The 56,832-nt window shown below is 72.9% G+C and carries 51 protein-coding genes and 2 pseudogenes; 27 read left to right on the forward strand and 26 right to left on the reverse strand.

Annotation, left to right across the window (positions count from 1 at the left end; all coding sequences use genetic code 11):
* From IE177_RS27635 to IE177_RS27650, 4 genes are all read left to right on the forward strand, one after another.
* Positions 1 to 148 (forward strand): phosphoglucose isomerase-related protein (locus tag IE177_RS27635; protein WP_190018172.1); only part of this gene is annotated, 148 nt, incomplete at its 5' end.
* A gap of 2 nt (positions 149 to 150) precedes the next feature.
* Positions 151 to 1,029 carry a phosphogluconate dehydrogenase (NAD(+)-dependent, decarboxylating) gene (gene gnd, locus IE177_RS27640; protein ID WP_190018173.1) on the forward strand — a complete coding sequence of 293 codons (879 nt, stop codon included), beginning with the start codon at positions 151 to 153 and terminating at the stop codon, positions 1,027 to 1,029.
* Positions 1,030 to 1,116: 87 nt separating this feature from the next.
* Complete coding sequence (locus tag IE177_RS27645) at positions 1,117 to 2,559, forward strand: pentapeptide repeat-containing protein (RefSeq protein WP_190018174.1); 1,443 nt, start codon at positions 1,117 to 1,119, stop codon at positions 2,557 to 2,559.
* 127 nt (positions 2,560 to 2,686) lie between these two features.
* Positions 2,687 to 3,352, forward strand: coding sequence for a TetR/AcrR family transcriptional regulator (locus IE177_RS27650; protein WP_190018175.1), 666 nt, complete (start codon positions 2,687 to 2,689; stop codon positions 3,350 to 3,352).
* A gap of 7 nt (positions 3,353 to 3,359) precedes the next feature.
* On the opposite strand, the gene IE177_RS27655 is transcribed toward IE177_RS27650, so the two are convergent.
* The gene (locus IE177_RS27655) at positions 3,360 to 3,956 is read right to left on the reverse strand and encodes a TetR/AcrR family transcriptional regulator (protein WP_190018176.1); all 597 of its coding nucleotides are present in this window, start codon (positions 3,954 to 3,956) and stop codon (positions 3,360 to 3,362) included.
* Between the two features lie 99 nt (positions 3,957 to 4,055).
* Here IE177_RS27655 and IE177_RS27660 point away from each other — a divergent pair, with 99 nt between their 5' ends.
* Positions 4,056 to 4,934 (forward strand): NAD(P)-dependent oxidoreductase, encoded by an 879-nt coding sequence (locus tag IE177_RS27660; RefSeq protein ID WP_190018177.1) that lies wholly within the window; start codon positions 4,056 to 4,058, stop codon positions 4,932 to 4,934.
* Positions 4,935 to 4,969: 35 nt separating this feature from the next.
* Here the strand turns inward: IE177_RS27660 and IE177_RS27665 are convergent, their stop codons facing one another.
* Positions 4,970 to 5,407, reverse strand: coding sequence for a PPOX class F420-dependent oxidoreductase (locus IE177_RS27665; protein ID WP_190018178.1), 438 nt, complete (start codon positions 5,405 to 5,407; stop codon positions 4,970 to 4,972).
* Positions 5,408 to 5,490: 83 nt separating this feature from the next.
* Between IE177_RS27665 and IE177_RS27670 the strand changes: the two genes are divergently transcribed.
* The 3 genes from IE177_RS27670 (at position 5,491) to IE177_RS27680 (ending at position 8,792) form a co-directional block, all read left to right on the forward strand.
* On the forward strand, positions 5,491 to 6,081 hold the full coding sequence (locus tag IE177_RS27670) for a TetR/AcrR family transcriptional regulator (RefSeq protein ID WP_190018179.1): 591 nt from the start codon (positions 5,491 to 5,493) through the stop codon (positions 6,079 to 6,081).
* Positions 6,078 to 7,427, forward strand: a complete 1,350-nt coding sequence (locus tag IE177_RS27675; protein WP_190018180.1) for an MFS transporter — start codon at positions 6,078 to 6,080, stop codon at positions 7,425 to 7,427. Before IE177_RS27670 ends, IE177_RS27675 begins: the two co-directional genes overlap by 4 nt.
* Before the next feature lie 141 nt (positions 7,428 to 7,568).
* Positions 7,569 to 8,792: a serine hydrolase domain-containing protein gene (locus IE177_RS27680; protein WP_190018181.1), complete on the forward strand. Its 1,224-nt coding sequence runs from the start codon at positions 7,569 to 7,571 to the stop codon at positions 8,790 to 8,792.
* Positions 8,793 to 8,878: 86 nt separating this feature from the next.
* Here the strand turns inward: IE177_RS27680 and ribA are convergent, their stop codons facing one another.
* Entirely contained in the window at positions 8,879 to 9,538 is a 660-nt protein-coding gene (gene ribA / locus IE177_RS27685; RefSeq protein ID WP_190018182.1) for a GTP cyclohydrolase II, read from the reverse strand.
* A gap of 39 nt (positions 9,539 to 9,577) precedes the next feature.
* Between ribA and IE177_RS27690 the strand changes: the two genes are divergently transcribed.
* Positions 9,578 to 10,354: a creatininase family protein gene (locus IE177_RS27690; RefSeq protein WP_190018183.1), complete on the forward strand. Its 777-nt coding sequence runs from the start codon at positions 9,578 to 9,580 to the stop codon at positions 10,352 to 10,354.
* Between the two features lie 430 nt (positions 10,355 to 10,784).
* Here the strand turns inward: IE177_RS27690 and IE177_RS27695 are convergent.
* The 5 genes and pseudogenes from IE177_RS27695 to IE177_RS27715 form a co-directional block, all read right to left on the reverse strand.
* A pseudogene (locus tag IE177_RS27695) lies at positions 10,785 to 11,798 on the reverse strand (lysylphosphatidylglycerol synthase transmembrane domain-containing protein); the annotation flags it as partial.
* Entirely contained in the window at positions 11,795 to 12,901 is a 1,107-nt protein-coding gene (locus tag IE177_RS27700; RefSeq protein ID WP_190018184.1) for a class I SAM-dependent methyltransferase, read from the reverse strand. The pseudogene IE177_RS27695 and the gene IE177_RS27700, both read right to left, overlap by 4 nt.
* Entirely contained in the window at positions 12,898 to 14,145 is a 1,248-nt protein-coding gene (locus IE177_RS27705) for a glycosyltransferase family 4 protein (RefSeq protein WP_373305192.1), read from the reverse strand. The genes IE177_RS27700 and IE177_RS27705 overlap by 4 nt, the downstream gene beginning before the upstream one ends.
* Entirely contained in the window at positions 14,142 to 14,540 is a 399-nt protein-coding gene (locus IE177_RS27710) for a 6-pyruvoyl trahydropterin synthase family protein (RefSeq protein ID WP_190018185.1), read from the reverse strand. Before IE177_RS27710 ends, IE177_RS27705 begins: the two co-directional genes overlap by 4 nt.
* A 175-nt stretch (positions 14,541 to 14,715) precedes the next feature.
* The gene (locus IE177_RS27715; RefSeq protein ID WP_190018186.1) at positions 14,716 to 15,699 is read right to left on the reverse strand and encodes a zinc-dependent alcohol dehydrogenase; all 984 of its coding nucleotides are present in this window, start codon (positions 15,697 to 15,699) and stop codon (positions 14,716 to 14,718) included.
* A 107-nt stretch (positions 15,700 to 15,806) separates the two neighbouring features.
* On the opposite strand from IE177_RS27715, the gene IE177_RS27720 reads away from it, so the two are divergent.
* Positions 15,807 to 16,616 carry a CDP-alcohol phosphatidyltransferase family protein gene (locus IE177_RS27720; protein WP_190018187.1) on the forward strand — a complete coding sequence of 270 codons (810 nt, stop codon included), beginning with the start codon at positions 15,807 to 15,809 and terminating at the stop codon, positions 16,614 to 16,616.
* Between the two features lie 40 nt (positions 16,617 to 16,656).
* Here the strand turns inward: IE177_RS27720 and IE177_RS27725 are convergent, their stop codons facing one another.
* The 3 genes from IE177_RS27725 to IE177_RS27735 form a co-directional block, all read right to left on the reverse strand.
* Positions 16,657 to 16,875, reverse strand: coding sequence for a hypothetical protein (locus IE177_RS27725; RefSeq protein ID WP_190018188.1), 219 nt, complete (start codon positions 16,873 to 16,875; stop codon positions 16,657 to 16,659).
* Between the two features lie 260 nt (positions 16,876 to 17,135).
* Complete coding sequence (locus IE177_RS27730) at positions 17,136 to 17,834, reverse strand: ABC transporter ATP-binding protein (RefSeq protein ID WP_190018189.1); 699 nt, start codon at positions 17,832 to 17,834, stop codon at positions 17,136 to 17,138.
* Positions 17,831 to 18,919 (reverse strand): ABC transporter permease, encoded by a 1,089-nt coding sequence (locus IE177_RS27735; protein ID WP_190018190.1) that lies wholly within the window; start codon positions 18,917 to 18,919, stop codon positions 17,831 to 17,833. Before IE177_RS27735 ends, IE177_RS27730 begins: the two co-directional genes overlap by 4 nt.
* Positions 18,920 to 19,160: 241 nt before the next feature.
* Between IE177_RS27735 and IE177_RS27740 the strand changes: the two genes are divergently transcribed.
* Entirely contained in the window at positions 19,161 to 20,393 is a 1,233-nt protein-coding gene (locus IE177_RS27740) for a sensor histidine kinase (protein ID WP_190018191.1), read from the forward strand.
* Positions 20,390 to 21,025: a response regulator gene (locus IE177_RS27745; protein ID WP_190018192.1), complete on the forward strand. Its 636-nt coding sequence runs from the start codon at positions 20,390 to 20,392 to the stop codon at positions 21,023 to 21,025. Before IE177_RS27740 ends, IE177_RS27745 begins: the two co-directional genes overlap by 4 nt.
* A 141-nt stretch (positions 21,026 to 21,166) precedes the next feature.
* On the opposite strand, the gene IE177_RS27750 is transcribed toward IE177_RS27745, so the two are convergent.
* Positions 21,167 to 21,904, reverse strand: a complete 738-nt coding sequence (locus IE177_RS27750) for a YcnI family protein (RefSeq protein ID WP_190018300.1) — start codon at positions 21,902 to 21,904, stop codon at positions 21,167 to 21,169.
* A gap of 58 nt (positions 21,905 to 21,962) precedes the next feature.
* Positions 21,963 to 22,595: a hypothetical protein gene (locus IE177_RS27755; protein ID WP_190018193.1), complete on the reverse strand. Its 633-nt coding sequence runs from the start codon at positions 22,593 to 22,595 to the stop codon at positions 21,963 to 21,965.
* Positions 22,596 to 22,808: 213 nt separating this feature from the next.
* Here IE177_RS27755 and IE177_RS27760 point away from each other — a divergent pair, with 213 nt between their 5' ends.
* From IE177_RS27760 to IE177_RS27770, 3 genes are all read left to right on the forward strand, one after another.
* Entirely contained in the window at positions 22,809 to 24,299 is a 1,491-nt protein-coding gene (locus IE177_RS27760) for a hypothetical protein (RefSeq protein WP_190018194.1), read from the forward strand.
* 602 nt (positions 24,300 to 24,901) lie between these two features.
* Positions 24,902 to 27,349 (forward strand): hypothetical protein, encoded by a 2,448-nt coding sequence (locus IE177_RS27765; protein ID WP_190018195.1) that lies wholly within the window; start codon positions 24,902 to 24,904, stop codon positions 27,347 to 27,349.
* A 77-nt stretch (positions 27,350 to 27,426) separates the two neighbouring features.
* The gene (locus IE177_RS27770) at positions 27,427 to 27,849 is read left to right on the forward strand and encodes an Rv0361 family membrane protein (RefSeq protein ID WP_190018196.1); all 423 of its coding nucleotides are present in this window, start codon (positions 27,427 to 27,429) and stop codon (positions 27,847 to 27,849) included.
* 109 nt (positions 27,850 to 27,958) lie between these two features.
* On the opposite strand, the gene IE177_RS35865 is transcribed toward IE177_RS27770, so the two are convergent.
* From IE177_RS35865 to IE177_RS27785, 3 genes are all read right to left on the reverse strand, one after another.
* The gene (locus IE177_RS35865; RefSeq protein ID WP_373305193.1) at positions 27,959 to 28,183 is read right to left on the reverse strand and encodes a hypothetical protein; all 225 of its coding nucleotides are present in this window, start codon (positions 28,181 to 28,183) and stop codon (positions 27,959 to 27,961) included.
* A 145-nt stretch (positions 28,184 to 28,328) separates the two neighbouring features.
* Positions 28,329 to 28,817 carry a DUF6023 family protein gene (locus IE177_RS35270; RefSeq protein WP_229816307.1) on the reverse strand — a complete coding sequence of 163 codons (489 nt, stop codon included), beginning with the start codon at positions 28,815 to 28,817 and terminating at the stop codon, positions 28,329 to 28,331.
* Between the two features lie 190 nt (positions 28,818 to 29,007).
* A complete protein-coding gene (locus IE177_RS27785) occupies positions 29,008 to 29,307 on the reverse strand; it encodes a hypothetical protein (RefSeq protein WP_229816319.1) in 300 nt (99 codons plus the stop codon).
* Between IE177_RS27785 and IE177_RS27790 the strand changes: the two genes are divergently transcribed.
* The 4 genes and pseudogenes from IE177_RS27790 to IE177_RS27805 form a co-directional block, all read left to right on the forward strand.
* On the forward strand, positions 29,294 to 29,785 hold the full coding sequence (locus IE177_RS27790; protein WP_229816320.1) for a hypothetical protein: 492 nt from the start codon (positions 29,294 to 29,296) through the stop codon (positions 29,783 to 29,785). The genes IE177_RS27785 and IE177_RS27790 overlap by 14 nt on opposite strands.
* Before the next feature lie 449 nt (positions 29,786 to 30,234).
* Positions 30,235 to 31,173, forward strand: coding sequence for a MerR family transcriptional regulator (locus tag IE177_RS27795; RefSeq protein WP_190018197.1), 939 nt, complete (start codon positions 30,235 to 30,237; stop codon positions 31,171 to 31,173).
* Positions 31,174 to 31,247: 74 nt separating this feature from the next.
* The gene (locus IE177_RS27800; protein WP_190018198.1) at positions 31,248 to 31,814 is read left to right on the forward strand and encodes a GNAT family N-acetyltransferase; all 567 of its coding nucleotides are present in this window, start codon (positions 31,248 to 31,250) and stop codon (positions 31,812 to 31,814) included.
* A 107-nt stretch (positions 31,815 to 31,921) separates the two neighbouring features.
* Positions 31,922 to 32,083: pseudogene (locus tag IE177_RS27805) on the forward strand (IS110 family transposase); the annotation flags it as partial.
* A gap of 68 nt (positions 32,084 to 32,151) precedes the next feature.
* Here the strand turns inward: IE177_RS27805 and IE177_RS27810 are convergent.
* Entirely contained in the window at positions 32,152 to 32,691 is a 540-nt protein-coding gene (locus tag IE177_RS27810) for a GNAT family N-acetyltransferase (protein WP_190018302.1), read from the reverse strand.
* A 215-nt stretch (positions 32,692 to 32,906) separates the two neighbouring features.
* Positions 32,907 to 34,151 carry a L,D-transpeptidase gene (locus IE177_RS27815; RefSeq protein WP_190018303.1) on the reverse strand — a complete coding sequence of 415 codons (1,245 nt, stop codon included), beginning with the start codon at positions 34,149 to 34,151 and terminating at the stop codon, positions 32,907 to 32,909.
* Positions 34,152 to 34,641: 490 nt separating this feature from the next.
* Between IE177_RS27815 and ctaD the strand changes: the two genes are divergently transcribed.
* Both ctaD and IE177_RS27825 read left to right on the forward strand, forming a co-directional pair.
* The gene (gene ctaD / locus IE177_RS27820; RefSeq protein ID WP_444545627.1) at positions 34,642 to 36,318 is read left to right on the forward strand and encodes an aa3-type cytochrome oxidase subunit I; all 1,677 of its coding nucleotides are present in this window, start codon (positions 34,642 to 34,644) and stop codon (positions 36,316 to 36,318) included.
* 3 nt (positions 36,319 to 36,321) lie between these two features.
* On the forward strand, positions 36,322 to 36,936 hold the full coding sequence (locus IE177_RS27825; RefSeq protein WP_190018200.1) for a hypothetical protein: 615 nt from the start codon (positions 36,322 to 36,324) through the stop codon (positions 36,934 to 36,936).
* Positions 36,937 to 36,967: 31 nt separating this feature from the next.
* Here IE177_RS27825 and IE177_RS27830 read toward each other — a convergent pair whose 3' ends face one another.
* From IE177_RS27830 to IE177_RS27850, 5 genes are all read right to left on the reverse strand, one after another.
* Positions 36,968 to 38,845, reverse strand: coding sequence for a discoidin domain-containing protein (locus IE177_RS27830; RefSeq protein WP_190018201.1), 1,878 nt, complete (start codon positions 38,843 to 38,845; stop codon positions 36,968 to 36,970).
* 143 nt (positions 38,846 to 38,988) lie between these two features.
* Positions 38,989 to 40,353, reverse strand: a complete 1,365-nt coding sequence (locus tag IE177_RS27835) for a GH1 family beta-glucosidase (RefSeq protein ID WP_190018202.1) — start codon at positions 40,351 to 40,353, stop codon at positions 38,989 to 38,991.
* A 29-nt stretch (positions 40,354 to 40,382) separates the two neighbouring features.
* Complete coding sequence (locus IE177_RS27840; RefSeq protein ID WP_190018304.1) at positions 40,383 to 41,222, reverse strand: carbohydrate ABC transporter permease; 840 nt, start codon at positions 41,220 to 41,222, stop codon at positions 40,383 to 40,385.
* Between the two features lie 13 nt (positions 41,223 to 41,235).
* Positions 41,236 to 42,222, reverse strand: a complete 987-nt coding sequence (locus IE177_RS27845) for a carbohydrate ABC transporter permease (protein WP_190018203.1) — start codon at positions 42,220 to 42,222, stop codon at positions 41,236 to 41,238.
* A 5-nt stretch (positions 42,223 to 42,227) separates the two neighbouring features.
* Positions 42,228 to 43,544, reverse strand: coding sequence for an ABC transporter substrate-binding protein (locus IE177_RS27850; protein WP_190018204.1), 1,317 nt, complete (start codon positions 43,542 to 43,544; stop codon positions 42,228 to 42,230).
* Positions 43,545 to 43,739: 195 nt separating this feature from the next.
* Here IE177_RS27850 and IE177_RS27855 point away from each other — a divergent pair, with 195 nt between their 5' ends.
* Positions 43,740 to 45,029 carry an ROK family transcriptional regulator gene (locus IE177_RS27855; RefSeq protein ID WP_190018205.1) on the forward strand — a complete coding sequence of 430 codons (1,290 nt, stop codon included), beginning with the start codon at positions 43,740 to 43,742 and terminating at the stop codon, positions 45,027 to 45,029.
* Between the two features lie 606 nt (positions 45,030 to 45,635).
* Here IE177_RS27855 and fusA read toward each other — a convergent pair.
* Positions 45,636 to 47,693, reverse strand: coding sequence for an elongation factor G (fusA, locus tag IE177_RS27860; RefSeq protein WP_190018206.1), 2,058 nt, complete (start codon positions 47,691 to 47,693; stop codon positions 45,636 to 45,638).
* A 458-nt stretch (positions 47,694 to 48,151) separates the two neighbouring features.
* Between fusA and IE177_RS27865 the strand changes: the two genes are divergently transcribed.
* From IE177_RS27865 to IE177_RS27880, 4 genes are all read left to right on the forward strand, one after another.
* A complete protein-coding gene (locus IE177_RS27865) occupies positions 48,152 to 48,952 on the forward strand; it encodes an AraC family transcriptional regulator (protein WP_190018207.1) in 801 nt (266 codons plus the stop codon).
* Between the two features lie 446 nt (positions 48,953 to 49,398).
* Entirely contained in the window at positions 49,399 to 50,346 is a 948-nt protein-coding gene (locus tag IE177_RS27870; RefSeq protein ID WP_229816308.1) for a sterol desaturase family protein, read from the forward strand.
* Between the two features lie 117 nt (positions 50,347 to 50,463).
* Positions 50,464 to 52,077, forward strand: coding sequence for an MFS transporter (locus IE177_RS27875; RefSeq protein ID WP_190018208.1), 1,614 nt, complete (start codon positions 50,464 to 50,466; stop codon positions 52,075 to 52,077).
* A gap of 19 nt (positions 52,078 to 52,096) precedes the next feature.
* Complete coding sequence (locus IE177_RS27880) at positions 52,097 to 53,362, forward strand: glycosyltransferase (protein ID WP_190018209.1); 1,266 nt, start codon at positions 52,097 to 52,099, stop codon at positions 53,360 to 53,362.
* Here IE177_RS27880 and IE177_RS27885 read toward each other — a convergent pair.
* Together IE177_RS27885 and IE177_RS27890 are read right to left on the reverse strand one after the other, a co-directional pair.
* A complete protein-coding gene (locus IE177_RS27885) occupies positions 53,331 to 54,818 on the reverse strand; it encodes a sensor histidine kinase (RefSeq protein ID WP_190018210.1) in 1,488 nt (495 codons plus the stop codon). The genes IE177_RS27880 and IE177_RS27885 overlap by 32 nt on opposite strands.
* A gap of 25 nt (positions 54,819 to 54,843) precedes the next feature.
* A complete protein-coding gene (locus tag IE177_RS27890; protein ID WP_190018211.1) occupies positions 54,844 to 55,548 on the reverse strand; it encodes a response regulator transcription factor in 705 nt (234 codons plus the stop codon).
* Between the two features lie 565 nt (positions 55,549 to 56,113).
* On the opposite strand from IE177_RS27890, the gene IE177_RS27895 reads away from it, so the two are divergent.
* Positions 56,114 to 56,578: an SRPBCC family protein gene (locus IE177_RS27895; protein WP_190018212.1), complete on the forward strand. Its 465-nt coding sequence runs from the start codon at positions 56,114 to 56,116 to the stop codon at positions 56,576 to 56,578.
* Positions 56,579 to 56,832: the final 254 nt, after the last annotated feature.

Raw genomic sequence — 56,832 nt, forward strand, 5'->3', positions numbered from 1 at the left:
CGACCAGTGGGGCGTGGAACTCGGCAAGGTCCTCGCCAAACGCGTCGAACCCGCCCTCCCCGACGGCGCGGACGTCCCCGGCCTCGACGCCTCGACCAAGGCCCTCGTCGCCAAGTACCGCACCCTCAAGAACGCTCAGGAGAACTGATCATGCAGCTCGGTCTCATCGGTCTCGGCAGGATGGGCGGCAACATGCGCGAGCGGATCCGCCGCGCCGGCCACACCGTCATCGGCTACGACCGCAACCCCGAAGTCTCCGACGTCAAGAACCTCGCCGAACTGGTCGAGAAGCTGGACGCGCCGCGCAACGTGTGGGTGATGGTCCCGGCCGGCACGGCCACCCAGACGGTCATCGACGAGCTGGGCGACCTGCTCTCCCCCGGTGACACGGTCATCGACGGCGGCAACTCCCGCTGGACGGACGACGAGAAGCACGCCGCCGCGCTCGGCATCAAGGGCATCGGTTTCGTCGACGCCGGAGTCTCCGGCGGCGTGTGGGGCCTGGAGAACGGCTACGCGCTCATGGTCGGCGGCGACAAGGAGAACGTGGACCGGCTGCGGCCGGTGTTCGACGCGCTCAAGCCGGAGGGGCCGTACGGATACGTCCACGCCGGCCGGGTCGGCGCCGGGCACTTCTCCAAGATGGTCCACAACGGCATCGAGTACGCCATGATGCAGGCCTACGCCGAGGGCTGGGAGCTGCTGGAGAAGGTCCACTCGGTGGAGAACGTCCGCGAGGTGTTCCGCTCCTGGCAGGAGGGCACGGTCATCCGCTCCTGGCTGCTGGACCTCGCCGTCAACGCCCTCGACGAGGACGAGCACCTGGAGAAGCTGCGCGGCTACGCGGAGGACTCCGGTGAGGGCCGCTGGACGGTGGAGGCGGCCATCGACAACGCGGTGCCGCTCCCGGCGATCACCGCCTCGCTGTTCGCGCGGTTCGCCTCCCGCCAGGACGACTCGCCGCAGATGAAGATGATCGCCGCGCTGCGCAACCAGTTCGGCGGCCACGCGGTCGAGAAGAAGGACTGACCCGCCGTCACGTCCGCAAGGGAGTGGAACGTGCGTGCGTCAGTGCGCAGTTGACACTTTTCCCGGGGCCCGCCAGAGTCGCGGCCGATGGAGATCGACGATCTGACACCGGCCGAGCGACGAGTCTGGCGGGCCTTCGCCATCGGCGAGGAGGTGAACTTCCGCACCGGGCGGGCGGAGTGGGGCCCGGCACGCACCGTCCGCGCCCGCGTGCTGCGCTCCGTCCTCCTGGGCGGTCCCCGGCAGCCGGGAGAGACCGCCGCCCTCAGGCTCAGGGGAGCACGGATCACCGGTCCGCTGGACCTGCGCAACGCCTGCGTCGAGAGCGTCGTCCATCTCACCCACTGCCGTTTCGAGGACGCCGTGGACCTGGACGGCGCCCAGCTGCGCTACTTCAGCCTGCGCGACTCCGAGCTGCCCCGCCTGTCGGCGACACGGGCCCGCTTCGACGGCAACCTCCGGCTGACGCGCTGCCGGGTCGGCGGGCCGGTGCGCGTCGACGGGGCGAGGATAGGCGGGCTGCTGCTCCTGGACGGGGCGGTGCTCACGCCCGGGGACACCTCCGAGCCCGCCCTGCGCCTCAACCACCTCGCCGTCGACGACGACCTGTACGCACCGGGGCTGAGCGCGGGGGGCCAGGTGCGGCTCGACGGCGCCCACGTCGCAGGGTCGGTCGACCTGACCGGGGCCCGGCTGGAGGGGGCGGGTGCGACGGCACTGCACGCGCAGCCCCTCGCCGTGGAGGGCGACCTCCTGCTGCGCGAGTCCCGCGTCGCGGGCCGGATCGACCTGCGCGGCGCGCGCGTCACCGGGCGGCTGGACCTGTCGTACGCCGAGCTGTCGCACCCCGGGCAGACGGCGCTGCGCGCGAGCAGCGCCACGATCGGCGAACTCTGGCTGCGCGGCGGGCCGCCCGTGCGCGGCACCCTCAACCTGCGCCGCTCCCAGATCGACGTCCTGTTCCTGGACCCCGGGATGCTTCCCGCCGAGGTCCTCGTCAACAGCCTCGTCTACACCTCGCTCACCCCGCACGAGCCCGCCGAGCGCCGCCTGCCCATGCTGGAACGCGACGGCGACGGCTACGTCCCGCACGCCTACGAGCAGTTGACCGCCGCCTACCGCCGCATCGGCGACGACCACGGCGCCCGCGTCGTACAGCTCGCCAAGCAGCGCCGGCACCGCCGCACCCTGCCCTGGTACGGCCGGGTGTGGGGTGCCGTCCAGGACGTCACCGTCGGCTACGGCTTCCGCCCCCTGCGCGCCGCCGGCTGGCTGCTGTCGCTGCTCGCCATCGGTTCCGCCGCCTTCGCGCTGCACCACCCGCCGCCGCTGAAGGCGGACGAGGCGCCACCGTTCAGTCCGGTGTTCTACACGCTCGACCTGCTGCTGCCGGTGATCTCCTTCGGGCAGGACGCGTCGTTCGCACCGCGCGGCGGGTACCAGGTCCTCGCCCACGTCCTCGTCCTCACCGGCTGGATCCTGGCGACGACCGTGATCGCCGGCATCACCCGCACGGTCAGCCGCCAGTGACCCGGGCGCGGCCGGGCGGAGTGTGAGGAAGACCCCGGCGAAAAAGGACGGCCGTGATCCTAGAATCACCGGCACGCGCATGCGCACACGCCTGCCGCCCAGGCGTCCCACGGCCCGAAGGAGCCCGATGACGAGCGTCGAAGAACCGCCGCGAGCGGCGGGGCCCGTGCGCGACGCGGCCCGCACCCGGGCCGAGATCCTCGACGTGGCCACCAGCGAGTTCGCCCGGGCGGGGTACGACGGCGCCCGGGTCGACGAGATCGCGGCCCGCACCCGCACCACCAAGCGGATGATCTACTACTACTTCGGCGGCAAGGAGCAGCTGTTCACGGCCGTGCTGGAACGGGCGTACGGGGTGATCCGGGAGACCGAGCGGCAGCTGGACGTGGCGCACCTGGATCCGGTCGCGGCGATCCGGTGCCTGGCCGAGCTGGCCTTCGACCACTACGAGCGGCACCCGGACTTCGTCCGCCTGGTCAGCATCGAGAACATTCACGGCGCCGGGCACATCTCGGCGTCCGGGGAGTTCGGCGGGATCGGCTCACCGGCGCTGGAGGTGACCGGCCGGGTCCTGGCCGCCGGGCGGAAGTCCGGACTGTTCACGGCCGAGGTGGACGCCGTCGACCTGCTCGCGCTGGTCAGCTCGTTCTGCTTCTTCCGGGTCGCCAACCGGCACACCTTCGGCGCTCTGTTCGGCCGGGACCTGGTTGCCCCGGACCAGCGGGAGCACTACCGGACGATGCTCGGGGACATGGTGATCGCGTACCTCACGGCGGAGCGGGCCCCGGGCTGACCGCCGCTCACCCCGGCGGGACCACGGCGGAGTCCAGCAGGGGCCCGAGCTCGCTCACGACGGTGTGCAGGGGCCCCGCGTCCGCCTCGGCGCGGGCGAGGATGATCGCGCCCTCCAGGGTGCTGATCATCAGTGTGGCCAGGGCCCCGGCGCGGCTGCCGGGGACACCCATGCCGGTGAGGGCCTCGGCGAGGGGGTCCCGCCAGGCCGCGAACGCGGCGGCCGCCGCCTCGCGGGTGGAGGTGCATGCCGAGGCGCGGTCCACGGTGGCGGCGGCGACCGGGCAACCGGCGGCGAACCCGTCCGCCGCGTACTCCCGCGTCCACTGGCCGGCCATCGCGGCGAACAGCGCGCTCGGGGACGGCGCGTCCAGCCCGGACACAAAGCGGGCGATCCGCGCGCCCGCATACCGCCCGGCCCAGCCGACGGCCTCGTTGACCAGCTGTTCCTTGCCGCCCGGGAAGTAGTGCTGCAGGGAGCCGCGCGGCGCCCCCGCGTGCGCGGCGACCTCGCGCATGCCGGTGGCCGCGACGCCGTCGCGGCGGATGAGCTGGGCCGCGCTGAACACCATCCGCTCCCGCGGTCCCCGCCGCTCCTCGGTCATCCCGGCCTCCGATCCTCGCCTCCACTCTATGACCGGCGTCATAACGCCCGCTACTATGACCACTGTCATAACCGGTTCGTGGAACGGGAGGGCTGCTCCGTGAACGTCGGATTCATCGGTCTCGGAGTGATGGGCCGGCCCATGGCGCTGCGCCTGGCGGAGGCGGGCACGCCCCTGGTGGTGTGGAACCGGACCCCGGAGCGCGCCGAACCGCTGCGGGCTGCCGGGGCCGAGGTCGCCGCCGACGCCGGCGAGGTGTTCGCGCGCGCCGACGTGGTGCTGCTGATGCTCGCCGACGAGGCCGCGACGGACGCGGTCCTCGGCCGGGGCGCCCCCGCCCTGGCCGCGCGCGTCGCGGGGCGGACCGTCGTGCACATGGGCACCACCTCCCCCGACCATTCCCGCGCCCTGGAGGCCGACGTCCGCGCCGCCGGCGGCCGGTACGTCGAGGCGCCCGTCTCCGGCTCCCGGGTCCCGGCGGAGGAGGGCCGGCTGGTGGCGATGCTGGCCGGGGAGGAGGGCGCCGTGGAGGCCGTACGGCCGCTGCTCGCCCCGATGTGCCGGGAGACGTTCGTGTGCGGTCCGGCGCCCGGCGCCCTGCTGATGAAGCTGTCCGTGAACCTCTTCCTGATCACCCTGGTGACCGGGCTGACCGAGGCGTTCCACTTCGCCGAACGGCAGGGCCTGGACCGGCGGCTGTTCCTGGACGTGCTGGACGCCGGCCCCATGGCCAGCGGGGTCTCCCGGATGAAGGCGCCCAAGCTGCGGGAGCGGGACTTCGCGGTGCAGGCGGCCGCGCTGGACGTGCTGAAGAACAACCGGCTCATCGCACAGGCGGCCCGCGGGGCCGGCCTCGCCTCGCCGCTGCTCGACGTCTGCCACGGCCTGTTCGAGGAGACGGTGGCGCGGGGGCACGGCGGCGAGGACATGGTCGCCGTCCTGCGGGCGATCGAGGCGCGGACGGCCGGGACGCCGTAGCCCCGGGCCCGGGGACCCGGCTGCCGGCCGCTCCGTCAGCCCTTCGGGATGCCGTACACCCGGTCGACGTGCAGGCGCACCACGAGACGGTGGTCGCGGACCATCGCGTCCCGGTAGTCGTCCCAGTCCGGATGTTCGCCGAGCACGTCCCGGTAGAGCCGGACCAGCTCCTCGACGGTCTCGTCGTGCGGGTCCCCGGCGACCGGGGACAGCTCGGCCGTGCCCTCCGCGACGGCGTACGCCCAGCGGTCGGCGCTGGTGACGTGGTACGAGGCACGGGGGTCGCGACGCAGGTTGCGCGTCTTGGCGCGGCCGTCCGTTACGGAGATCCGGACGACACGCTCGTCGGGGTAGTAGGCGTGGCTGACGTTGGACAGCTGGGGGCGGCCGTCGCGCTTGAGGGTGACCAGCACCCCACCGTGGCCCTCGGAGAGGAGGGCGAGCAGCGCGTCCTGCGCGGAGTCCTGACTCATGTCCGGGTCAACCCTGCGCGCGGGGGCGCGCATTCCCGCGACCGGAGTAGACACTGTCTACGCAGGCTTGGTAGACAGTGTCCATGACTGAGTCCGACACGGGCCTGCGAGCCCGCCTGGTCGACGTGGGCGTGGAGTTGCTGGCCTCCGAAGGGCCCCAGGCGCTCACCCTGCGGGAGATCGCCCGGCGTGCGGGCGTCTCGCACGGGGCGCCGCGCCGCTACTTCCCCACCCACCTGGAGCTGCTGTCGGCCATCGCGCGGCGGGGATTCGACGACCTGGCCGACCGGGTGGGGAAGGCGCTCTCCCCCGACCCCCACGACCCTCTCGACCCCCGCGCCCAAGTGGCCGCGCTGGCGCGGACGTACGTGGACTTCGCCCTGGACCGGCCCGGCATGTACGAACTGATGTTCCGTCACGACCTGCTGGAGAGCGGCACCCTGGGGCTGCGCGGGACGAGCCTGCCGCTGTTCTCCCTGTTCGCGGACCTGGTCGGGGAGGTCCACCCGGAGGCCGACGCCCGTCGGACGGCGGGCGCCCTGTGGGCGAACCTGCACGGTGTCGCGCAGCTGTGGCGCTGGCGCAGCCTCCCGCTCGCCGTCCCCGGCGAGGACCTGGGCCCGCTCCTCGACACGGTGCTGGCGGCGCACCTCGGCCCCGAGGGCGGCCGGTGAACCCGCGCTGGACGCTGGCCGCCAGCGTCGCGGGCGCGGTGGTCGTCGCGCTGGACGGTACGGTTCTCACGGTCGCGCAGCCCAGCCTGCAGAGGGAGTTGCACGCCACGTACGCCGGGGTGCAGTGGACCAGCACCGCCTATCTGGTCGCGGTGGCGAGCCTGCTGGTGTTCGCGGGGCGGCTCGGCGACCGGTACGGACAGCGGCGGGTGTTCGCGCTCGGCATGCTCGGGTTCGGCGCGGTGTCGGCGGGCATCGGCCTCGCGCCCACGGTGGGCTGGGTGATCGGACTGCGCGCGGTGCAGGGCGTGTTCGGGGCACTGTTGCAGCCGGCCACGCTCGGCATGCTGCGGGCCGCGTACCCGGCGGACCGGCTCGCGACGCCGCTGGCCGTGCGAACCGGCGCGATCGGGCTGGCGGCGGCAGCGGGGCCGCTGATCGGCGGGGCGCTGGTGTCGGGTCTGGGCTGGCGGGCGGTGTTCTTCGTCAACGTGCTGCCCGCGCTCGCCTTCGGCCTGCCCGCCCTGCTGCGGCCGCAGGGCCGCCCGGCGGCCGTCGGCACACCGCTGGACCTGCCGGGTGCCGTGCTGCTCGCGGTGACGCTGGCCTGTGCGGTGCACACCCTGGCCGTCCGGCCCGTCTCGCCGGCCGGGGCTGTCGCCGCCCTGGTCACGGCCGCCGCCCTGGTCCGGCACGAGCGGCGCGCGGCGAGCCCGCTGCTGCCGCCCGAGGTGATCGGCTCACGGGCGGTCGCGGCGGGGCTAGGCATCCTGGTCGCCGTGTCCGCGTCCCTGTTCGGCGGCCTCTTCGCCGCCAATTACGTGCTCCAGCGCCGTCTCGGCCTGGACGCGTTCGACAGCGCCCTGCGCAGCCTGCCGCTGGCGGTGCTGATGATCTTCTCCGCCGCCGCGTGCCCGGCGCTGCTGCGCCGGTTCGGGGCGCGTGCCACCACGGCGGCGGCGACGGCGCTGCTCTCGCTCGGTGTGCTGGTGCTGTCGGGAGTTACCGCCGCGCCTGCCCTGGCGTGCGGGTTCGCACTGCTGGGCGCGGGGTTCGGCACGGTGATGGTGGCGGCGACCCAGGTGATCGTACGGCAGGCGGACGTGAAGGTGGCCGGTGTGGCGGGCGGGCTGCAGCAGACCGCGCTGAACGTCGGCCCCGCCGTGGGGGTGGCCGCTGCGACCGCGCTGCTGGACGCGGGCACCGGGCCGGCACTGCTCGCCCTGGCCGCGGTGGCCGCGCTCGGTGTGCCCCTGGCCTGGGCCCTGCCCGCCTCCGACGGCGTCGCGCCGCCCACGCCCACCGCCGGACAGCGGGTTCACAACGGCGTTCCTGCGGGACGATGAAGGATGCCGGCTCGGAGCACGGGCCGGCGATCCGGCGGGGCGGCGGTCCCGGCGGGGCGGCGGCTCCGACGATGTCGCTGTCCGCGGGGCGGCGGTCCGGCCAGGCGGGCGTACCGCGTACGACGCGAGCGGAGGAGAGCGATGGGGCAGCTGCGGCAGGAAGCCGAACCGGCCGAGGCGGGGCTGGACGTCCGGGCGCTGGACCGGCTGGATGGGCACCTCGCCCGCTATGTCGACGAGGGGCGGCTGCCCGGCTGCCTGGTGGCCGTGGCCCGCGGCGGCCGGGTCGCCCACCTCACCGTGCACGGCCTGCGCGACGTCGCGGCCGGGCTGCCGGTCGAGCCGGACACGCTGTGGCGGATCTACTCGATGACGAAGCCGGTGACCGCGGTCGCGGTGCTGATGCTGACGGAGGAGGGCCGGCTGTCCCTGGACGACCCGCTCGACCGCTTCCTGCCCGCGTTCGCCGGCCCCCGCGTGTACGAGGGCGGCGCGGGCGCCGACGTCCGCACCCGCCCGGCCTCCGGTCCCATCCTGATCCGGCACCTCCTCACCCACACCGCGGGCCTGACCTTCGGCTTCTACCACCAGCACCCGGTCGACGCCCTGTACCGCCAGGCGGGCCTGGAGTACTCGGTGCCGCCGGGGGCCGGCCTGGCCGAGACCGTCGAGACGTACGCGCGGATGCCGCTGCAGTTCGACCCTGGCACGCGGTGGAACTACTCGGTCGCCTCCAACGTGCTGGGCCGGGTCGTGGAGGTGGTCTCGGGGCGGCCCCTGGACGCCTTCTTCGCCGAGCGGATCCTCGGCCCCCTCGGCATGTCCGACACCGGCTTCCACGTCGATCCGGAACAGGCGCACAGGCTGGCCGAGTTGTACGGCGAGACGGAGGCGGGCGGCATCGAGCCGGTGCCGGGGCTGCCGGTGCGCGGCCGGCCCCGGTTCCTGTCCGGCAGCGGCGGACTGGTCTCCTCGGCCCACGACTTCCACCGGTTCATGGAACTGCTGCGCCGCGGCGGCGAACTGGACGGCACCCGGCTGCTGTCCGCCTCCGCCGTCGCCCTGATGACCCGCAACCAGCTGCCCGGCAACGCGATCCTGCGCGACTTCGGCGCCCCGGTCCACCAGGAGCCCGGCAACGACGGCCTCGGCTTCGGCTTCAACGTCTCCGTGGTGGTGGACCCGTCCCGCACCCTGGCCCCGTCGGCCCCCGGCACCTACGGCTGGACCGGCGCGGCCACCACCGCGTTCTGGGTCGCCCCGCACCACGACCTCACCGTGCAGTTCATGTCCCAGGTCCGCCCGAAGACCCTGAAACTCTTCCCGGAACTGCGACGGCTGGTGCACGAGGCCCTGCTCGACTGAGCGCTCGGCGAGGGGGGCGGCACCCGCACCCCGCCGGCCGCCGAGGAGGTGGAGTCGGCGGCCGGCCGGGGGGGACCGGCCGTGGATCAGGAGCTGTGGGCCACGGCGTCCAGGTGGGGCAGGTGGTGGTCCATGCGCTCGCGCTTGGTGCGCAGGTAGGTGATGTTGCTCTCGCACGGTTCGATCAGCAGCGGCACCTGCTCGGAGACCTGGATGCCGTGCCGGACGAGCGCCTCGCGCTTGCGCGGGTTGTTGGACATCAGCCGAACCGAGCGGACCCCGAGGTCGTGCAGGACCTCGGCGGCGACACCGTAGTCGCGGGCGTCGACGGGCAGGCCGAGCGCCAGGTTGGCCTCCACCGTGTCCAGGCCCTCCGCCTGCAGGGCCATCGCACGCAGCTTGGCGAGCAGTCCGATGCCGCGGCCCTCGTGGCCCCTGAGGTAGACGACGATGCCGCTGCCCTCGGCGACCACCGCGCGCATAGCGGAAGCCAGTTGGTCACCGCACTCGCAGTGCTGCGAGCCGAACGCGTCCCCGGTCAGGCACTCCGAGTGCAGCCGCACCAGGACGTTCTCCGAGCCGATCTCGCCGTGTACGAGGGCGACTTGCTCGTCACCGCGGTCGTGGTCCAGGTAGCCGATCGCCTGGAATTTCCCGTAGACGGTGGGCAGCGGTGTATTCACGACGCGTTCCGTGCCCGTACGCCGCGGGGACTTCTTGCCGAGGATGCCGATGTTTTCTGTCATGATCTGATTCCTAAGCAGAGACGAAAGGCCGTGAAAAAGATGAGTGGTTCGGGCGCACGGGCGGCGGCGACTGGGGTGGCACACGGTGTGGTGCCCACGGACACCACGGAAGAGGTACGGACGCGGGGGGCGGGCGTTTCAGCACAGGTGGCCGTCCTTCCCGTGGGCAGCTTCGAGCAGCACGGCCGGTTCCTCCCGCTGGCGACCGACACGCTGGTCGCCTGTGCCGTGGCCCGGGAGATCGCCGGCGCCTACCCGGTGCACCTCCTTCCTCCGGTGACCATCTCGTGCTCGCACGAGCACGCGGCCTGGCCGGGGACCGTCAGCATCTCCGCGCCGACCCTGCACGCGGTGGTGCGGGACATCGCCGAGTCGCTGCGCCGCTCGGGCGTGGAGGCGCTCGTCGTGGTGAACGGGCACGGCGGGAACTACGTACTGGGCAACGTCGTTCAAGAGGCCTCCGCGCGCGGCGAACGGATGGCGCTGTTCCCGGCCGCCGAGGACTGGGAGACGGCCCGGGAACGGGCCGGGGTAGTCACCTCGCTGCTCACCGACATGCACGCGGGAGAAATCGAGACGTCCATTCTGCTGCACGCTCACCCCGAATTCGTCCGACCTGGCTACGAGTCCGCCGATTTCACCGCCGACGACCGCCGGCACCTGCTCACCACGGGAATGTCCGCCTATACCGAATCGGGTGTCATCGGCCGTCCTTCCCTGGGTTCGGCGGAAAAGGGGAAGGAACTGCTGTCGAGCCTCGCCGAATCCTTTGGACCGTATTTCGCGTTGCTGACCGCCACCGCCGGGCGCGAGTAGCCTGCGGCGGCCGGCCGGCGGTCGGCACGGCGGCGGCGCGGCCGGGACCGGTCGCGCCCGCCCGTCCGGCCGGGGCCACGGCCTGACGGGCCGCCGTGGCGGCGACGTGACGGGCCGCCGTGGCGGCGACGTGACGGGCGCCCGGCGCGGCCGTCGGACCGGAGAGCGCCGCTACCCGCGGGCCCGCCTGCCCCGGAACCGGCGCGCCGCCGCGACCGTGGGCCGGCGTGGCCGCCGGACCGGAAGCCGTCGCACCAGCACGACCGGGCTCCACCGCGACCACCTGACCGGGAACCGGAGTCTGAGCGGGCTCCACCGCGACCGCCCGGCCAGGAACCGCAGTCTGATCGGGGAACGGCGCGACCGCCCTGTCAGGGCGCGTCGTGGTCGCCGGGCCGGAGGTTGTGGCGGCCTTGCCTCGCAGGTCCCCGTACCAGCGGGCGACGAGGACGACGGCGCCGGGCAGGCTTGCCACGAGGCTCAGTACGCCGTACACGACGGCTACGGCGACGCCTGTGCTCGCGCCCAGCCCCGCCGCGCCGAACGCCCAGGCGGTGACGCCCTCGCGGGGGCCGAAACCGCCGACGTTCAGCGGCAGGCCCATGGCGACGAGCGCGAGGACCGCGAGCGGGACCAGGACGGCGACCGGTGCCGCGGAGCCGGCGACCCGGGCCGCGACGACGAACATCGCCAGGTGGCCGGCGAGGACGACGGCGGAGGACAGCGCGATGCCCGGTCCGCCGCGCCGGGACAGCAGGCTTTGGCGGGTCTCGTGCAGGACGGCGCGCAGGGCGCCGCCGCGGCCGGGCGCGCGGTTCATCCGGACGGCCAGGACCACCGCGAACGCGCCGGCGGCCGCGAGGGCGGCCGGCAGGGCGAAGTCGCGTACCTCGTCGCGGACCGGGGACGGCAGGGTCAGCAGCACCGCCGCGCCGGCGACGGCCAGCGCGATCTGCCCGGCGACCCGCTCCAGCACCACGGCCTTCACCCCGCGCCTGAGGTCGCCGGCGCTCTGGCCGTGCCGCACCGCCCGGTGCACATCGCCCAGGATCCCGCCGGGCAGGGCCGCGTTCAGGAACAGCGCCCGGTAGTAGTCGGCGACGGCGGACCCCAGCGGCAGCCGGATACGCAGCTCGCGGGCCACCAACTGCCAGCGCCAGGCGCTGAACACCGTGGTGACCACGCCGACTCCCAGGGCGGCCGCCACCGTTGCGGCGTCGATGCGCCGCAGCCCGTCGAGCAGGACACCGGTGCCGAGCCGCCACAGGAGCGCGACGAGGATCGCCACGCCGACGGCGGTGCCGAAGTGCCTGCGCAGGGTGTGGCCGGCGCGGGCCCCGGGAGCTCGGTCCGCGACAGCGCCGTCCGTACGCCGGGCCGCCACGCCCGCCTGCACGCCGCTCTCCCCGGCCCGGCTTCCCTCCGCCACCGCCCCCGCGCTCATGACGCGTTCCCCGCCGGCCGGGGCAGCGCCAGCAGGTCGCTGTGGTGGACGACGGCCCGCAGCTCACCGGCGGCGCAGGCGGCGAGCCGGTCGCGCAGGTAGCGCTCGGCGCGCTCACGCAGTTCCGGCCGCTGTTCGACCGCCGCGCCCACCCAGCCGCGCAGCCACTGCTCGGTCAGCGCGGCCTCGTCCGGGCCGAGCCGCCAGGGGCTCGGGCACACGCGCACCGTGGCCCCGCGCTCGGCGAACGCCTCGCAGGCCACGGTGACCGCGTCCGGTCCGAGCAGTCCGGAACGCCGCTGGTGGGCGTTGAACGCCTCGGCGATCTCGGCGTCCAGCGGGTCGGCCGGGCCGAGTTCGACGCGTCCGGCCACGGACAGGGTCAGCAGCGCGGGGCAGCCGGCTCCCGTACACGCGTCGGCGAGCGCGTCGATCTCCTCGCGGGTGAGCACGTCGAGCAGCGCGGACGCCGTCACCAGCGAGGCCCCGGTGAGCGCGTCGGGGGTCAGCCGGGCCACGTCCCCGCGGCGCGTCTCGACGGTGACGCGGCTGCCGTCGGCGGCGGAGCGCGGGGAGGCCACGGCGGCGAAGTGCAGCAGGTACGGGTCGCGGTCGTGGAGGACCCAGTGCTGGGCCCCGTCCAGCCGGGGCGCCAGCCAGCGGCCCATCGACCCGGTGCCGCAGCCCAGGTCGTGCACGACCAGTCCGGCCCGGCCCGGCAGGTTGGCCAGCCGGATCCGCAGGGGGTCCAGCAGGTCCTGGGCGCGGGCGGCCGCGTCGGCGCTCTCGCGCAGCTGCAGCCATTCCGGCGCGTACCGCGGCGACTCCTCGGGGCCGCCGTCCCGCAGCCGCACCGTGGCCCGCTCGCCGGCCGGCCCGGCCGGACCGGCGCCGGCGATGACCGGACCGGCCGCACCGTCACCCGGCACAGCGTCACCTGACGCACCGTCACCGAAGTCCTGGCCGTTGATGCCCGCCTCCGGCTCCGTCCCGTCACCGGCCACGGTCTCCGCCTCGCTCGGTCCGGGCTGGAACGGGATGGGTCCCCTCGATCGCGGCCGTGCCGGAATCGGCCCGCTCGACGCGGTCCTGGAGCTGCTCATGCCGCCCTCCTCGGTGCTTCGGGGAGTCGCTGGAGGACTCCGGCCAGGCTGCGGGCGGTGGCCGCCCAGCCGTCGAGCGCGGCGCGGCGGCCGCGGGCCGCGGCCTTGAGCCGGCGGCGTACGTCGGGTTCGCCGAACCAGCCGCGCAGTTCGGCCGCGAGCGCGGCGGGGTCCTCCGGCGGGACGAGGATGCCGGGCACACCGCCGTCGGGGGCGCGGCCGACCGCCTCGGGCAGCCCGCCGACATCGGTGGCGAGGACCGGGATGCCGCGGGCCAGGGCCTCGGTGACCGCCATGCCGTACGTCTCGGCGTAGGAGGTGAGGACCATCAGGTCGGCGGCCGCGTAGGCGGCGTCCAGGTCGGCGCCGGAGCGCGGGCCGGTCAGGTGCAGGCGGTCGGCGAGGCCGTGCCGGTCGATGAGCGTGCGCAGGTGGGTGACGTACTCGGGGTCGTGACCGAGGCCGCCGACGCACTCGCAGGTCCACGGCAGGTCCCGTACCGCCGCGAGCGCCTCGACGAGCCGGTGCTGCCCCTTGCGCGGGGTCACGGCGGCCACGCACAGCAGGCGGGAGACGCCGTCGGTGCCGGGCGCGAGAGGCGCGATGTCGGCGCCGGGCGCGGCGACGTGCACCCGGTCGGGGGCGAGTCCGTGGTGGGACACGAGACGGCGGACCGCCCAGTCGCTGGTGGCGATCACCGCGGGCACCGCCCGCAGCACCGCTCGCTCGCGGGCGTCGAGGTCCGCGGCGACGGCCGCGTCCAGACCGGTCTCGTCGCCGAGCGGGAGGTGCACCAGCACCGCGAGCCGCAGGCGTTCCGCCTCCGGCACGACGATCTCCGGGACCCCACAGGCGACTATCCCGTCCAGCAGGACGACCGAGTCGTCCGGCAGGTCCCGCAGGGTGCGGGCGAGCCCCTCGCGGGCGTCGCGGCCGGGCCTCGGCCAGTCGCCGGGCGCGGCGTGCCGGGTGACCTGCCAGCCGAAGCCGGGCAGGTCCAGGCAGACCCGGCGGTCGTAGGCGTTGCCGCCGCTGGGCGCGGCCGGGTCGTCGACGCCGCCCGGCATGACGAAGTGCACGGTGCGCAGGGACATGGGGATGATTCCGGCGTTCTCGGCGGCGAGGGCGGTGAAGGTGGCGACGGGCTGCGCGGGCACGTAGGCGAGCCGTGCCTTGTGCACGGTGTCGCGGCCCTGGGCACCGGGCGCGGCCGGGCCGGCGCCTTCCACGGTCAGGTCGGTCACAGGTCACGCTCGTAACTCGCCCAGGCGATGTGCGACTCGTGCAGGGTGACCGTGATTCCCGCCAGGCCCTTGGCCCCCTCACCGAGACCGCCCCGGTGGACGCGTTCGGCGAGCCGGTCGGCGACTACCTTGGCGAGGAACTCGGTGGAGGTGTTGACTCCCTTGAACTCGGGTTCGTCGTCCAGGTTGCGGTAGTTGAGCTCGGCGACGACGGCGCCCAGTTCCCGTGTGGCCAGGCCGATGTCGACGACGATGTTGTCCTCGTCCAGCTGCTCGCGGCGGAACGTCGCGTCCACGAGGAACGTGGCGCCGTGCAGTCGCTGCGCGGGACCGAAGACCTCGCCGCGGAAGCTGTGGGCGATCATGATGTGATCGCGGACGGTGATGCTGAACAACGGACGACCCTCCAGGTGCGGCGCGTCTGGTCCCCCGGCCCTTGCCTGCCGGGGGATGCCGTGTAGTACGGCTCTTCGCTTCCCCGTGTTCAGCCCGCTCTCACTCTCTTCTCAGGTCAGTCCCACGCCGGCCCCACGTCCGGCTCCACGGGCCGGGCCCCGGGTCGGGTGCGGCTCAGTCCGTCCCCGCGTACCGCACCCGGTGGCACAGGGCGGGGACGTCGCCCGAGGCGAGCCCGGGCATGACCTCCGGGAGGTCCTCGAAGGCGCTCTCCCCCGTGATGAGCGCGTCCAGCGCCGGGTCGGCGAGCAGGTCCAGGGCGAGGGCCATCCGGTCGGCGTAGGTACGGCCGTTGCGGGCGGCCGGGGAGACGGTGCCGACCTGGCTGCTGCGCAGGGAGAGCCGGCGCGAGTGGAAGGCCTCGCCGAGCGGCAGGCTGACGCGCCGGTCGCCGTACCAGCTCAGTTCCACGACCGTGCCCTCGGTCGCGAGAAGCCGCAGGGACCGGGTGAGGCCCTGTTCGGTGGCACTGGCGTGGACGACGAGATCGCAGTCGCCGAGGGCTTCGTCGGGCGTGGCGAAGTCGGCGCCGAGCGCCTCGGCCGTCTTCGCACGGGCCGGGTCGGCGTCGACGAGCTGCAGCCGGACGCCGGGGAAGCGCGCGAGCAGTGCCGCCACCGAGCAGCCGACCATGCCGCCGCCGACCACCGCGATCCGGTCACCGATCAGCGGAGCGGCGTCCCACAGGGCGTTGACGGCGGTCTCGACGGTCCCGGCCAGCACGGCCCGCGCGGCGGGCACCCGCTCGGGCACCACGGTCACGGCGTTCACCGGAACGACGTAACGGCTCTGGTGCGGATACAGGCAGAAGACCGTACGGCCGATCAGCGCGGCGGGGCCCGCCTCCACCACGCCGACGCTCAGGTAGCCGTACTTGACCGGGCCCGGGAAGTCGCCCTCCTGGAACGGCGCCCGCATCACCGCGTGTTGGCTCTCCGGCACGCCGCCGCGGAAGACGAGCGTCTCGGTGCCGCGGCTGATCCCGGAGTACAGCGCGCGCACCAGGACCTCGTCCTCGGCGGGCTCCGCGAGGGTGACGTCGCGCAGCTCGCCGTGGCCGGGTGAGCGGAGCCAGAACGCGCGGGCCGACCGGTTCATCGGCATCCTCCTGAACGATCGGGAAGTTGTTCACGTACCGAGAAGTGCACAGGCCGCGCACAGTACGCGGCGTTGATCGACTCTGTCACTCGGCCGGAGGGTGTGCGGTGGCCCTGAACAACACGTTTGACGCGAGACTCCAGCAGGAGACCGCCGTGGGAGCGGGCGTCCAGGTCCTGCTGCTCGCCCTGCTCGGCTCGGTGGTCGGCATGGGGCCGGCCGGCTGGCTGACGGGACTGGCCTTCGCGTTGGCCACCTGGGCGGTCCTCTCCCGGGCCCTGAGCCGCTCCCGGCTCAGCTCCTTCGGCCCCGCCAACCGGGTCACCCTCGGCCGCTCCGTCCTGGTCGGCGCCGTGACCGCGCTGGTCGCGGACTCGTTCACGAGCGCGCCGCCGGTGGCGCTCCTGGTCGGCCTGACCGCGGTGGCCCTCCTCCTGGACGGTGTGGACGGCAAGGTGGCGCGGCGTACGGGGACCTCGACGGCGCTGGGCGCGCGCTTCGACATGGAGGTGGACGCGTTCCTCATCCTGGTGCTGAGCGTGTACGTGTCCACGCAACTCGGCCCGTGGGTGCTGCTGATCGGCGGCATGCGGTACGCCTTCGTGGCCGCGGCCCGTGTCGCCCCGTGGCTGAACGCCCCGCTGCCCCCGTCCTTCGCCCGCAAGACGGTCGCCGCGTTCCAGGGCGTACTCCTGCTGCTGGCGGGCTCCGGGCTGCTGCCGTACCCGGCGAACCTCATGGTCGTGCTGTCCGCGCTGGGGTCGCTGGTGTGGTCCTTCGGCCGTGACGTGCTGTGGCTGCGGCGGAACTCCCGTACGGCCGCCGGGGAGCCGGTGGCCGGGCAGGCGCCGACGGAGCGGGCGGTGGCCGAGCAGACGGCGGCCGAGCCGATGGTGCTGGAGCTGGCCACGCGCTGAGTGCCCGCTGTCCGGCCCGTGCGGCGTCGCCGGACGCGGCCTAGTCCAGCGTCACGTCGATCACGTCGACCATCCTGCGCAGCTTGTGCTGTGCGCGTACGGCGTCGGGCAGCGGCACGTGGACGACGGCCCTGGCGGTGTCCGCCGGTGCGCTGGTGTACGCCAGGTCCCGCACGTGGTGGTTGTTGAGCGTCGTGGCGAGCCGCGCGAGCGTTCCGTGGCCTGGCCGCAGGGTGACGGTGAGCCGGATGTGTTCCATGGGTGGTGGTCCTGTCCGTGGGTCGGGCGTCGTGGGCCGGAAAACAGAAAGACCCCTCGCGAAGCGCGAGAGGTCTGCGTGCGGGCGGTGAGGCGCGGAAGGGTCACTCCCGATGGCTCGGTGCCGGCACGCTGCCGCCGATAATCAGCTGCTGCTGCTGCATGCCACGGATGGTCGCAGATCCGCCCGCCATCCGGAAAGCCGTCTCGCATGACGGACGACGGGACCGGCGCGGCCGTACGGGCGAGGCCGGGACGGGCTCATCCGGTCGGTGCCGTACGGATCGGTGCCGTACGGCGCAGGCGTCCGTCGCGGACCTCGACGGTCCGGTCGGCGGCCGTCAGGTGGGTGCGGTCGTGGGTGACCATGACGGTGGCGGTGGCCCGCTGGCGGGTGAGCCGGGTGATCAGCTCGACGACGGCGGCGCCGCGTTCGTGGTCGAGGGCGCTGGTGGGTTCGTCGACCAGCAGGACCGTGGGGTCGTTCATCAGGGCGCGGGCGATGTTGACGCGCTGGCGCTGACCGCCGGAGAGCTGGTGCGGCCGGCGGCGTGCCCGGTGCGCCAGACCGACGGCGTCGAGGAGTTCCAGGGCGCGGGTACGGGCCCTGGCCGGACTGCGGCCGTCGATCCGGGCCATGACCTGGAGCTGCTCGGCGGCGGTCAGGGAGGGCAGCAGGTTGGGCTGCTGGAAGACGATCCCGATCCGGTGCCGGCGCAGGTCGGTGAGTTCACCCCGGCTCAGGCCGCTGGTGGGGGTGCCGTCGATGGTGACGGTGCCGGAGTCGGGGGTGATCAGGGTGGCGGCCACGGCCAGCAGACTGGACTTGCCGGAGCCGGAGGGGCCGACGACGGCGGTGAGGCTGCCCTTGGGCACGTCGAGCGTGACCCGGTCGAGGGCGGTCAGACGGGTCTCGCCGTCGGGGTACGTGAGGGTGACGTCGGTCAGGCCGAGGCTCATCGGGCGCTCCCCAGGGCGGTCAGCGGGTCGACGGAGGTGATGCGGCGGATGGAGAGGCCCGCGCCGGCGCTGCCGAGGAGGACCATCACGGCGGCGGGGAGGAGGATCGTGCCGGGGCTGAGCAGGAACGGTACGTCCGAGCCGGTCACGAGGGCGCCGAGGGCCGCGGCGATGCCGGTCCCGGCGAGGGTGCCGCCGACGAGCAGGACGAGGGCCTGGCCGAGGGCGTCCTTGAGGAGGCTCGTGGTGGAGGCGCCGAGCGCCTTCAGGACGGCGACGTCGCCGCTGCGCTGGATGGTCCACACGGTGAAGAAGGCGCCGACGACCAGGGCGGAGATGGCGAACAGGAACCCGCGCATCAGCTGCAGGGAGCCGCTCTCGGAGGTGTAGGAGCCGATCGCGGACAGCGAGCGGGCCAGGGAGACCGTCCTGGTGCCGGCCTTCCTGTCGGTGGCCGGTACGTCGGCCCCGGACGTGGTGCGCAGCGCGATGACGGTGGCGGTGGGCCCGTCGTCCGCACCGGCGGGGGGCGCGGCCGCGCGCCAGGTGTTCAGGCTGGTCCAGATCACGGGGGTGTGGCTGAAGGAGGCGTCACCGCGGACGGCGGCGACGGTCAGCCGGCGCCCGGACAGGGTGAGGGAGCCGCCGGGGGCGAGGCCGAGGTCGTCGGCGGCCGTGGTGGACAGCACCACGCTGCGGTCGTCGATGCGTCCGCCGTCCGGGGCGAGCGGGGAACCTGGTTCGACGCCGAAGGCGGACACGGCGGTGCTCCGCTGTCCGGCGGCGGCCCTGGCCGTGGTGATGCCCAGCGGTTCGGCGCGCTCGACGCCGGGTGCCTCGGACCACTGCCGCCACTGCCGGCGGGTGACGGTGGAGTCGGAGTACGACAGGTCCTGTCCGGCGCTCGGGGCCTGGAAGGCGATCCTGTCCGCGGGCAGGCCGGTGATCGCGGAGATGTTCTGCCGGCCGAGTCCGGCCGTCAGCCCGGACAGCAGCCCGACCAGCAGGGTGATCAGCACGATGACGGTTCCCATCAGGGCGAAACGCCCCTTGGCGAACCTCAGGTCTCTCCAGGCGACGAACACGGCTCGGCCTGTCCTCTCGAGGTCGGGATCGATGGTCGACGGTCGGCCGACGGGTGGGCCGGCGGGTGGGGCCGACGGGTGTCGACGGGCGGTCGAAGCGGTACGTCCCCACCGTCGCCGACGGCGCCCGGTGCGGGCATCTGGCGAGGGACCGCACTTCACCGGCCGAAAAGACGGCACGCGGTTTGTAACTTTCGGCGGAGGCCCCTGCCGGGTCCGTCTCCGTAGCCTGGACAGCACTGTGAACTCCTCCGCCCCCGCTCCGACCCCGACCAGCCGGGTCCTGGTCTGGTGTCTGCACCTGCTGATCGCCGGGCTGCTCGCGCTGGCCGCCGGCCGCGCCCTCACCGACGGCGAGCCGCACGCCGGAGCGGCCGTCGCCGCGGCCGTGGCCTGCGGCCTGGTGTACACGGCCGGGCCGCTGATGCCCGCCGTCCGCGGGTCACGCCGTGCCGCGACGGTGTGGCTGGCCTGCCTCGGCGCCGCCTGGCTGGTGCTGCTGGCCCTGTCCGCCGACGGCGTGTGGCTGGCCTTCCCCCTGTACTTCCTCCAGCTGCATCTGCTGCCGCGCCGGGCCGCCCTGGGCACGGTCGCGGCGACCGCCCTCGCGGCGATCACCGCCTTCGCCGCCCACCAGCACTCCTTCAGCGCCGCCATGGCGATCGGCCCGGCACTCGGCGCCGCCGTGGCCGTGGCGGTGGTGTGGGGGTACCAGGCCCTCTACCGGGAGAGCGAGCGGCGCCGTCGCCTGATCGAGGAACTCACCGCCACCCGAGCCGACCTGGCCCGCGCCCAGCACACCGCGGGCGTGCTCGCCGAACGCGAACGCCTGGCCCGCGAGATCCACGACACCCTGGCGCAGGGGTTCTCCAGCATCCAGCTGCTGCTGCGCGCCGCCGAACGCGCCCTGCCCGAACGGCCGGAGGCCGCCTCCCGCCATGTCGGCCAGGCGCGTCAGGCCGCCGTGGACAACCTCGCCGAGGCCCGCCGCTTCGTCGCCGCCCTCACCCCGCCGGCCCTGGAGGGCACCACCCTGGCCGACGCGCTGGAGCGCCTGTGCGCGACCACCTCCGCCCGCCACCGCGTCACCGTGCGCTTCCACCTGGCCGGCCCGCCCGTCCCCCTGCCCGTCGCGCACGAGGTGGCCCTGCTGCGGATCACCCAGTCCGCCCTGGCCAACACCGTCCGCCACGCGGACGCCGGCACGGCCGTCGTCACCCTCAGCCACGACGGCGGCCACGTCGCCGTGGACATCGCCGACGACGGCACCGGATTCGACCCCTGCCTGCCGCCGCCCCCCGGCCCGGACGGCGGCGGCTTCGGGCTCGCCGCGATGCGCGCCCGCCTGACCGAGCTGGGCGGCACCCTCACCGTCGACTCCGCCCCCGGCCGGGGCACGGCCCTGTCCGCCCGGCTGCCCCTGACCCCGCCCGCGGACGGCGGACCCGAATCCGGATCCGAGGCCCACCCGTGACCGGCAGCCCCATCCGACTGCTCCTGGCCGACGACCACCCGGTGGTGCGGGCCGGGCTGCGCGCCGTGCTGGAGACGGAGCCCGGCATCGTCGTGGTGGCCGAGGCCGCCACCGCCGAGGAAGCGGTCGAGCGTGCCGGCGAGGGCGACGTCGACGTCGTCCTGATGGACCTGCAGTTCGGCGGGGGCATGGGCGGTGCCGAGGCCACGGCCCGGATCACCGCCCGCCCCGGCGCCCCCCGCGTGCTGATCGTCACGACCTACGACTCCGACGCGGACACGCTGCCCGCCATCGAGGCCGGCGCCACCGGCTACCTCCTCAAGGACGCCGATCCGGAGGAACTGGCGGCGGCGGTGCGCACGGCCGCCGCCGGACGCACCACGCTGGCCCCCACCGTCGCGGACCGTCTGATGAACCGGCTCCGCACCCCGGCCGTGGCCCTGACCCGCCGGGAGACGGAGGTGCTGACGCTGGTCGCGCAAGGCCTCTCCAACCAGGCGATCGGCCGGCACCTCCACCTCACCGAGGGAACCGTCAAGTCCCACCTGGCCCGCACGTACGCCAAGCTGGGCGTCGACTCCCGCACGGCCGCCGTGGCGACGGCGACGGACCTGGGCCTGATCCGCCGCTGACCGGACGCCCGCGCCGCCTCGCGGCTACGACGCGTTCACGTCCATCACGCTTCCGGGAACGCGGCGCCGTCACGCTGCCGGGACCGCGCCATTGCGCTCCCGGGAACGCGGCGCCGTCACGGCTTCGGGAACGCGGCGCCGTCACGGCTTCGGGGACCGGCTGCGCGCGATGGCGAAACCGGCCGCCGCCAGCCCCAGCACACCGGCCAGGAGCCCGGCGACGCCCAGCCCCCGGGCGGTGGAGTCGTCGGCGTCCGCGGCCTTCGCCTCGGTCTTCTTCGCGGCCGGGGCGGCGGCCTCCCCGTCGGGGGCCGTGAGCCTGAGGGTGGGCGCCGGGTTCTCCGCCTCCTCCTCCCCGCCGCCCGGCGCCTCGATCCACCGGGCGACCTTGCCGTCGGAGTAGGTCTGCAGCGTCTTGAACGTCAACTGTCCGGTGTCGTCCGGCAGCTGTCCGAAGGCGACGTCGAAGTCCTCGTACTGCCCGCCGCGGATCCTGCCGCCGGTCCAGGTGATCGCGGAGACGGCCTCGGTGATGGTGCCGTCGTCGGTCTTCACCGGCGTCTTGAGCCTGGTGGTGGTCACCTTGGCGGTCCAGCCGTCCTGCGGGTGGACGAGGACCCCGAGGACGGGATGGCCGGTGGGCAGGAAGACCTGCACCTTGGTGGTGGAGGCGCCGTCCTCCTCGTTGGGCACCCGGAAGGTCAGCACACCGTCGGTGGCCCCCTTGGCGTAGCTCTCCGGGTGGACGGTGACGTGGGCCGAGGCGACCCCGGCCGCGGCGAGGACCCCGGCCGCGGCGAGGGCGGTGAGGGTGGCGACGCGGCGCGCGCCGATGCGGTTCGTGGGCGTGTTCGTGGGCTCGGACGTGTCCGTGGACATGGACGTGTTCGTGGACATGGGTGAGTGGATCTCCGTACGGGTGACGTGTGTGGGTGGGTCAGTTCGAGTACGGAATCGCGACGGGGGGCCCGCGCCGGCTGACGGCGTACCGCAGTGGGGCCCGGCGGGGCGGCTCGGGGCAACCCGGGACAGGCGCGGCGAGTCCGGCCGGGCCGGGCACCGGGGCGCCCCGCCACCAGGCGAGAAGGCCCGGCACGAGCGCGCCCGTCCGGCGCAGCAGGGACCACAGCGCGGCCTCGCCCCGCCGCAGGCACCAGGAGGCGACGAGCGCGGCGAGGAGATGAGCGGCCGTGGCGTGAGCGGCTCCGGCATGCGGCGCCGAGTGGACGTGGGGGTGCGCGTGCACGGCCGTCATGACGTGGCCGTGCCCCGGCATGGCCGCCACGGCCGTGGACGGCCACCGCCCCGGCCCGCCGGCCCGGTGAGCCGCGTCGAAGACGAGATGCAGCCCCACCTGAGTCGTGAGCATGACCGTGCCGATCCCGGCCAGGGACCGCTCACGCCCGCCCAACGGCCACACCACCGCGCACACGCCGAGGAACCCGGCCGTATCCGCCCACAACGGCGGCAGGTCCCCCATGGCCAGCCCGTGCCCGGCGGCAGCCAACAACACACACATCGCGGCGAACACCGCGACGCGCGCGCTCCGCACCGCCGCTGACGCGCTCACGGTGAGCGATCCTCCCACGCCGGGGAGATACGGAGGGCGCCGGTACACCGTTCAGGGGGCACATGCCCTTCACGCCTCCGTGCAACCTTTCACACATGCGGAATGTCGATGTGTGCATGCACCACACTCTTCTGGAGGGGCCCACCCCGCCCGTCCGGCTCACCGCGCCGGCGTCCGTCGGCCCTCGACACCTCGCCCGCTGAGAGAACTCCGTTGACCGACAGCACCACCACGCGGCGGGACGCTTCCGTCCCCCTCCCGCCCGGCACGCCCCTTCCCCCCTCCGCGATACGCGCGGAGCGCCGCCGGTTCATCGAGTCCATCCGCGCCCTGCGCCGCCTCCTCGGCAAGCGACGCGCTTTCGAACTCACCGACCAGCGACGCCTGAACCGCGAAGCACGGGACCGGGACCGCGCCGAAGCGGCCCACGCGAAGGCACTGGAGCACATCCGCGAACGCCGGATGCGCCGGCAGGCCTCGCTCACCGGCCGTCTGCAAGGCCTGGGCGGCCAGCGGGAGACCCAGGAGAGGCAGGCCCTGGCCGTCCTGCGCCGCGAGTCCGTCGACCGCGCACTCGGCAGCACGTACCTGACCGCCAGCCAGGTGAACGGCATCGGCCAGGGCCTCGTCCGCGACCTCGCGGCCCACGGCATCCGGACCGCCGCCGACTTCACGCGCGTCGGCTGGGACAAGGCGCCCAACGGCAAGGGCGGCGACGTCCTCTACATCCACCGCACCAGGGGCGGCAGGGTCCACATCAACGGCATCGGCGAACACCGCGGACGCCCGCTCATCGCATGGCGCGACTCCGCGGTCGCCCGCGCCGAGGCCCGCGCCCCGCGCGAACTGCCGCCGGACGAACGCCATCGCATCGCCGAGATCATCGAGGCCGAGCGCGGGCGTCTCCGGCAGGAGCTGAAAGAGGCGGCGAGGGCCGCCGAAACCGACGTCGCCGAAGCCGGCCGCGTGCACGCCGACGCACTGGACCGGCTCTCCGCCGGCCATCGCGGGGCAGCGGACCGCGCCGCCGAACGCCGTGCCGAGTTCGACGCGATGGCCGAGCGGCTGCTGTACCTCCAGGCACAACTGTCGGCCCACATCGACCAGTACGGCGACGCGGGCCGCCGGGTGCGCCGCGCCCAGACCCGTGCCCTGCGCGCGCTGCCGGACGTACCGCCCCTGCCCGGCATCCCGTCCCCCCGCACCCCACCGGACGCCGAACCGTCCGCGGGCGGCCCGGCGCGCCCGCGGATCCGCCGCACCGAGGCCACGGACTCGTCCCGGCCGCGGCCGGTCACCGGAGTTCGCGCCCGGCCCGGCTGGCTGCTGCCGATCCTCTACTTCGGCCTGACGACCGTGGTCGGCGTGGGCGAACTCGGCGACAACACGGCACACTCGTGGGTGAGGTTCGCTTCCCGGCTGGTGGCGCTCACCGCGACGGTGGAGCTATCGCGCCTGTGGCTCCCGCGCAGACGCCGGCGAAGCCCGGGGCCCATGCCCAGGGGAATCGGTTTCCAGACCGCCGGGGTGTTCCTCGCGCTCACCGCCGTCGGCATGTTCGAGGACGAGAAGTCCGGCGTCTTCACCGCAGCGTGCGTGAGCGCCGGCCTGTCGGTCCTGCTGCTCCTCGCCGGGACCGGGCTCCGTCTGCCGCACACCGGCCGGCCCCCGGCCCTCAACTCCCCGAAACGGGACGAGCCCTGACATCGGCCGGCGGCACGAGGGCACGTCACGTCCCTCCCTGGACCGTGACACCCCTCTGACCTGGTGCCATCTCCCGTTGTCAGGCGGAAGGAAGCCTTGGCACGAGAGATCATCGCGTGATATCCATACTCTCCGATCGTTGCACACAACATCCACAAGATGTTCACCTTCAGTTCGTAGACGGCCTGCGGTCCTGCGAGCGACCCGAGCCGTCCACGGCGGGCAACCGCCGGCCTTTCCCCTGCTTGCCTGCTTGTAGCGGCCGTTCGGCAGTGAGCCCCGCTTCCCGAGCACCACCGAAGCACTGCGCTGTTCGTCCCCACTGGTTCAACCGCCTCTTAGGAAAGCCCTTGCCTACCTGCCCGTCCTGCGCCTCCGACCTGCCCGAAGGTCAGAGATTCTGCGGAAACTGCGGCACTTCCACCGGCACCGCCGCCCCGCCGCCGTCGGCACCGCCGCTTCCGCCCGCCCCTCCGGCCCCTCCGCTCACGGCCATTGCCACAGCCGAGGCGCCGCCCGCCGCTCCCCCCGGCCCGCCCCCCTTCGCCCCGCCGCGTCAGGCACCGGCTCCGGGCGCGGGCTCGGGACGGGCAGCGGCCTGGTTGCGCGCGGCCCAGCCCGACCTGCCGTCCGCGAAGGCCGTCGCCCTCGACACGCTGGCCGCGCTCGGTTCCCAGTTCGCCCTGGTCCTGGTGCTGGTGATCGTGGGCATCTGCTTCCTCCCGAGCGGGTCCCACGGTGATCCGGTCGACTGGCTCACCAGCGCCGCCCAGTTCACCGGACTCGGCCTGCGCGGAACCCTGGCCCTCTCGGCGGTGGCGTCCGCCGAATCCGACTCGACCGACTCCGGCTTCTACGGTGACGGCGGCGATGCCAGCGGATCGGGCGACCTCGCGCTCACGTTCCAGCCTCTCCTGCTGACCTGCACCGCGCTGCTCGCGGTGTGGTGGTTCGCGCGCCGCCGTGAGGCTCTCTCACCGGCGGCCGGCGCGGCCCGGACCGTGGGCCGGTCGGCGACGGCGGCCCTGGTCTACACGGCCGCGACGACCCTGCTCGTCGCCGTGGCGCACGCGCACGGCGGCTACGGCCTGGACCCGGACGCGGACGACGTGCCGGTCTCCCTCGACCTGGGTGTCGACGTCTGGCCCATGCTGGTCTACGCGTTCGTGCTCGTCTTCCTGGCCGACTGCGCCGCCCGGAACCGTCCCCGGCTGAAGCAGGCCGTGCGGAACGCCTCCGCGGGCTGGGCGGACTGGTGGGCCGCGGCGTCGACCGCCGTGTCCGCCACGGCAGCCCTGCTCGCCGCGGCGTTCGTCGCCTCGCTCGTCTACGTCGTCGTCGGCGACACCGGCGACCTGGGCCTCGGCACGTCACTGGCCATCGCACTGCTCGACGCGCCCAACGTGGCCATCCTGCTCGGCGGGGGGATGATGGGCGCGACGCTCGGAACCTCGGCCGACGGAAGCGCGTCCGGGCGGCCGGCTTACGCGAGTTCCGGCTCGCCCGCCCTGCACGCGACCGAGGAAGCCGGAATGCTGCACGGCGGCATCCCCGCCGCCTCCTACCTCCTCCTGCTGGTCACCGTCCTGGTGTTCGCCGTGTTCGCCGTGCGCCACGCGTTCGGCGGCGATCCGCGGGAGCGGTCGTGGAAGGCGCTGCGGATCGGCGTCGTCATGGCGGCGGTGTGGGCGGTGCTGGCATGGCTGACGACCGTCAGCGTGAGTTCGTCGGGCGGCCTGCGCCTGCAGATGCTGTTCCCCGCGTCCGGCGACGTCCACATCGACATGTCCTTCGGCCTGCTCGAGCCCGGTTCGCTCCTCGTCGCCCTCGCCTGGGGTGCGCTGATGGCCCTGGCCGTACGGTTCCTGGCCAGGCCGCTGGCCGGCACCTACCCCAGGGTGGCGGCCTGGCTGACCCGCCTGCCGGGCCAGGCGGTGCACCCGCAGTGGGCGGCGCTCCTCGCCGACTCCCTGGACCGCTCCGGACGTCCGGTCCCCGCACACCTCCTCCCGTCCCTGACGGAGCCGCTGGCGAGCCCTCCGCTGTCCGTCAGCCGCCGCCGCACCCGGGCGGTCACGACGGCGCTCGGAGTCGTCGTACTGCTCGGCGGCGGAGGCTACGCGGCGGACAGGCTCATAGCCGAGAAGGTCTACGGCCCGCAGAACGCCGCCGAGGACTACCTCGACGCCGTCTCCGAGGGGAACGCGGCCGCTGCCCTGTCACACCTCACGGACGCACCGCACGCCGGCCCCCTGCTGAGCGACGCCGCTCTCGGCGCCCAGTTGAAGGCGGCACCGCTGGGCGACGTGAAGGTCGAGGACGTCGTCACCGAAGACGACCACGCCCTCGTGTCCGTCAGCTACAGGGTCGGCGGCCACGCGCAGACGGCGCACCTGGTCATGGTCGCGGACGACGAGCACAAGCACTTCGGACTGTGGCCGCAGTGGAAGGTCTCGGACGGCCTGGCGCACATCGAGGTCACGGCGCCCTCCTCGCTGTCGGGCGTGAAGGTGAACGGCGAGGAGGTCACGGCCACCGACGGGACGACCGGGGAACTCGCCGTCTTCCCGGGCGCGGTGACCACCAGCGGGGCGGCGGACTCCTCCCTTCTGGAGGTGGGCGGCGACTCGCTCCTCACGGTGGGGCCCGGGTCGGGATCGGCGGCTTCGGCGAACATCACGGTCACGCTCACCAGCGCCGGCGAGAAGGCCGTGCGGCAGGCCACGCTGGATGCCCTGACGTCGTGCGTGTCCGAGGCGACGGACCTGACCCCCGCGGACTGCCCCGTGAGCTACTCCGACTACAGCTGGTCCCCGGTGACGGACGTCAAATGGTCCATCAGCGTGGAGCCGGAGGTCGACGTCCAGGTGGACGACGAGACCGGCGACATCACCGTCGACGGCTCCTTCTGGGCCAAGGTCAAGTACAGCTACACGGACGACTCGGAATCCGACGGCCCCATGAAGGACACGGTCTCCTCCACCTTCTCGGGCACCGTCGACTTCTCCGGCGGGACGCCGACCGTCAGCTTCGACGAATCGGGCTACTGACCCGGTGGCCCGCCGGGTCGCCGGCGGGCCACCACCACCCGATTCACCTCCACCCTCGTACCACCACAAGGACAGCCATGCCCTCTTCAAGAACCCTCCGCCGTGCCCGTGCCGGCCTGCCCGTCGTCTACACAGCCGGCCTGCTGGCACTCCTAGCCACCGGCTGCGGCTCCGACGAACCCGGCCCCAGTGACGTCGCCCGCCACTACGTGCACGGACTCGCCAAGCTCGACCGCGACGAACTGCTCGACTCGACCTGCGCCTCGATGCACGCGGACATCGAGGACGAGGACTCGTGGAAGGAACTCAGCGAAGACGTCCCGGACTTCCTGGAGTTCGACGTCTCCAACGAGAAGATCAAGGACGACAAGGCCACCGTCACCGTGAAGATCGACGCCCGGGACGAGGACGGGAAGCACAGCATGACCAAGGACCTCCCGCTCACCCGCGACGTGGACGGCCACTGGAAGGTCTGCGTCGGCACCGGCGACGCCAGCTGACGACCCGGCTCGGCACCACGCGTCCCCGCGAGGTCCTGCGACAGCAGTCGCGGGCCGCGCGGGGACGCGTCTCGGGCCGTGTGCCGCCTACGGCGCCCGGGAGATGCGATCAGGATCCGGCAGGCAGGAGCGCGGCGGTCTCCGCGAGCGCCCTGGCCGCCGGTGCCGGGTCCACCAGCCACTTCAGGTGGCTGGTGGTGAGCGTACGGACGTGACCTTCTGCGACGTCGGCGGTACGCGCGTCGCCCTTCCCGCCGCCGCGAACCATCTCGCGGCCGGGGAACGAGACGTCGCCATGCGGCGCACCGTCCAGCCGCAGGGAGTCTTCGGGCATGGCAAGCGTCAGCGGTCGAGCGCGAAGTCACGGGGCAGCGCGCGAACGGCTCCCCCTGTCCGGCGATTCACACTACTCAGTGAAGATCATCCCCACTACCCGGACGAGCCGTGAGGACGGCGAAGCAGGCTTTCAGGCGCCTGAACTAAACGGAGTCGACCTCCCAGGCGACCACGCCCGTGGCTCCCTGAACGGCATCGACGTCGATGTGGGTCCGCTTGTCTCCACTGATCCGCTCCGCCACCACGGACTGATCACACGGCACCTCGGCCGAGGCGCGGTCACCCGTCGGCCTGAAACGCAACCGCGCCGTGCCGTGGCCGGCGCAGACCAGCTTCAGCTCATAGCTCTTGCCCGCTTGCAGACCGGGTTCGGTATGGATGCCGTCGGCCAGACGTTCCACGCCGGACTCGACCATCCGCCCGCTCTGAACGGCGGCGAGGGCGGCCTGGGCCCGTCCCGTCAGCCCCTTGTCCGTGGAACCGTCCGCTGCGCGGGAAGAACTCGCGGCGGGCTTCGAGGGCGTCCTGGCAGGCTTTCCGTCCCCGGCATCCGACGTGCACGACGCGAGGAGTAACACCGATGCCGCCACGGCGCATCCGACGATCCATCGCCCCAAGGTCGCATCCGTCATGTCGTCGTCCCCCAGAATTCCCAGCCGGTCTTGGTCATGGGCAGCGTAGCCTTCCAGACCCCGACGGCCACGCAGCGCGGCGCGGCAACGGCCTTTCCGTGGCTGGGTGTCGGTGCTGGCGGATGGCTTCGGAGTCGTCGGCCCGGCGGTGCAACGGGAGTTGGGCGCCCGGGCGAAACGACAGGGCGACTCACAACCGCGGTTTGCTGCCCGGCACCCAGTCGAAGCCGAAGCCGTACTTCCGGTCGATGAGTTCCTGGCTCGAAAGCCACGGCTTCGCGGTGAACCAGCGGACCTCGCGCCGCAGGTCGAGGGTGTCCCGCCCCGAGGCCAGCAGCGCGATCGCGCACGCGGTGGCGCCTGCCGGGGAGTCGTCAAGATGGATGCGCCACGTTCCGTTCGGTGCGCTGACGGTGACTACGCCGCCGAGGGCGCGGAAGTCGGCCGCACCCTCGTGGTTCCACAGCGCCGGACTCGTGATCGGTGACATATCGCAGGCCGACGTCCTGTGGTCGCTCACTCCGGGGGTCGCCGTCCACTTCCTGGACTGCGACGGCTTCCGCCGGGTAGGACGCGCGGCCGTGCAGGCCCAGGCGGGCACCCCCGACTGGAACGATCCGCTGGTGCCGTCGACCGAGGCGTCGGTGGACACGGATGCGTACAAAACGTCCCTCGTGGCGGGACGTGTCCTCACCCAGGATCCGTACGTCGCACCGGGCAACGAGCTGAAGCTCGTCGTCGGCTGTCTGAACGACCGGCAGGAGGCCTCGGTCCGCCGGCTCTTCTCGCAGGCCGCCGGTGAGCGGGGTACCCGGCCGCGTCCGGGCGAATGGCAGACCGCGCTGAGCGACCGCGGTGTGATCACTCTGACCGCGGCCACGCCCAGGCCTCGGCCCGCCGTCGACCACTCGGTCCTGGACCGAGCACGGGTGCGGACCCCGATAAGCCTGCGCGCACAGGGGCGTTGACGAGCGATCACCGGGTGAAGGCCGGTGTGGATGCCGACGCCCATCGCGAAGTGTCTGCACTACGGCCGCCATCGCCCTGTCCGGTAGGCGTCCGGCAGGTGCCGGCTCGTGACCGTGAAGAGGTGTTCGGGGCCCAGGCCGCGTTGCCGCCGCTCGACAACGTCGGTCATCAGCACCACAGCGCGAACCACGGTCGATGATCTGGCGGGAGAGGAAGCCGCCCGCCAGCGTGAGGGCGAGGGGCAGCCGCCCGAGCCGGTCCGCGACCCGCGCCGCCTGCTCCGTCATACCGCTGTGCGGATCGAGATCGCGCGGCACGAGCGCGGTGTCCTCCCGGGGCAGTACGCCGATGTACAAGGAATTGTCAAGACTTGTGGATGAGAGGGGGTTGCCTGCCGGCAGGCGAAGGGACTTGAGTCTCCAGTAGGGGGAGACACAAAGGTGGGGACATGGACGGCGACACGCTCTACTCGATCGGCGAACTTGCCCGACGGACCGGTCTCACGGTCAAGACCATTCGGTTCTACTCCGATCGCGGAATCGTGGCGCCGACGGACCGCAGCCCGGCCGGCTACCGCCTCTACGGCATCGAAGCCGTCGCACGCCTGGACCTCGTGCGGACCCTGCGCGAGCTGGGACTGGATCTCCCCACGATCCGCAAGGTCGTGGACCGCGAGCTCTCGCTTCCCGAGGTCGCCGCAGCGCACGCCGAAGCACTGGCAGTGCAGATCCGCGTCCTGCGCCTGCGGCGCGCGGTGCTGACGACGGTGGCCGAGCGCGGGTCCACACCCGAGGAGACAGAACTCATGCACCGGCTGGCCCAGCTTTCCGAGGACGAACGCAGACATCTGATCGGCGATTTCCTCGATGCCGTCTTCGGCGGTCTTGACGCCGCCCCCGCATTCGCGGGGGTCATGCGCTCGATGACCCCCGAGTTGCCCTACGACCCAGAGGCGGAGCAGGTCCAGGCGTGGGTGGAGCTGGCCGAAATGTCCCTGGACCCGGGTTTCCGCGCCGCCGTGCGGCGGATGGCCGAGGACCAGGCGGCCGAGCTGACCCAGAGCGACATGATGGGCCCGCGCCGCGACATCGCCGCAGCCGTCCGTGACCAGGCCGGCCCGGCCCTGACCGCCGGCATCGATCCGGCCTCGCCCCAGGCCGATCCGATCGTCGCGGCCTTCACTGCGCACTACGCGCACCTCCTCGGCCGCCCCGACGACGTCGAGCTTCGCCGCCGGCTGGCGACTCGGCTGGAGAGCGTGAACGACCCACGCAGGGAGCGATACCTCCAGCTGCTCGCAGTGGTCAACGGCTGGCCGGCCCCGGAGAGTCTGACTCCAGTGTTCGATTGGTCCGTCCGGGCTCTGCGCATCCGGACACAGCGATGACGGGGCGGTCGCAAAGCGGCATGAGGCGGACGCGGCTGGCGTCGGGGGAAGACGCCGCCGCATATGATCGGTTGATGATTGCCCCGGTCGTGCTTCAGGTGGCCGCGTCGCCGGCCTCCCCCGCTCTCGTTCTTCGCCCCTGGCGCATGGAGGACGTTGCCGCACTGGTCGAGGTGAGCCGGGATCGGGCACTGCGCCAGTGGGCGAGCTCTGTCGTGGACAACGACGCCGACGGGACACGCTGGGTACAGGCTCAGCAGCAGGGCTGGGCAGCGGGGGACCGATTCGGCTTCGCCGTCCTTGAGGCACAACCCGGTTCACTTCGCGAACAGTTGGTGGGCAACGTGGTCCTCAAGGAAGTCACCTCCGGCAAACCGGCGGCCGAAGTGGGCTACTGGACCGCGGCGCAGGCTCGCGGGCGGGGAGTGGCCTCCCGTGCTTTGGAGGCACTCACTCGTTGGGCCTTCGACACCTTCGAAGGCGACGGGCTGGAGCGTCTCGAACTCCTGCACCAGGTGGACAACCTGGCATCGTGCCGGGTTGCGCAGAAGAGCCGCTACGACTTCGACACCGTCCTGCCCGCGGCACCGCCCTCCTTCCCCCGCGAGGGCCACCTGCACATACGGCGCGCGAGTGCCTGAGATCCTCCCGGCTTCTGCGGATCGGCCGAGGCCGCTCACGCCGAGAGAGCCTCGGAGCGTTCGACGGCTCCCGCCCGACCCCTGCGAAGGCCGCGAAGCTCACCCTCGCCCACCTGCGCGCCGCCGGACGCGAGCACGACGACTGGCACACCGCTGCCCAGGGCCACCTGCTCAACCGCCTCCTCGGACAGCTCCACCACCGTCTCCGGACCTGGCAGCCGTTCAACAGACAGCGCGCCTCCGCGCCACTCCTTCCAGCGCCTGCATGACCCGCAAACCCACATTTCGGCGACGAGAACAACGGCGTTGCGAAGATCCACACTGCCGAAGCGCGAACTCATCTGGGGGGCGTGCCCGGGGCCCGCAGGCCGAGCCACTGATCAGCGTCCCAGGCCCGGAACCGCTCTGCTTCGGTGAATCCCAGCTTTGCCGCGAGGCGCATCGAGCGGGCGTTGACGGTCTGGGTGGCGAGCACCACCGGCTCACCCGGAAGGGCGCCTTCGAGCCAGTCCAGTGCTGCCGCGCACGCTTCGGCGGCATATCCGAATCCCCACGCCCGCGGCAGGAACAGGTAGCCGAGATCGATCTTCCCCACGGCCGAGGGGCAAACGTGCTCCGTTACTCTCCTGAGCAGAATCTGGCCGATCATCGTCCCGTCGAGATCGACAACGAAACTCCCGGTCCGACGCCCGGGCACCTCGGGCATCTCGCCCTCGAGCTCGTCACGCGGACGGGGACCGCCGAGGTAGGTGTTCACCTCCGGCGACGCGTGCAGCTCGATGAACGCCGCACGGTCCCCGGCCTCGGGCTCACGCAGCACGAGCCTATCGGTCCTGATCGGTGCAGGCGGCCACGCAACGGGTCCGAGATCATTCATGGCGGCCAGCCAATCAGCGGCCTCAGTAGCGATCAAGACTCGCGGCCCCTCTTGACGTCTTATCCCCCTGAGAAGTCTGCCCAAAGAAAGACATGGTGACTGTCGCGGCGGGGACGCTGCTCCACGCCCCGACGCGCCGGGCGGCGGCCGACATGGTGTCGGCCGCCGCCCGGCGGAGGAAACGCACGTCCAGGTGCCTGGGACGCGGCCCGGCGTCAGTTCGTCGTGCTGCCCGCGACCCACTCGCTCCACGGCATGTTCCAGTCGCTGAGGCCGTTGTCCGGGGCCAGCGTGGTCTTGTCGTCGGAGTTCTTGACGATCACGACGTCACCGATCATCGAGTGGTCGAAGAACCACGCGGCGGGCTGCTTGGCGTCGCCGCCGCCCCTGACGTCCTTGAGGCCCACGCAGCCGTGGCTCGTGTTGACCTTGCCGAAGATGCGGTCGGCGCCCCAGTAGTTGCCGTGGATGAACGTGCCCGAGTCGGACAGGCGCATGGCGTGCGGTACGGCGGCGATGTCGTACGAGGGCTTGCCGTCCTTCTCCGTGAGGTTGACGCTCGCGGCGCTCATGCGGATGTGCCGGAACTTCTCGGAGATGACCATCCGGCCGTTGTACGTCGGGTGCTCGGGGCTGCCGGACGAGATCGGGATGGTCTTGATCGTCTTGCCGTTCCGCACGACGGTCATCCGCTTCGTCTTGGCGTCGACCGTGCTGATCTGGCTCCGGCCGACCTTGAAGGTGACCGTCTTCTGGACACCGCCGGCGTTCAGCCCGACGGTGACGGTGGAACCGGGCTTCCAGTAGGTCTCGGGGCGGAAGTCCAGGCGGCCGTCGTTGAGCCAGTGGCCGACGACCCGCTGGCCGCTGCTGGAGCTGACCTGGATCTGCGACTGGACGGCGGCCTTGTCGGTGATCGCCTTGTCGAAGGTGACCGTCACCGGCATGCCCACGCCGACGGTGGAGCCGTCCTGGGGAGAGACGTGCCCGATGAAGTCGTTGGCCGGGGAGACCGTGGTGATCGTGGCGTTCTCGTGGGCGGCGCGGCCCTTGGCGTCGTGGGCCTCTGCGGCGATCTGGTACCTGGTGGCCCGCTTGAGCGGGCTGTCCGGCTTCCACGAGGTGCCGTCCGCGGACCGGGTGCCCGGAATCTCGGCGCCGGTCGCGACGGCGGTCATGGTGACCTTGGTGAGCTTACCGTTACTGACGGTGACCCTGACGGGGTCGTGTGTCCCGACGTCGTGGGCGCCCCACCCGGGCGTGATCTTCACGTGGGCGTCGGAAACATCCTCGGCGCCCTGGGTGGCCTTGGCGGCATCGGCGGTCTGAGCGGCTGACGGCCGATCCGCCGGAGCAGGCGTCTGACCTGCGGCGCCGCTGCCACCCGTGGCGGCGTCGCTCGTGCCGCCGAGGGCCGTGACCGCGAGCACGCCGCCGAGTACGCCGGCCGCGGCCACCATCCTGGTGTGTCGTTTGCGTGCCGTGATCAAACGCTTCTCCCTGCCCTTGGTTCGTGCATGGCCTCAGATGGTTGCCTTGGGAACACAACCGTCCCTTCCCATCCTTTATACGCATTCGGGCTGTCCAAATGGGGCAATAGTGGCGAAGGCCACCAGTCGTCGAGCGCGTGACCGTCAGGCCTCGGCGCGTGTGACGCGATCGGAAAAGGTCCCGGGCTGACAGGCCCTGTCAGCGGCGCCGAGCCGGGACCGTTCGGCCCTATGGGCACCCCCTCCCCATGCGGTGATCTTGGGGCGGCGGCCGGGAGGGGCCGGGTCCTTGTTGCAGCCTGCGCGCTTCCGGGCTCGTCGTCGTGTCGATGAGTCGACGAGTCGTTGTACGAGTGGATCGGGAGGGCACCGTCCGGTGGACGAGGTGCGGATACAACAGGGATCGGCAGGGGGGCCGGGCGGGCCGGACAGCGGGGTCGAGGACGCCGGTGACGAGGCGGTGGCCGGGCCGGCGCGCCGGGTCGCGCGGCCGGTGTGGGTGGAGTGGGCGACCACCACGGACCACAAGAGGATCGGGACGCTCTATCTCGTCACCGCCTTCGTCTTCTTCATCGTCGGCGGCGTGATGGCGCTGCTGATGCGGGCCGAGCTCGCCCGGCCCGGGCTGCAGATCATGTCGAACGAGCAGTTCAACCAGGCGTTCACCATGCACGGCTCGATCATGCTGCTGATGTTCGCGATGCCGCTGTTCACCGGCTTCGCGAACTGGATCATGCCGCTGCAGATCGGCGCCCCCGACGTGGCCTTCCCCCGGCTGAACATGCTCGCCTACTGGCTGTTCCTGTTCGGCTCGTCGATCGCCGCGTTCGGGTTCCTCACCCCGGGCGGGGCCGCCGACTTCGGGTGGTTCCTGTACGCGCCGCTGTCGGACGCCGTGCATTCGCCCGGGCTCGGCGCCGACCTGTGGATCATGGGCGTGGCCCTGTCCGGCTTCGGCAGCATCCTGGGCGCCGTCAACTTCATCACCACGATCATCTGCATGCGCGCGCCCGGCATGACCATGTTCCGCATGCCGATCTTCACCTGGAACGTGCTGCTGACCGCACTCCTGGTCCTGATCGTCTTCCCCGTGCTGGCGGCGGCGCTGTTCGCGCTGGAGATGGACCGCAAGTTCGGCAGTCACGTCTTCGACTCCGCCAACGGCGGCGCGCTGCTGTGGCAGCACCTGTTCTGGTTCTTCGGTCACCCCGAGGTGTACATCCTGGCGTTGCCGTTCTTCGGGATCGTCTCCGAGGTGATCCCCGTGTTCGCGCGCAAGCCGATGTTCGGCTACGCGGGTCTGATCGGTGCGACCATCGCCATCGCCGGTCTGTCGGTGACCGTGTGGGCCCACCACATGTACGTCACCGGCGGCGTGCTGCTGCCGTTCTTCTCCTTCATGACGTTCCTGATCGCCGTGCCGACCGGGGTGAAGTTCTTCAACTGGATCGGCACGATGTGGAAGGGCTCGCTGTCCTTCGAGACGCCGATGCTGTGGACGGTGGGCTTCCTCATCACCTTCCTCTTCGGTGGGCTGACCGGCGTCATCCTGGCCTCACCGCCGATGGACTTCCACCTCTCGGACTCGTACTTCGTGGTGGCGCACTTCCACTACACGGTGTTCGGCACGGTCGTGTACGCGATGTTCGCCGGATTCCACTTCTGGTGGCCCAAGTTCACCGGCAGGATGCTCGACGAGCGGCTGGGGAAGATCACTTTCTGGACCCTCACCGCCGGCTTCCACCTGACGTTCCTGGTGCAGCACTGGCTGGGTGCCGAGGGCATGCCGCGCCGGTACGCGGACTACCTGGCGGCCGACGGCTTCACCGCGCTGAACACGGTCTCGACCATCGGCTCGTTCCTGCTCGGCCTGTCGCTGCTGCCGTTCTTCTACAACGTCTGGAAGACGGCCAGGTACGGCGAGCCGGTCGGCGTGGACGACCCGTGGGGCTACGGCCGTTCGCTGGAGTGGGCGACCTCCTGCCCGCCGCCGCGGCACAACTTCGTAGCCCTGCCGCGGATCCGCAGCGAATCTCCCGCGTTCGACCTGCACCACCCCGAGATCGCCGCGCTCGAACACGAGACGGGCGCGGCCGTGGCGGCCGCGGGTTCCGCCGGTCCGGAAGCGGTGAGGTAGGCCGTGCCGCACGCCGTCGCCGCGCTGGGAGCCGCGGCCCTGACCGCCGCCGGGAGCGTCTGGTACCTGCCCGCCCTCGCCGACCTGCGGGCCGGCGCCGACCGGCCCGAGTCGCGGCGCGTCGCGGCGGCGGCCTGCCTGACCGGCTGGGCCGGTGTCGGCTCCCTGGCCGTGCTGCTGCTCGCGGCCGAAGGGTGGCGGGTGCCCGGTGCGGCGGCCGTGGTGGGTGCGGCCGCCACGGCCGTACTGCGTCTGGACGCCGCCGTGAGGCGCCGGCGGGAGGTGCGGGAGACCGCGCGCGGCTGGGCGCGGCTCGGCCATGCGCCCAGCCCGGCCGCTCCGGGCCCCGCCCGGCACGCCGTCGCCGCGGTGGTGGGCGCGGGGGTGGTCGTCTCGGTGGTCCTCGCGGCTTCGTACGTCGTCGCCGGGTGGACGAGCGGCGGGTTCTGGGCGGCCGCCGCCGCTCCGGGCGTCGTCACGGGCCTGTCCCTCATCGCGGCGGTGGTGTACGGCCGGATGACCCGTCGCCCCGCGACGGCCGTCGGCAGTGGAGGGCAGCGGCATCAGCGGCGCGTGGGCGGTCCCGGGGCGGGCCACGGGCGGGGCGGCGTCTCGTGAGCCGCCCCGCCCGCCGCCCGGGGCGTCCCGGTCAGCCCTTCTGTTCCACGCGCACCCAGTCCACCTCGGCCTGCACTCCCCCGCCCGCGATCCTGTCCACGCTGGACTGCGGGAGCCCCCAGTAGGGGCTGGTCACCTTGTTCCAGCCGGCCGGGTAGGCGCCGCCCAGGGCGAGGTTCAGGATGACGTACTGGTCGTGGTCGTAGACCCACTGGCCCCGCGTCGATTCCAGCTTGTTGCGGGTCGTCTCCTGGACCGGGCGGTCGTCGACGTAGAAGCGCATGGCCGTCGGGGTCCACTCGACCGCGTACGTGTGCCACTGGTCCGCGGTGCCGCCGTTGGGGTACGTCTGGCGGGCGCCGATGTTGCCGTCCGCCGAGTAGCCGGGGCCGTGGAGGGCCGAGCTGGTCCAGTCGCCGTAGCCGATGTTCTCCATGATGTCGGTCTCGCCGGAGGCCGGCCAGGAGACGGACGGGTCGTCGACGTCGCTGCCCAGCAGCCAGAAGGCGGGCCAGAAGCCGTCGCCCACCGGCAGCTTCATGCGGGCGCTGACCTTGCCGTACGTGAAGTCGAAGTGGGTGTTGGTGTCGATGCGGCCCGACGTGAAGTCGTAGGTGCCGCCGCCCGCCTTCGTGCACCCCTTGCAGTACTTCGCCTTCAGGACCAGGCTGCCGTTCTGGGTGCGGATGTTGTCCGGGGAGTCGACGTAGGCCTGGGACTCGCCGTTGACCGGGCCCATTTCGGTGCCCGTGCGGACGACCCGCCATTTGGAGCGGTCGAGGGCCGCCCCGGTGAAGTCGTCGAAGAACGTGGTGCGGTAGGCGCCCTGCTGGTCGGCCGGCAGGGCCGGGTAGGCGGCGGAGGCGGAGCCGCCCGTGCCCCAGACCTGGAACTCGTACAGGGAGTAGCCGAACTGGGCGGTCGCGGGGGCCGGGTTGTAGAAGGAGCGGCGTTCCTTGCCGAGCATGCGGACGTAGCGGCCGGTCGCGGGCGTGGGCAGCTTGACCGTGTCGTGCAGGCCTGCCGCGTCGGACGGTGACTTGACGTCGGCGCGGCGGGCCGCGATGTCCGCTGCCGACGGTTCGTGGACCGTGCGCCAGGTGCGGTTGTCGTCCGAGACCTGGAGGAGGTAGTCGACCGCGTACGCGGACTCCCAGTACAGGTCCACCGTGTCGATCGTCGACCGCGCGCCCAGGTCCACCGACACCCAGCGGTCGGCGTTCCAGTCGCTCGACCAGCGGGTGGTGTCGGCCTTCAGGTCGGCCGGCCAGCCGCCGTCCGTGACGAACGCCGGTGAATTCCCGGCGTGCTGGTAGTAGTTGGAGTACGCGGGGTGGTTCAGGGCGAGGTTGGTGCGGGTCGTCGACGCGGGGGCCGGTTCTCCGCCGTAGACCTTGAGGTTCCACAGGGAGTAGCCGTACGGCGTGGCGCGTTCCTGGCCGCGCAGGCGGACGTAGCGGCCGGTGACCTCCTGGGGGTATGTGTGGGCCGTGATGGAGCCTCCGGTGCCGGCGGTCTCCGTGTAGAAGGGGGTCCAGTCCGTGCCGTTCCTCGACGCCTCCAGGACGTAGCGCCTGCCGTAGGCGGCCTCCCAGTCGAGGACCACGCGGTCGATGCGGAGCACGGAGCCCAGGTCGACGCGGATCCAGGCGTCGTCGGCGAAGTTGCTGGACCAGCGGGTGGCTCCGTCGCCGTCGAAGGCGAGGCCGGGGGCGGTGCCGGAGTTCTCGCTGCCGGAGGCGGTGACCGCGGCCGGGTTCAGGGCGTACGCGGCGGCCGCGCGGTCGGTGTCCCAGCCGGCGGCGGCCGGGGCCGCGTGGGCGGGGGCGGCCGACAGCGGGCCGGAGGTCAGCAGGGCCGCGGTGGTCAGTGCGGCAGCGAGCAGGGTGCGCGGGGTACGGGATGGCATGCGGCTCTCCTCAGTGGGGGTGGGGAATCGCTGAGCTGTGTGATGTGCTCATGACACACACCGGGCACACAACGGGCCGGTCGCGTGCCGGACCGGTGGGCGCGGGCTCCCGCACCCGCGCCCACCGGCGGTCCGGGCCGGACTCAGGCGGCCCGGCGTGTCTGGCCGCGGTGGACGCGGACGATGTCCGCGTACCGGTGGCCACTGCCCTTGATCGTGCGGGTCTGGGTGCGGTAGTCGACGTGGACCAGGCCGAAGCGCTTGTCGTAGCCGTACGCCCACTCGAAGTTGTCCAGCAGCGACCAGGCGAAGTAGCCGGCGAGCGGGGCGCCCTTGCGGGCCGCCGAGGCGCAGGCGGCGAGGTGCCGCTCCAGGTACTCCCGGCGCTCCGGGTCGTCCACCGTGCCGTCGGGGCGCACCACGTCCGGGAAGGCCGAGCCGTTCTCGGTGACGTAGATCCTGCGTGCGCCGTACTCCTCGGTGAGGCGCAGCAGCAGCGCCTCGATGCCGCCGGCGTCGATCTCCCAGTCCATGCCGGTGCGCGGCACTCCGTCGCGGCGGACCGAGCGGACGTACGGCGCCGGGCCGTTCGGGTCGTCGGTGACGTGGGCCGGGAAGTAGTAGTTCAGGCCGAGCCAGTCCAGCGGGGTCGCGATCGTCTCCAGGTCCCCGCCGTGCACCGGGAGTTCGACTCCGTAGGTCTCCAGCATGTCCGCCGGGAAGCCACGGCCGTGGACCGGGTCCAGCCACCAGCGGTTGACATGGCCGTCGTGGCGGCGGGCGGCCGCCAGGTCCTCGGGCCGGTCGGTGGCCGCGTGCACGGTGGAGAGGTTGTTGACGATGCCGATCCGGGCGTCGGGGGCCGCCGCGCGGACCGCCTCGGTGGCGAGGCCGTGGCCGAGGAGCAGGTGGTAGGAGGCACGGACGGCGGCCGTCAGGTCGGTCCAGCCGGGGGCCATCGTGCCCTCCAGGTGACCGATCCAGGCCGAGCAGGAGGGCTCGTTGAGGGTCGCCCAGAGCTTCACGCGGTCGCCGAGACGGGCCGCCACGGTGGAGGCGTACTCGGCGAACGCGAGGGCGGTGTCCCGCTCGGGCCAGCCGCCGCGGTCCTGGAGCACCTGCGGCAGGTCCCAGTGGTAGAGGGTGACGGCCGGGGTGATGTCCGCCTCCAGCAGCGCGTCCACCAACTCGTCGTAGAAGGCGAGGCCCCGGGGGTTCACGGGGCCCGTGCCGCCGGGCACCACACGCGGCCAGGCGACGGACAACCGGTACGCGTTGACGCCGAGTTGCCGCATCAGGCCGATGTCCTCGCGCCAGCGGTGGTAGTGGTCGCAGGCGACGTCGCCGTTGTCGCCGTTGGCGATCTTCCCGGGCGTGTGGGAGAAGGTGTCCCAGATCGAGGGCGTGCGGCCGTCCTCCGCGACGGCCCCCTCGATCTGGTAGGCCGCGGTGGCCGTGCCCCACAGGAAGTCGTTCGGCAGTGCGGCGAGGTCGATGCGTTCGGACACGGAAGTCCCTTCGGGATACGGGGTGTGGGTCACTTGACGGCGCCCGCCGTCAGACCGGCGACGAGGTAGCGCTGCAGGAGGAGGAAGCCGGCCACCACGGGCACGCTGACCACCAGCGAGGCGGCCATGATCTGGTTCCAGTAGACGTCGTTGAGGGTGGAGTAGCCCTGCAGGCCCACGGCGAGGGTGCGCGTGGCGTCGTTGGTCATGACGGACGCGAAGAGCACTTCTCCCCACGCGGTCATGAAGGCGTAGACGGCGACCGCGACGATGCCGGGGACGGCTGCCGGTACGACGATCCGGAACAGGGCGCCGAGCGGGCCGCAGCCGTCCACCATGGCCGCCTCGTCCAGGTCGCGCGGCACCGAGTCGAAGTAGCCGATCAGCATCCAGATGGAGAACGGCAGCGAGAAGGTGAGGTAGGTGAGGATCAGGCCGCCCCGTGAGCCGAACAGGGCGATCCCCGTGGCGTTGCCGATGTTGACGTAGATCAGGAACAGCGGCAGCAGGAACAGGATGCCGGGGAACATCTGCGTCGACAGGACGGTCACCGTGAAGACCCGCTTGCCGCGGAACTCGTAGCGGCTGACGGCGTACGCGGCGAACACCGCGATGGCGACGGAGGCGATCGTCGCCGCGCCGGCCACGATCAGCGAGTTCATGAAGTACCTGGCCAGCGGGACCGTCGACCAGATGTCGATGTACGGGCGGACGGTCAGGCCGCTGGGCAGCCAGCGGAACTTGCCGCTGACGTCGGCGAGCGGCTTCAGCGAGCTGGAGACCATCACGTACACCGGGACCAGGACGAACCCGGTGAGCAGGGTGAGGAAGACGCGGCGCGACCAGACGAACGAACGCGGCGGTGCCAGTGCTGAGTCGGTCCTAGGCATCGGCGGCCCTCCGTCCGCGTGAGGTGAACAGCAGGTACACGCCGGTCACGACCAGCAGGAAGAGCAGCAGCAGCACGGACATGGCCGAACCGGTGCCGAAGTTCCAGGTGACGAACGAGGCCTGGTAGATGTGCACGGAGATCAGGTCGGCGGACTCGGGGGCGGCCTTGCCGAACAGGACGTAGGGGGTGTTGAAGTCGTTGAACGTCCACAGGAACAGCACCAGGACCAGTACCTGGTTGACGGGGCGCAGCGACGGCAGCGTGATGCGGCGGACCTGCTGCCAGATCCCGGCGCCGTCCAGCGCGGCGGCCTCGTACAGCTCCTTGGGGATGTTCTGCAGGCCGGCCATCACGATGAGGAAGGCGAACGGCCAGCCCTTCCACACCGACACGGTCAGCAGGGCGTAGAAGCTGTTGTCGCCGATGAGCCAGAAGGAGGGCCTGTCGGTGAGGTGCAGCTGATCGTGCAGGACGTGGTTCACCAGGCCGTTGTCGTGCTGGAACATGAACACCCAGGTGATGACGGCGGTGTAGACGGGCAGCGCGTACGGCACGAGGAACAGGGCGCGCAGCAGGCCGCGGCCGCGGAAGGTGTCCTGCATGTAGATCGCGGCGGCCGTGCCGATCAGCCAGCACAGGGCGACCGACAGCAGCGTGAAGCCGACGGTGACGAAGAAGGAGTGCAGCAGGGCCTCGCCGACGGGGGCGTCGAAGTCCACCGACACCTTGTAGTTGCCGAGGCCCGACCAGGGGGCGGTCCCCCAGTCGCGGATGTAGAACTGGGTGAGTTCCTTGAAGCTCATCACGATGCCGATGACCATCGGCACCAGGTGGACGAGGAGTTCGAGCAGCAGGGCGGGCAGGAGCAGCAGGTAGGGCAGTCCGATGCGGCGGATCCGCCCGGTGCGGGGGCGTGGTTCGCGCGCCGCACCGGGGGACGTCTCGCGCACCGGCTCCTTCAGAGCGGTGGTCGTCATCGTGCTCAGGCCGCCGGCATCTGCTGCTGGGCCTTCTCCAGCTCGGCCTTGACGGAGTCGGTGGTCACCGCGCGTCCGGCGGCGGCGTCGGCGAACAGCTCCTTCACGGCCGTGCCCACCGCCGTCTCGAACTGCGACTCGGCGGCCACCTGCGGCAGCGCTGCCGCGCTGGTGGCGAGGGTCTGCTTCAGAACCACGGTGGCCGGGTCGCTGAACGCCGGGTCCTGCAGGGCGGCCTTGACCGGCGGGATGGTGGTGTAGGCCTTGTTGAGGATCTTCTGTTCCTCGTCGCTGGTCATGAACTTCACGAACTTCGCGGCGCCGTCGAGGTTGTGGCTGTTCCTGAACACGGCGATGTTGATGCCGGCGACCATGGAGTTGGTCTGGGCGCCGGTGCCGGGGGTGCCGGAGCGCACGGGGACGGGGGCGACGCCGTAGTCGTCCTCGCTCATGCCCTGGGACTTGAGGTTGGAGGCGGCGGTCTGCCACAGCAGCATGGCCTGCTTGCCCTTGGCGAAGTCGCTCACGGACTGGTTCTGCGCGTACTCGGCGTCGCCGGTGGGGATGACCTTGTCCTTGGCCATCAGGTCGACGTAGGCCTTGATCGCTTCGACCACCTTGGGGTTGGTGAAGTCGGGCTTGCCGTCGGCGGTGAAGAAGTCGGCGCCGTGCTGCTTGGCGAAGACGAAGACGTGGTGGATGTTCTCCGAGACGTTGGCGCCCTCGGCGCCGAGCACGGACTTGCCCTTCGCCTTGATCTTCCTGCCGTCGGCGACCAGCTCGTCCCAGGTGGCCGGGGGCTTGCCGATGCCGGCGTCGGCGAAGATCTTCTTGTTGTAGTAGAGGGCGTACGCCATCGAGTACAGCGGCACCGCGGCCGGGTCCTTGCCCTCGGCGCCGGTCGAGCCGAGGGCCGAGTCGACGAACCGGTCCCGGCCTCCGATCTTGCCGAAGTTCTTCGCGTCCCACGGCTGCAGGGCGCCCGTCGCCTGCAGGGAGGCGCTCCAGGTGTTGCCGATGTTCAGCACGTCCGGGCCCTGGCCGGAGGTGGTCGCGGTGAGGATGCGGTTGAGCAGGTCGGACCAGGGCACGACCTCCAGCTTGACCTTGATGCCGGTCCGCCGCTCGAACTTGTCGAGTTCGGGCTGGAGGACCTTCTTGTCGACGGAGATGCTGGCGCCCTGGTTGGAGGCCCAGTACGTGAGCGTCTTCGGTGAGTCGTTGGACCCGCTGCCGCTGGACGAACCGCCTCCGCAGGCCGTGGCCGCGAGGGCGAGAGACATGGTCACGGCGCCTACGGCCGCGGCTCGGATGCTGCGCATGGCTCCTGGTGTCCCTTTCCGGGAGTCGAGACCTGGAGGACCGCTCGCACGAGCCGACACCCCGTCCGGCCCGCGAAGCCCCCTCATGGCTTAATTTAGGACGTGAGTTAAACCGCAAGAGAAACGAACGTCAAGGGATCCGGCAGCGGCGAACGGCCCGGCGGGCCGGAAAACCGCGGAGAACTGGGAGGCCAGGTGGCAGGGCTGAGCGGCCGCACGGTGCGTGACCTGCGGCGGGAGAGCCGGAGCGCCGTTCTGCAACGGTTGTATGTCGATGGGCCGATGAGCCGGCACGCGCTGGGTCCGGCGACCGGTCTGAGTTCGGGTTCCGTCAGCAACGTCGTGGCCGAACTCCTCGCCGACGGCCTGGTGGAGGAGGCGGGCGTGATCGGCGCGGAGGTCGGCCGGCCGCGCCGGCTGCTGCGGGTACGGGCGGACAGCGGGCGGCTGATCGGGGTGGACGTCGGCGAGACCCGGGTACGGGTGGAGCTGTTCGACCTGACACTGAGCGAACTCGCGCGGGTGGAACGGGCCCTGGGGCCGCGCGGCTACGAGGTCGACGCCGTCGTCGGCCACGTCGCGGACGGCATCGCGGAGGTGCTGCGGGCGGCCGCCCTCGCTCCCGGCGAACTGCTGGGCGTCGGCATCGGCGTGCCCGGCATCATCGAGCGTACCGGGGAGGAGGGCGCCGTCGTCCACGGTCAGACGATCGGCTGGGACACGGTGCCGCTGGAGCGGCTGCTCCGCCGCCGTGTCCGACTTCCGCTCCACGTACCGTACTTCATCGACAACGGCGCCAAGGCGCTGGGACAGGCGGAGATGTGGTTCGGCGCGGGGCGCGGGGCGCGCAACGCCGTGGTGGTGCTGTTCGGTTCGGGGGTGGGCGCCTGTGTGGTCACCGAGGAGGCGGCCCAGGGGCGGGCGGTGGAGTGGGGGCATCTGACCGTGCGGGTGGGCGGACGCCGGTGCCGGTGCGGGGCGCGCGGCTGCCTGGAGGCCTACGCGGGCGCGGAGTCGCTCGTGGCGCGCTGGCGGGAGGCGGGCGGGCGGCCGTCGGCCGGGGCTGGCGAGGAGCGGGCACTGGCCGAACTGCTGGCCGCGGCCCGCCCCGCCGACGGCCGCGGCCCCGATCCGGTGGCCGCGGCCGTCCTCAGCGAGACCGCCGCTTACCTCGGCGCCGGCCTGTCCGACCTGATCAACCTCTTCCAGCCCGAACGGGTCCTGGTCGGCGGCTGGGCGGGGCTCCAGCTCGGCGGCGCCTTCCTGGACCGGGTCCGCGAACACGCCCTCGCGCAGGCACTGCGCCACCCCGCGTCCCGGGTGGGCGTCGAGCTGGGCCTGCTCGGCCCGGAGGCGGTGACGGTGGGCGCGGCGGTGCTCCCCCTCGCCGAGTTCTTCGCCACGGGGGGCCGCCGCCCACGGCCCGCTCCGGAGCCGACGGCACCGCCGGCTTGGCGCACGGCGGTGGAGGGGCGGCTGGCGTGAAGGGCAGGCGGTGGGTGACGGGCCGCGCCCGAGCCGACGGCGCCGCCTGCCCGGCGGGGCTCCCGACGCGGCCCGTACGAGCGCGCACGCCCCGGTCGTTCTCGTACCGGTAGCCGTTCGGCGCCGGGTGCCGTGGCCCCGGACCGCGCACGTGCCGACGCCGGGCCCCGGCGGGCTGCCTGGCCGGTCACGCAACCGGCCGACGCCCGGGCGCGACAGCCCATGAACGCAGCGCGCCTGCCCACACCGGACGGTCAGCCCACCGGTTGGGCAGCCCGCTGGCCGGCGCCCACGCCCACACCGGACACGGAGCCCACCGGACCGGCAGCCCGCCGACGGCGTGCACAGCGGGCTGCCGAACCGGTCACCCAGCCGACCGGCGCCACACGCGGGAGCGCCCCAGCTCGAAGGCCCACCCGATGCCCGGCGCGGCAACCCAGCAGCCCGGCACACACGCCCACACCGGACGCGGAGCCCACCGGATGGGCAACCCGCCGGCAGCGGGCCCGCCGGGCCGGTGCCGGCCGGTGCCACGGGGCTGCTGGGGCGGTCGGGGATCTGACCGCCCCAGCCGGGCACCGGGCCGGCGACCGTGCCGCCGCCGGGTTACCGGGCCGGCGTCCCGGCCGGTGCCGGTGCGTAGCCGGCGGGGTGCGTGGTGAAGGTGCCCCTGCCCTGGGTGCGGCTGCGCAGGCGGGTCGCGTAGCCGAACAGTTCCGCCAGCGGCACGGTCGCCGTCACCACGGCCGAGCCGCCCCGCGTCCCGGAGCCGCCCACGCGCCCGCGCCGTGCGGCCAGGTCGCCGAGGACGCCGCCGACCGCGTCCTGCGGCACGGTGACCGTGACCTCGGCGACCGGTTCCAGCAGGACCGTCCCGCAGGCGCGCAGAGCCTCTCGGAGACCGAAGCGGCCGGCGGTGCGGAACGCCGTGTCGGAGGAGTCCTTCACGTGGGTGGAGCCGTCCGTGAGCGTGACCCGCAGACCGGTCACCGGGTGCCCGCCCAGCGGCCCGTCGGCGAGGGCGTCCCGGCACCCGGCCTCCACCGCGCGCACGTACTCCTGCGGCACCCGGCCACCGACCACGGCGGACCGGAACTCGAACCCGGTGACGCCCGGTTCGGTGCCCAGCGGTTCGACGTCGAGCACGACGTGGGCGAACTGTCCGGCGCCGCCGTCCTGTTTGACGTGCCGGTACACGAACCCGCTCACCCCGGTCACGACGGTCTCCCGGTAGGCGACCCGGGGGCGGCCCACGGTGACCTCCGGTCCCCCGTCACGCCGGATCTTCTCCACCGCGACCTCCAGGTGCAGTTCTCCGCGCCCGGACAGCACGGTCTGTCCCGTCTCGGCGTCGGTGCGGACCACCAGCGAGGGGTCCTCCTCCACGAGCCGCGCCAGCGCCGCCGCGAGCCGGCCGGTGTCCGTCCCGCGCCGCGCCTCCACCGCCACGGACACCACGGGCTCGGCGGCCACGGGCGGCTCCAGCAGCAGCGGAGCGCCGGGGTCGCACAGCGTGGAGCCCGGCCGGGCCGACTTCACGCCCGCGAGCGCGACGATGTCACCGGCGACCGCCCGGTCCAGCGGCACGTGCCGGTCCGCCATGACCCGCAGGATCCGCGCCACACGCTCGCCGCGCCCGGTACCCGGGTCCCACACGGTGTCCCCCTTCTCGATCGTTCCGGAGTAGACGCGTACGTAGCTCAGCCGTCCGGTGGCACTCGCGTGCACCTTGAACACCAGCCCCGCGAACGGCTCTTCGGGGTCGGCGGCCCGCCGCTGCGCGGCGCCCGCGTGGACACCGCGGACCCCGGGCAGGTCCGACGGCGACGGCAGGTAGGCCACCACCGCGTCCAGCAGGGGCTCGATGCCGCGGTTGCGGTACGCGGACCCGCACAGGACGACCACGCCGTCGCCGCTGCGGGTGAGGTCGCGCAGCGTGGCGGTCAGGGTGGCCGCGGACAGCGTCTCGCGGTCGCAGAACTCCTCCAGGGCCGCCGGGTGCAGTTCCGCCACCGCCTCCTCCAGGGCGCGACGCCGCCGCAGCGCCTGCTCCCGCAGCGCCTCGGGCACCGGCCCCTCCACGGCCGTACCGGCGCCGTCCGCCCAGACCAGGGAACGCATGCGGACCAGGTCCACCACGCCCACGAATCCGTCCTCGGCGCCGATGGGCAACTGGACGACGAGCGGCGCCGGATGCAGCCGTTCGCGGATCGAGTCGACGGCCCGGTCGAGGTCGGCGCCCGCACGGTCGAGCTTGTTGACGAACGCGATCCTCGGCACGCCGTGCCGGTCGGCCTGCCGCCACACGGACTCGCTCTGCGGCTCGACCCCGGCCACGGCGTCGAACACGGCGACGGCCCCGTCGAGGACGCGCAGCGAGCGCTCGACCTCGTCGGCGAAGTCGACGTGGCCGGGGGTGTCGATGAGATTGACGCGATGGCCGTCCCAGGCGCAGCTCACCGCGGCGGCGAAGATGGTGATGCCGCGGTCGCGTTCCTGCGGATCGAAGTCGGTGACGGTGGTGCCGTCGTGCACCTCGCCCCGCTTGTGGGTGGTGCCGGTCGCGTACAGGATGCGCTCGGTGACGGTGGTCTTGCCGGCGTCGACGTGGGCGAGGATGCCGAGGTTGCGGACGGTCGTGAGGGTGTTGAGGCTGGTGCGCACGGCCCGGTGCCTTTCGGGTGTGTTCCTGGAGAGGGCTGCGCGATCTCCCGTACGCCGGGCGGGCATGACGGTACGGCGAAGTCCGGGCCTGTGCCGGACGGAAGCCGCCGGCAGCGTGGGCTGCCGGGTGTCAGCGGGGCGTCACGGGCATCCGGTGCCGGCCGCGCAGCGGGCACCGGGCGGCCGAGGACACCAGAATCACCTCGGTCCGCGACGGGGGAACGACGACGGCGGTACGGTCACGCACGGCCCGGCTCCCCTCGGCTCTCACCAACTCGACGGATCGCGCCGCCGTTCATGCCGGTGCGGCGGGCGACGCATGAGCGAGTGTAGGAGCGGGGCCTGACGGCGCATACTGATTTTCCTCTCACGCCGCTCGCCACGGCGGGCACTACACTCCGACTCGGGGGAAGCGGCGGCCTCCGCCCGCCCACGGGAGCGCCGACGAGGAGGACGCCTTGGACACCACCCCGGCCCACTCCCCGACGCCGGCCCGGCCCGCCCCCCAGTGGCACGGAGCGGCGAGCGCCTCCGCCGGTCTGCTGGCGTTCAGCGGCCGGATCGGCGGCGCCGCGCCGCACGCGCACGCCGCCGTCCAGGTGCTGCTGCTCGCCTCCGGCGGGGTCACGCTGGTCGATCCCGCGGGCCACGCGCAGGAGGCCCGCAGCGCGATCATCCCGGCGGGCGTCCCTCACGAACTGCGTGCCTCGGTCGACGCCGGTGGTCTGGTGGCCTACCTCGACCCGGCGGGACCCGCCGGGCGCGCCGCCGACGCCCTGTTGCGCGCGACCGGCCTGGATCCCGCCACGGCACGGGCCTGGCGCGCCGCCGCCCAGGCCCTGCCCGGCGTCCGCACCGTGGACGAACTGGTGGGTGTCCTGCACACGCCGCCCGCCCCGCTCGGCACGCTGCCCGAGCCGCTGCGGCAGGCGCTGGCGCTGGCGCCGCGGCTCATCGACGGACCGCTGCTGCTGGGTGAACTCGCCGGGCGCGTCGGCCTGTCGGCCAGCCGGCTGGGTCATCTGTTCGCCGAGCACCTGCGCCTGCCGTACCCCGCCTGGCGGCGCTGGGCGCGGCTGCTGCACGCCCTGGAGTCGGTGCAGTCGGGCGCGTCCCTCACCACCGCCGCGCACGCCGCCGGATTCACCGACTCCGCGCACCTGACCCGCGCCTGCCGCGCCATGTTCGGCATCCCCCCGAGCGAGGCCCTGGCGGCCACCGGCCTCCCGCCGACCCGCCCGGCACCGGCGGCACGGTAGGACACCGGGGTCCCGGTAGGACCCCGGTCCCTGCGGTCCCGAACCCCGGCAGCCCCCTCACCCTGGCCGCACCCCGACCCCGGAAGCACCCCGGCCTCGGAAGCACCCCGACCACGACCCACGCCGACCCCGGAAGTACCCCGACCTCGGCCGTACCCAAACCCCGCGACCCCGATCGCGGCAGGACCCCAGCTCACGGCCGGGCCCCGGAAACGGTCGGCGTCACGGTCCGGCAAGGCGACCGCCTCGCAACCCCGACCCACGAACCCTGAAGGGCGACCGCCCCGCACCCCCGGCGCCCGCCCCGCAATGCCGGAAGGCATCCACCCCACTCCCCGGCCAGCACCCGACCCACAACGCCGGAAAGCGCACCCCCGGCACTCCACCCGCGCGGCCAGCGGATCCGTACAAGCCCCGGACCGTACGGGCGGGTCACGCTGGGGTCCATGAGCACCGACTCCCCCCACCCCGTCATGCTCCTCGCCCCCCACGGGCCACTGGCCGCGGCCGCCCGCTACGGCTACGCCCCGCTCATGCTGATCGGCGTCAACGGCGCCGCCCTCGCCCTGATCGCCGCCGGTGCGGCCAAGGCCTGGCTGCTGGTCCTCCTCGCGGGCGCCGTCTGCCTGTCGTTCGCCGTCGAGCATCTGATCCCCTACGCCGGCGAGTGGAACGGCAGCCATGACGACGCGGGCCGTGACGCCGCCCACGCCCTGGTCAACGAGGGCTTGCTGCTGGCCAGTCTGGCCGTGGTGCCGCTTCTGTCGGCGCTGGTCCCGTGGGCCGGCGTCTGGCCGGCCTCCTGGCCCTTCCCGGCGCAGGTGCTCCTCGCGGTCCTCGTCGCCGACCTCGGCATCACGCTGGTGCACTACGCCAGCCACAAGGTCGGCGCGCTGTGGCGCTTCCACGCCGTCCACCACTCGGTCAAGCGCTTCTACGGGCTCAACGGGCTGATGAAGCACCCACTGCACCAGACCGTGGAGACCGCGGCCGGATTCACCCCGCTGCTGCTGGCCGGGCTGCCGGTCGAGGTGGCCACCGGCGCCACCCTGGCCACCGCCGTCCAGTTGCTGCTGCAGCACTCCAACGCCGACTACCGCGTCGGCCGCCTGAAGTACGTGCTCGCTCTCAACGAGGGACACCGCTTCCACCACCTGAAGTGGGCGGGCGTCGGTGACGTCAACTTCGGCCTGTTCACCCTGGTCTGGGACCACCTGCTCGGCACCTTCTCCTACACGCCCGCCCGCCGCTTCTCCTCCGACGACCTGGGCATGGCGGCCAAGCCGCACTACCCGACGGCCTACCTGGCCCAGCTGGCCGAGCCGTTCAGGTCCTCCGGCGCCTGCCACTTGCCGGCGGGACGGAAGTCCGCGCCGCTCGCGCCGGATTCTTAACACTCTCCTGCAACCGGCTTTGGCTGCCGCTGCCGGTCGGCTTCCTAGGGTCGGCCTTGCGCACCTGCCCACGTCACGTCCGGTCTCCTCACCCCGTCCCCCCTCGGAGTTCCTGAGATGGTCGAACACGTCACGGCCCAGGCGGCCCCGCCCGGCACCGCGCCCGAGTCCGCGTCCCGCGTGCGGCCCGGCAAGTGGTGGATGCTCGGCGCGGTCTCGGTGGCCACCTTCATGCTGCTGCTCGACGTCACCGTGGTGAACGTGGCGCTTCCGGACATCCAGCGATCCCTGGACTCCAGCTTCTTCGACCTGCAGTGGGTCATCGACGCCTACGCCCTCACCCTCGCCGTCTTCCTGCTCGCCGCGGGCACCCTCGCCGACCAGCTCGGCCGCAGGCGCGTCTTCGTGGTCGGCCTCGGGATCTTCACGGTCGCGTCCCTGGCGTGCGGCCTGGCCGGCACCCCGCTGGTGCTGAACCTGGCGCGCGGCGTGGAGGGAGTGGGCGGCGCGGTGATGTACGCGGTCGCGCCGGCGCTGATCGCCCACGACTTCCACGGCAGGCAGCGCGCCGTCGCCTTCGGGATCTCCGGCGGTGTCACCGGCCTGGCCGTCGCCGTCGGACCGCTGCTGGGCGGCGCGCTCACCGCGGTCAGCTGGCGGTGGATCTTCCTGCTGAACGTGCCGATCGGCGTCCTGGTCACCGCCGTCATGCTCACCCGGGTCGCCGAGTCGAGGGACCCGGACCGCAAGCGCATCGACTGGCCGGGGCTCGCCGTGTTCTCGGTGGCGCTCACCATGCTCGTCTTCGCGCTCATCCGGGGAGAGGCCGAGGGCTGGACCGATCCGCTGATCCTCGGGCTGTTCACCGGCGCCGGTGTGCTGCTGCCGGTCTTCGTGCTGATCGAGCGCAGGCGGCGGGATCCGATGCTCGACCTCGGCCTGTTCCGCATCCGCTCCTACAACGGCCTGGCGATCGCGACCGTCGCGGCCAACGCGGCGCTGATGACGGCCATCCTCTTCCAGGTCCTGTACATGCAGTACGTCCTCGGCTTCTCGGCGTACGCCACCGGTGTGCGTTATCTCCCGCTGACCCTCGCGGTGTTCGTCGCGGCCGCCGTGTCGGGCGCCGTGGCCGACCGCCTTCCGGCCCGGCTGCTCGTCGGCCTCGGCTGTGTGTCGCTCGGCCTCGGCATGCTGGCCGCCGACGGTGTCACCGCGCACTCCCCGTGGACCGACCTCCTTCCGGGCATGCTGCTCGCCGGCTTCGGGATGGGCGTGTTCAACCCGGTGCGGGCGTCCGTCGCCGTGGCGCTGGTGCCGGACGCGAAGGCGGGCATGTCCTCCGGGATGAGCGAAACCTTCCAGCAGGGCGGCGTCGCACTGGGCGTGGCCGCGCTCGGCTCGGTGGCGCACAGCAGGATGAGCAGCGACTTCTCGGCGGCGGTGACCGCCTCCCACCAGTTCCCCGGCAAGGTCGCGGACCAGCTCGCGGAGGCGGTCGCGGCGGGCCGGCTGACCGAGGTGGCGGGCGCGGTCCCGCCCGCCCGTCGCGCGTTCGTGGCCGGCGCGGCCAACGACGCGTTCGTCGCGGGCCTCGACCTCGTCATGCGGGTCGGGGGCATCGTCGCCATCGTCGGCGGTGTGCTCGGCTTCGCCCTCATGCGCCGGCGCGACTTCCCCGAGCACGGCACGCCGGACCCCGAGCACAACACCCCTGTGATCACGAGCTGATGAGCGGAGAGGTTCTGTCATGAGCCGGTTTCTCTTCTACACCGCACCCGGCAGCGGCCACGTGTACCCCCTGATACCCACCCTTCACGAGCTGCGGCGCCGAGGACACGACGCGGTCGTCTGCGCCGAGGAGCCCCTGCTGGACACGCTGCGGCAGCAGGGCTTCACGGCGCGGCCCATCGCGCCTCAGATCGAGGCGCGCGAGGACGACACCTGGAAGGCCCGCACCCCGATCGGCGCTCTGCGGCGCTCGGTCGCCATGTACGTCGACCGGGCCCGGTACGAGGTCTCCGACATCCGCGAGGCCGTGGCGGAGGTGCGGCCCGACGCGATCGCCCTGGACAACAACTGCTGGGGCGCCGCGGCCGCCGCCCAGGCGTCCGGCCTTCCCTGGGCACAACTGGCCACGTTCCTGCTGCCGTTGACCACCCGGGACGCACCGCCGTTCGGGCTGGGGCTCAAGCCCGCGGCCGGATGGCCGGGCCGGCTGCGTGACGAGCTGCTGCGGCAGGGCGCCGTCCCGCTGTTCGACATCGCGCTGCCGCCCGTGAACCGGCTGCGGCGGAGCCTGGGCCTGCCGAAGGTGAAGCACGTACCGGACCTCTACATGACGGCGCCGCTGGTCCTGTCGTACACCGCGGAGCCGCTGGAGTACCCGCGCACCCAGCTCCCGCCGTCGGTGCGGATGGTCGGCCCGAGCAGCTGGGACACCGCCCAGGACGAGGAGGAGCCGGCCTGGCTGGCGGCGATCGAGCGGCCGATCGTGCTGGTCACGGTCTCCACGGTGTTCCAGGACGACTCCAAGCTCATCCGGGCCGCCCTGGACGCGCTGGCGGACGAGCCGTACGAGGTCGTCGTCACGACGGCGTCGGTCGATCCGGACAGCTTCCGCGCTCCGGCCAACGCCCACCTGATGAGGTACGTCCCGCACAGCATGGTGCTGCGGCGGGCCGCCGCCGTCGTGTGCCACGGCGGCATGGGCATCACCCAGAAGTCGCTGCTGGCCGGGGTGCCCGTGTGCGTGGTGCCGTTCGGGCGTGACCAGTTGGAGGTCGCCCGCCGGGTCGAGCTGTCCGGCGCCGGGACGCGGCTGCTCCCCGGCCGGCTGACTCCGGAGAGGCTGCGCCGGGCGGTGCGCGCCGCGGTCGCGAAGAAGCCGCAGGCCGAGCACGTGGCGGCCCGGCTGCGCGGCGCGGGCGGCGCCGTCGCCGCGGCGGCCGAGCTGGAGAAGCTGCTGGACGCGGGCAACGTCGTCAACCTGGGTTCTCCCGGCCGGCGGCGATGACGGCGGGGCCGGCCGGGCGGCGCCCGTCGGGGCCCTGCCCGGCCCGGTCCGCGCGCGCGAGTGCCGAGGCAGGCACGAGCCGGGGCAGCACCGCACGCGCGATCAGGCCGTGCGGGTGGGCGTCCCGCAGTTCCAGCCGCGCGTCGGCGGCGGCCAGCAGGGCGGTCGCGATGGCCAGGCCGAGGCCGGATCCCTTCCGGCGGTCGGGCTGACGGCCCCGCCAGAACCGGTCGGCCGCCCGGCGCTTGTCGGCGTCCGGCAGGCCCGGCCCCTCGTCCTCGACCTCCACGTACACCGAGGTGTCGTCGCAGCGGGTGCGCACGGTGATCCGGCCGGCCGGCGGGGAGAAGCCGATGGCGTTGTCCAGCAGGACGTCGAGGACCTGGTCCAGGACGCCGGGCAGGCAGGTCGCAGCGGCCCGGCGGCCGTGGACCGCGATGGTGATGTCCGCCCGCGCCGCCCGGTCGCTCCACGCCTGTGCGCGTGCCTCCGCGACGGAGCGGACCTCCACCGTGGTGGCGCCCGAGTCGTCCGCCGAGGCGTTGGCCAGCGTCAGGAGTTCGTCGAGGATGCGGCTGAGCCGGTCCGCCTCGGCGACGGCCACCGTGAGGCTCTCGCGGCCCGCGGCGGGCACGAGCGGCTCGAGCGCCTCGACGCGCAGGCGCAGCGCGGTCAGCGGATTGCGCATCTGGTGGGAGACGTCGGCGACGAAGCTGCGCTGCGCCTCGAGCACGGACACCAGGCGGGCGGTCACCGGGCGTCCCTCGGTGGCCAGTTCGGCGATGCCCGCGTCGGGGCCGTCCTGGCCGTCCTCCGCCCGCACGTGGTGCTCGCCGCTGCGGATGCGGCGGACGGCCGCCTGCAGTTGCCGGGTGGGGCTGAGGGACCAGCGCAGGAGGGGGACGGCGACGAGGGCGGAAACGAGCGGCGCGGCCAGGGCGACCGCGAGGAACAGCGGTGCTTCGTCCGCCACTTGGGCCGCGAGGGAGCGGGGCGGGGTGGCGGTGACCACCGCTCCGGCCGGTTCGCCCTGCCGTAGGACCGGTTCCGCCACGCAGACCGGCCGTGCGCCGGTGAGGAGGGGCCGTCCGGGCGGCACACCGCTCCGTCCCGCCAGGGCGTCGTCCAGGACCTCCCGGCACTCCGGCCCGCCGTCCAGGCGGGTTCCGGGACGCGAGCCGTACACCTGCCGCCCCCGGGCGTCGAACAGCAGCACCGTCGCCCCGTGCCGGCGGCTGTAGGCGTCGGCTTCGTCGCGCCAGGCTCTGCTGGGGCCCGGGCCGACGGTCACGGACTCGGCCTGCGCGGCCGAGGCCAGGGCGGACGACTCGGTCATCCGGCGGATCACCAGCTGCTGGTGGTCACTTCTGGCCAGGGCGAACGCGAGCGGCAACTCCGTGCCCAGCAGGAGGACGGCCGTGAAGAGGAGGTACGTGATCAGCAGACGGCGGCACACTAGGGGCGCACCCCCACGGCCGTGGTCATGACGCCGTCACGGCGGCGCCGAGGCGGAAGCCGACGCCGCGTGAGGTCTCGATCCACCGGTACGACCCGAGCTTCTGCCGCAGCGCACCGATGTGGACGTCCAGGGTGCGCGTGGAGCCGTACCAGTTCTCGTCCCACACCCGGGAGATGATGTCCTGGCGGGTGTGGACCTTCTCGGGCTCCTCCATCAGCATCGCGAGCAGGTCGAACTCCTTGCGCGTGAGCTGGACGGGCCTGCCGTTCAGGGTGACGTCCCGGCTGCGCGGGTCCAGGGACAGGGGCCCGGCGGTGACCACCTCCGGCGTGTCCTGGCAGGACGGTGCGGAGCCTGGAGAGCCGGCCCCGCAGCGGCAGACCCGGCGGGTGACCGCCTCCATCCGCGCGCGTAACTCGTGCACGGAATACGGTTTGGTGACGTAGTCGTCCGCTCCGGCGTGCAGGGCCAGAACCCTGTCGATCTCCTCGGTCCGGGCCGTGAGGACGATGATCGGTACATGACTGGCGGCCCGTATCCGCTTGCACACCTCCAGGCCGTCGAGGTCCGGAAGTCCCAGGTCGAGGAGGACCAGGTCGAAGCCCTCCAGATCGGCCAGCGCCTCCGTCGCGGTGGAGACGGGAACGATGTCGTTGCCCTGTTGGTGCAGCACGGTGCTCAGCGCATCGGCCACGTGCTCGTCGTCCTCGATCAGCAAAACACGCATGAATCCCCCTGAAGAGCTGCGGATATACGGGACGCAAACCGCACAACAGCTCGCCTCAATGCGTAACGCGTCAATTCAGTTGTGCGCGCCCGGCCTCGCCACTGCGGAAGAATGGATGCCGAATGAGTGAATTCGAGAAAGTACAGGCGGCAACCCTGCGGACGAATGGTCGGGTGCGCGCCGCCCAGACAATGCCATGAGCGCATGTCGGGACAGCCACGAGCTGTCCGGAACCACCGCTTCGATCCCCACTCGACCCCTCCACGAATTGGGACCGGATTACAGTAGCATGCGGGTGCGAAAAGTGTCCCTCGATCCGCCACTTCAGCGAGCCGGCCGTGATCTCGCACGGCCGCTCGTGCACTGCTCCGAGCACGGGTGTGACGGCCTCCCATCGTGAAAGGAACTTTTCATGAATCTGAATTCTGCCTGCCGATTCTCTGCATTCCGGGCCGCTAGTGTTCGGTGAGACACCACCGCGCGCGCTGACCGGCACCTTCCGCACCGGCCCCGGGGCCCGGGCGTCCGGGTGCGAAGGAGAGTGACCGGTCCCGGGAGGAGCGGCATGCGTCAGTCGGCGATAGTGGGGAGCGTCGAGATACTGGCCTCCCCGGCCACGGTGTACCGCCTGATCACGGATCTCTCCGCGTGGAGCAGGTTCGCCGTCGAGACGCGGATACCGCCCAGCGCCCTTCCCCGCGAGCTCGTGCCCGGGACGACGTTCCACGCGTGGAACCGCATCGGCCCGTGGCGGTGGCGCACGACCACGACCGTGCTGCAGGCGGAGCCGTTCCGGACCGTCGCCTTCATGGTGAAGTCGTTCGGCAGGCCGGTGTCCGCCTGGCGCTACGACATCGTGCCGACCGCACGCGGCAGCCGTGTCACCGAGAGCACCCGCGATCTGCGCGGCGGCCTGATGCGCCTGCTCTCCGTGGCGGCCACCGGCGTCGTCGACCGCGACGCCCGCAACCGGCGCAACATCGTCCTCACCCTGGCGCGGCTCAGGGATGCGGCGGAGACGACGGCGTAGCCCCTCCCGCGGCGTGCCGGCGCCCGCCCCGCACACGGCGCGAACCGCGTCGACTCCGCCCGGCCTCGACTCCGCCCGGCCGCCCGGCTGCTTGGCCACCCGGCCGCTTGGCCACCCGGCCGCTTGGCCGCTTGGCCGCCTGGCCGCCTGGCCGCCTGGCCGCCTGGCCGCCTGGCCGCCTGGCCGCCCGAGCATCCCCGTACCCGCGCCCACCCCGCGCACGACGGGTCCTCAACCCCGGCCTGCCCTCCGCC

It is taken from the genome of Streptomyces lucensis JCM 4490 (genome assembly GCF_014650035.1).
GTDB classification, from domain to species: Bacteria; Actinomycetota; Actinomycetes; order Streptomycetales; family Streptomycetaceae; genus Streptomyces; species Streptomyces lucensis.

What these genes read in the sequence shown, in the direction of transcription:
- gnd (WP_190018173.1), top strand. Translation starts at nt 151, where the DNA reads ATGCAGCTCGGTCTCATCGGTCTCGGCAGGATGGGCGGCAACATGCGC.
- IE177_RS27645 (WP_190018174.1), top strand. Translation starts at nt 1,117, where the DNA reads ATGGAGATCGACGATCTGACACCGGCCGAGCGACGAGTCTGGCGGGCC.
- IE177_RS27650 (WP_190018175.1), top strand. Translation starts at nt 2,687, where the DNA reads ATGACGAGCGTCGAAGAACCGCCGCGAGCGGCGGGGCCCGTGCGCGAC.
- IE177_RS27655 (WP_190018176.1), bottom strand. Translation starts at nt 3,956, where the DNA reads ATGACCGAGGAGCGGCGGGGACCGCGGGAGCGGATGGTGTTCAGCGCG.
- IE177_RS27665 (WP_190018178.1), bottom strand. Translation starts at nt 5,407, where the DNA reads ATGAGTCAGGACTCCGCGCAGGACGCGCTGCTCGCCCTCCTCTCCGAG.
- IE177_RS27670 (WP_190018179.1), top strand. Translation starts at nt 5,491, where the DNA reads ATGACTGAGTCCGACACGGGCCTGCGAGCCCGCCTGGTCGACGTGGGC.
- IE177_RS27680 (WP_190018181.1), top strand. Translation starts at nt 7,569, where the DNA reads ATGGGGCAGCTGCGGCAGGAAGCCGAACCGGCCGAGGCGGGGCTGGAC.
- ribA (WP_190018182.1), bottom strand. Translation starts at nt 9,538, where the DNA reads ATGACAGAAAACATCGGCATCCTCGGCAAGAAGTCCCCGCGGCGTACG.
- IE177_RS27690 (WP_190018183.1), top strand. Translation starts at nt 9,578, where the DNA reads ATGAGTGGTTCGGGCGCACGGGCGGCGGCGACTGGGGTGGCACACGGT.
- IE177_RS27700 (WP_190018184.1), bottom strand. Translation starts at nt 12,901, where the DNA reads ATGAGCAGCTCCAGGACCGCGTCGAGCGGGCCGATTCCGGCACGGCCG.
- IE177_RS27715 (WP_190018186.1), bottom strand. Translation starts at nt 15,699, where the DNA reads ATGAACCGGTCGGCCCGCGCGTTCTGGCTCCGCTCACCCGGCCACGGC.
- IE177_RS27725 (WP_190018188.1), bottom strand. Translation starts at nt 16,875, where the DNA reads ATGGAACACATCCGGCTCACCGTCACCCTGCGGCCAGGCCACGGAACG.
- IE177_RS27730 (WP_190018189.1), bottom strand. Translation starts at nt 17,834, where the DNA reads ATGAGCCTCGGCCTGACCGACGTCACCCTCACGTACCCCGACGGCGAG.
- IE177_RS27750 (WP_190018300.1), bottom strand. Translation starts at nt 21,904, where the DNA reads ATGTCCACGGACACGTCCGAGCCCACGAACACGCCCACGAACCGCATC.
- IE177_RS27770 (WP_190018196.1), top strand. Translation starts at nt 27,427, where the DNA reads ATGCCCTCTTCAAGAACCCTCCGCCGTGCCCGTGCCGGCCTGCCCGTC.
- IE177_RS35865 (WP_373305193.1), bottom strand. Translation starts at nt 28,183, where the DNA reads ATGCCCGAAGACTCCCTGCGGCTGGACGGTGCGCCGCATGGCGACGTC.
- IE177_RS35270 (WP_229816307.1), bottom strand. Translation starts at nt 28,817, where the DNA reads ATGACGGATGCGACCTTGGGGCGATGGATCGTCGGATGCGCCGTGGCG.
- IE177_RS27785 (WP_229816319.1), bottom strand. Translation starts at nt 29,307, where the DNA reads ATGTCACCGATCACGAGTCCGGCGCTGTGGAACCACGAGGGTGCGGCC.
- IE177_RS27795 (WP_190018197.1), top strand. Translation starts at nt 30,235, where the DNA reads ATGGACGGCGACACGCTCTACTCGATCGGCGAACTTGCCCGACGGACC.
- IE177_RS27800 (WP_190018198.1), top strand. Translation starts at nt 31,248, where the DNA reads ATGATTGCCCCGGTCGTGCTTCAGGTGGCCGCGTCGCCGGCCTCCCCC.
- IE177_RS27810 (WP_190018302.1), bottom strand. Translation starts at nt 32,691, where the DNA reads ATGAATGATCTCGGACCCGTTGCGTGGCCGCCTGCACCGATCAGGACC.
- IE177_RS27815 (WP_190018303.1), bottom strand. Translation starts at nt 34,151, where the DNA reads ATGGTGGCCGCGGCCGGCGTACTCGGCGGCGTGCTCGCGGTCACGGCC.
- IE177_RS27830 (WP_190018201.1), bottom strand. Translation starts at nt 38,845, where the DNA reads ATGCCATCCCGTACCCCGCGCACCCTGCTCGCTGCCGCACTGACCACC.
- IE177_RS27845 (WP_190018203.1), bottom strand. Translation starts at nt 42,222, where the DNA reads ATGACGACCACCGCTCTGAAGGAGCCGGTGCGCGAGACGTCCCCCGGT.
- IE177_RS27850 (WP_190018204.1), bottom strand. Translation starts at nt 43,544, where the DNA reads ATGCGCAGCATCCGAGCCGCGGCCGTAGGCGCCGTGACCATGTCTCTC.
- IE177_RS27870 (WP_229816308.1), top strand. Translation starts at nt 49,399, where the DNA reads ATGAGCACCGACTCCCCCCACCCCGTCATGCTCCTCGCCCCCCACGGG.
- IE177_RS27875 (WP_190018208.1), top strand. Translation starts at nt 50,464, where the DNA reads ATGGTCGAACACGTCACGGCCCAGGCGGCCCCGCCCGGCACCGCGCCC.
- IE177_RS27880 (WP_190018209.1), top strand. Translation starts at nt 52,097, where the DNA reads ATGAGCCGGTTTCTCTTCTACACCGCACCCGGCAGCGGCCACGTGTAC.
- IE177_RS27890 (WP_190018211.1), bottom strand. Translation starts at nt 55,548, where the DNA reads ATGCGTGTTTTGCTGATCGAGGACGACGAGCACGTGGCCGATGCGCTG.
- IE177_RS27895 (WP_190018212.1), top strand. Translation starts at nt 56,114, where the DNA reads ATGCGTCAGTCGGCGATAGTGGGGAGCGTCGAGATACTGGCCTCCCCG.